Below are 57,671 nucleotides of genomic sequence, written 5' to 3'. Positions count from 1 at the left end.
TCGCGCGCGGCACGGCCCTCGATGTCGGGGCAGGGCAGACATTGACCCTCGGCCGCGCTTCCAGCGGTGGCATGAGGGGCTATGTGCTGTTCGCCGGTGGCCTCGACATCCCGCCCTATCTGGGTAGCCGCAGCACCTTCGAACTGGGTCAGTTCGGCGGTCATGCCGGTCGCCGCCTGCTTGCGGGCGACACGGTGCATCTGGGCATGGAAGCGACGGGCGACGCCCTGCCAGCGGTAAGCCTGCCCGAACTGGGCGGGGAATGGACGCTGCGCGTGCTCTATGGTCCTCATGGCGCGCCCGATTTCTTCACGGACGACGACGTCGGCGCTTTCCTCTCCGCCGATTGGCAGGTCCACTATAACAGCAATCGCACCGGCGTCCGCCTCGTCGGGCCGAAGCCCCGATGGGCGCGTACGGACGGCGGCGAGGCGGGGCTGCACCCGTCCAACATCCATGACAACCCTTATGCGATCGGCGCGGTGGACTTCACCGGGGACATGCCGATCATCCTGGGACCGGATGGACCATCGCTGGGCGGCTTCGTCTGCCCGTTTGTGGTGATTGCGGCCGACCGCTGGAAGATCGGACAACTCAGACCCGGCGACCGCCTCCGCTTCATGCCCGTGACGATAGAGGATGCGGCGGCGGCCGATGCGGCGCAGCGCGCATTCGTCGGGAGCGGCCTGACCCCGGCCTCAACCGCCCCGCGCAGCATCGCCGTCCTGTCCCCTATTCTGGCGCAGATCGATGAGACGGAAGGGCGGCCGCGCACCATCTATCGCCAGCAGGGCGATCGCAACATATTGGTCGAATACGGCCCCATCGTCCTCGACATCGAACTGCGTATCCGCGTCCACGCCCTGATGCAGGAACTGGAGCGGCAGGCGCTGCCGGGCATCGTCGATATCGTGCCGGGCATACGCTCGCTGCAATTGCATTTCGATGGCCGGGACATGGACCAGCAATCCGCGCTTTCGGCCTTGATGGCGGCGGAAGAGCAATTGGGCGATCTCGCCGATTTTTCCATCCCGTCCCGCATCGTCCACCTGCCGCTCAGCTGGCGCGACCCCGCGATCATCGAGACGATCGAGAAATATATGGGCGCGGTGCGCGACGACGCGCCCTGGTGCCCGGACAATATCGAGTTCATCCGCCGCATCAACGGCTTGCCCGATGCCGATGCGGTGGAAAGCGTGATCTTCGACGCCAGCTATCTGGTCATGGGTCTGGGCGACGTATATCTGGGCGCGCCGGTCGCGACGCCGATCGATCCCCGGCACCGGCTCGTCACCACCAAATATAATCCCGCTCGCACCTGGACTCCGCCCAATGTCGTGGGGATCGGCGGCGCCTATATGTGCATCTACGGGATGGAGGGGCCGGGCGGTTATCAGCTTTTCGGCCGGACCATTCAGGTATGGAACAGTTATCACCAGACCGACGCCTTCGCGGATGGCAAACCCTGGCTGCTGCGCTTCTTCGACCAGATTCGCTTCTTCCCCGTCAGTGCGGAGGAACTGGCGGAGTGGCGTCGCGATTTTCCGAGCGGCCGCCGTTCGATCCGGGTGGAGCAGTCCGAATTTCGCCTCGCCGATTATCGCGCGTTCCTGAACGACAATGCCGCCGCCATTGCGGCGTTCGAGGCGCGGCGTCAGGCGGCATTCGATGGGGAACGCGCCGAATGGCAGCAGCGCGGCGAGTTCGACCGCGCGGAGGCGCTGGACGAAGCGGTCGCGCCGTCCGCCCCCGCCATCGAAGTGCCCGAGGGAGCCGACCTGATTGAAGCCCCCTTTGGCGGCAGCGTCTGGAAGCTGCTGGTCGCGGTCGGGGACGAGGTGAAGGCAGGCGATACCATCGCGGTCATAGAGATGATGAAGATGGAATGTCCGGTGGAAAGTCCCGGCACGGGAACGATAGCGGCGCTCTACATGCAGGAACGGCAGTCTCTCCTGCCCGGCGCGCCGATGCTGGCGCTGAGGCGGCATTCATGAGCGCGTCGGCCCGGCAGAGCGCCGCCGCCATCGCCGCTGCCGTCCATGCGGGGCGGACCAGCGCCGTCGCCGTGGCCGAGGAGACGATGGCCCGGATCGAAGCCTATGACGCCGTCCAGCCGCAAATCTGGATCAGCCGCGCAGCGCGGGACGATCTTGTTTCCGCGGCGCGAGCCATCGACGCCCGCGTCGCAGCGGGCGAAGTCCTGCCGCTGGCGGGCGTCCCCTTCGCCGTGAAGGACAATATCGACGTCGCCGGATTCGACACCACGGCGGCTTGCCCCGCCTTCGCCTATCGCCCGGAAGCCTCCGCCACGGTCGTCGAACGATTGCTGGCGGCCGGCGCGCTTTGTGTCGGCAAGACCAATCTCGACCAGTTCGCCACGGGGTTGAACGGCACGCGCAGTCCCTATGGGAGTCCCCGCAACGCCTATAATCTCGCCTATGTCAGCGGTGGATCGAGTTCGGGTTCGTCCGTCGCCGTGGCGGCGGGACTGGTTCCCCTTGCGCTTGGCACCGATACGGCGGGATCGGGCCGCGTTCCTGCTGCCTTCAATCATCTGATCGGGTTCAAGCCCAGCAAGGGACGATGGAGCACCAGCGGCCTCGTGCCCGCGTGCCGCACGCTCGATTGCATCACCGTATTCACCAATGACACGAGCGGCGCCCGCATCGTCGACGATGTGCTGGCAGGCTTCGATCCGGCCGATCCTTATTCCAAAACGCTCGCGAACCGGCCGCTTGGGCGCAAGACCATCGGCGTGCCGCGCCGCGACCAGCGTATCTGGTTTGGCGATAGCGAGTCCGAATATCTCTACGACTGTACGCTGGAGACGCTCGCGGGGCTTGCAGACATCGTCGCGATCGACATCGCGCCGCTCCAGGAAGCGGCGCAGCTTCTCTACGGCGGCCCGTGGGTTGCCGAGCGGACCGCCGCCATGGTTGGCATATTGGCCGATAATCCCGATGCGGTCGACAAGACCGTTCGCCAGGTGGTCGAACAGGGCGTGGGCATGAGCGCGGTAGACCTGTTCAACGGCATCTATCGTCTCGCCCAGCTCAAGCGTCATGCGGACATGCTCTGGACGGGCATCGATCTGCTGGTTTTCCCGACGACCGGCACGACCTATCGCGTTGCCGAGCTTCTCGCCGCGCCGGTCATGCTCAACAGCAATCTGGGCGTCTACACCAATTTCGTGAACCTGCTGGACATGGCTGCGGTGGCCGTGCCCGCCGGAATACGCGCGAACGCCACCGGGTTCGGGATCACCCTGATCGGTCCGGCCGATAGCGACCGCGCTCTGCTGGAAGCGGCGGATGCGTATATCGCGGCGTCGGACCTTCCATCCCCACCGCCTCTCGATCTGGAGGGTAAAGTGCAGACTGTGAAGCTCGCCGTCGTCGGCGCCCATCTGAAGGACATGCCGCTGCATTGGCAACTCACCTCACGGGATGCCAGGTTCATCGGCGCATTTGAAACCGCGCCCCATTACAGACTTTATGCCATGGCCGACGGCGTGCCGCCCAAGCCCGCACTTGTGCATAGCGAGGATGGCGGACCGATCGCCCTTGAGGTGTATGAACTGGGCGTCGCCGAATTTGGCAGCTTCGTCGCGGAGGTGCCCGCGCCGCTTGCCATCGGCACGGTGACGCTGGCCGACGGGAGCAGCGTCAAGGGCTTTGTCGCCGAACCACGCGCCATGACGGGCGCGCAGGACATAACGAGCCTGGGCGGATGGCGTGCCTATATGGCGCAGCGCGATTAGTGGAAGTTGGCGAAGAGGGGGCAAGACATGCGAAAGCTTGGTATGATGCTCATGGCGGCGGTTGCGGGCTGTGCCTTGATGCCGTTTGCCGCACGGGCGCAGGATGAACAGGTTATTCCCGTGCCGGGCTTTGCGGACTTCCTGGCGGTCGACGGAAAGACCGTCTGGGTCACGAACGATGGACGTGTGGAGCAATGGTCGCGGCAGGGCAGGCTTGCCGAGGTCGCCATGTCCAAACCATGCGGCGCCATGGCGATAGCCCATCGCGCCCTGTGGGTTGCCGATTGCAAGGATGGCACGCTCAACCGGATCGATACGCGGACCGCGCGGATAACCGCTTCGATCCCCACCGGAATCGCCAACCCCATGGGGGAGCTTAATGTGGTGGCGGGCGCGGGATCGGTCTGGGTCGCGAGCGATGAAAAGGGTGTGGTTGCCCGCGTCGATCCGGGGACCAACCGCGTGAGCGCATCCATTTCCGTGGAGCCGGGCACCTATTATCTCGCCTTCGGATACGGATCGGTCTGGGCGGTCAGCAGCAAGCGCCAGACGCTCCAGCGCATCGATCCCCGAACCAATGTTGTCGTCAAGAGCGCGGCCTTGGGCAAGGAACCCGGCTTTCTCGCCGCCGGGGCTGGCGCGGTTTGGGTGCAGGAGCAGGGCGATGGCACGGTCGCCCGCATCGATCCCCTGACCGGCGAACTATCGGGCCGCGTGAAGGTCGCGGAGACTCTGAAATATGGGGATATCGACACAGGCGGCGGCAAGCTGTGGCTACGCACCACGGACGATCAGACATTCGTCGTGATCGAACCGAAGACCATGACGATCCGGGCGCGGGTGGGGAAGGCAAGCGGCAGCGGCGCGCTGCGATATACGCGGGCGGGCCTGTGGACGACGGCGCATGATCTGCACACGCTGTCCTGGTGGCCCGATCCTGTGAAGATCGGTCACTGACCGACCCGTGCAGATCCGTTCCGCAATCGCGAGACTACGTCGTGTAACGGGAGGCCATCCGAACTTGCGAGTTGGTCGAGGCGTCGATTGATAATCAGGGATCGGACGCCCCCAGCGCGCGGCGGATTTACCGGATACTGACAACCAGTGAGGCGAGTTCCGTGACATGGCCCAATAGCCCGATCGGAAGGTCGGCCTTGGCCGTGGTTTCTGCGTGGGTTTCAGGATCGAGAAGAGTGACCCTGATCGTCCGGGCCAGGGGTGCCGACCATGCGCGCACCGTTTCGATCGGCAGGCGAACCCGCCAATGGCGCTTGCCTTCCACCACCACCGCATGGCCATTGATGCGGACCATGGACGCCGCATCGTCGCGCTGACCGGAAATAAGGAGGCAGCTTCCGGAACGGCATGACACCAGCCGCGTGCTCGGCTCGGCCGCGGCCGTTGCGGGGGATGCGATGCAGGCGATGACCGCCGCGCCCAGCGCCAATGCCTGTTTTCCTGTTCGATATGCCATGGCCGGTTCAGGCTCCTTGCAAGGCTGGAAAGGATACCGGGTTAAAGCCGATGCCGGCTTCCTCGAAGAAGCGTTTCACTGGTTCCAGGACATCCACGTGCCGTTTCCAGCGCGCGACCGAGTCCGCATAGATCGGACGGCGGACCTGCGCGGCGCTGGGCGTTGAAACAGGCGCGCGATTTGTGTGGAACGACAGGCAGGTATTCGACCACTCCAACCCGCAATGCGCGAGCAGCCGCCGCGTTTGCCCTTCCTGATCCGCGATCAGATCCTCATAGCGGATTTCAAGCACGCGCCCGGGCAAGACCGTGCGCCAAAATGCGATCAGCCGATCGAAACGGGCGTAATAGGCGGCGATGTCGAGCAGGTCGTAGCTATAGTCATAATAGCGCGAGCCGATCGCGAACAGGTTGCGGAAATTGCTGAGCACCGTGTCCATCGGATGACGGCGGAGGCACACGATCCTGGCCGAGGGCAGTGACCGCGCGATAAAGCCCGCATAGTGGAAATTGCCCGGAAACTTGTCCGTGAACCTGCGGGCGGGATCGCGCCGGTGATGACGTGCTCTTTGCAGATAATCGCGCCGTATATCGCGCATGTCGCTGCTCGCGGCCGCCATGATCGTCTCGGGGGCCATGACCATGGGGCCGCGCGTCCCGGCCGCCTGTTTCACCGCAAGTGGCATGGCCTGCAATTCCCCGGCGCTTTCGACATCGGGATGCGATGACAGGATGCGATCGACGAGCGTGGTTCCGGTGCGCGGCATGCCGATGATGAAGATGGGCGCATCGCGGGACGGCTCCGTCGCAGGAGCCTGTGCCAGCGTCGACCAGCTCGCCTCCACGGCGTCGAAGACGGCGGCGTCGCGCGCGAAGGCATAGGGCAGGGCCCTGCGATGCTCCGCATTTACCGCCATAAGCCTGTTCAGCGCCTCGACCGGCTGGCCGATATCTTCCATCTCCTTTGCCAGCGCGTAGCCGAGCAACAGCCTGCTGCGGCCATCGCGTGCATTGGCATAGGTCCGCGTCAGCCGCTCGACATGATTATCCTCCCGCGTCTGCCTGCGGATGCTGGTCAGGAGATGATGGGCGCGCGCCTCGTCCGGCGCCAGCGCGATCAGTGTCTCCAGCGCTGTCTCGGCCTCGGCCACTCGCCCCAGAAAGTTCAGGGTCGTTGCCTGATTATAGCGGAATTCCCTGTTGCGCGGTTCCAGCCGCACCGCCTCCGTGAAATGAGACAGCGCGGCGGCGTGGTCGCCGAGGCGGGCATAGACGCAGCCCATGGTATCGCGGCTGAGCGCATCGGTGGGGAGCGTCTGCTCCGCATCCCGGAGCATCGCGGCGGCGTCGCCATCCCGCCGGATCAGCACGAAGAGTTTTGCAAGCTGCGCGCGATATTCGCCCTTCGGGTCGAGCATGACCGCCCGGCTGACATGCTGGATGCCGGCCTGGACGCGACCCGCGCCCGTTTCCGCCACGCCGAGCAGGAAATGGCCTTCGGCATCGCCGGGGTCCGCAGCCACCAACGCGGCGGCAAGCCGGTGCGTCGCGTTGAGGTCGCCCCGGAAGAGGGAGTCTCGTGCTGCACTGACCTGCCCGGCGCGTGTTGCCATCATGCCGCCGTTGCACCTCCCGCCGTATCCAGATTGCGGCTGGACGCGGCGTTGTCATTTTGCTGCCTGCCCGCCGCAGCAAGGGACTGCTCTCGCCTGGCTTTCATCCGGTCGATCAGAGGTTGCACCGGAAACATCGTCTGTTCCCAGATCGACAGCCGCTTGCGGTCGTCCTGCCCGACAATGGCTGCTTCGCCCTCGCGATAGGTGCCGAACAGCCGGTCGAGAAGGATCAGCGAATTGCCATAGTTGCAGCGGGTGCTTTCATAGTCCGTCGAATGGTGCAGGCTGTGGTGCCGGATGGTCGTGAAAAAGAAGGAATACCAGATGGGCGGGTCGGATCGCACATTGGCGTGCGCGAAGGTCGACACCACGCCCAGAACATTGAACGCGCAGAACATGGCGGTTTGCTGGATGTCGAAAAGCGCGACCAGGCTGAGGCTGATGAGGAACAGTTCGATGGGATTGCCCACCGCGCCCTTCGCCGCGTTCAGTTGCGTGATGTGATGATGCGGCGCGTGGGTCAGCCAGAAGGGATGCCAGTTATGCATCAGCCTGTGCATCCAATATTGGCCGAACTCGATGATGAAAATGACCATGGCGACCTGCACCAGGAAAGGCAGGTGCGTGATCCATTCGGTGCTGATGCCCAGCGATTGCTTGGCTGCTTTCAACGGATCTTCGGCCAGCTTTTGCGAAGCCCATGAAATCGCGGTGGCGCTCATGACCACATAGAAAAGATCCGTGAAGAATTCCTGCCTGTTCATGCGCCAGCCGGCATGCCGTTCGGCGACCCATTCCAGCAGCAGCACGCTTGCCGTGATGAGCGGGGACATCACGGCGAGCGTCCATGGATTTTCGAGCAGGGCATCGGGACCGAAGGCCCAGAACAATAGGACCATCGCGATCATCGCGGGGGGCACCAGGTTGAGCATGGCTTTTTTCATGACATTCCCGTCTGGATGGCCGCGCCGCCTGTTGCGGGCGTCAGGAGGATTGTGGGGTGGATTGGAATTTCGGTGAGCGCATTGCATGCTGGGCAAGGCTTCGCGGCGCTGCGGCGTCGAAGAGGTAGGTTCCGGCATAGACGCAGCTTAATGTTCCCACCTGTCATGCCGCGTGCCGCCGATGGCCTGGGCCCTGGCGGAAATGCCCTCCAGAAGCAGCCGAAGGGCCGCCGCACCGATCATCGCGGCGCGTCCGCCAAGGCCATGCCTGCCCTCAGGATGAAGAATCGCTTTCCGGCTCAATCGCATGCCACACTCCCTTCAGTGTGTTGAAACTGAGCCAGGGCGCGTCAGGGCGGCAGGCGCAAATTTGCGATGAAAGGCATAGATTTACATTATGACCTGCGCTGCGCGCGGATGCGTCTCACGACCTCGTCCAGGAAAAGCTGCGTGGCCGTGTCTCGCGCCGGATCGAGCCGGGCCAGGAGAAAAATGTCGTAGGACGGCTCGAAATCGGCATGGAGCATCGGCCAGAGCCTGCCCTTGGCGACATCCTCCTTAACCGCGAGGACGGGGAGAAAGCCGATGCCGACCCCGTGAACAATAAGGCGCCGCGCCTCGTTTATGTCCTCTGCCAGCCCACTCACCTTGGCGCCGAGCCTATAGCGCCGGCGCAGATGGGTAATCGTCTCGATCTCATCCTCGCCGGTCAGCACGAACCCTTCGTCCCTGAGTTCGTTGAGACGGCTGACATGATAGCCAAAGAGAGGATGGCTGCGGGCGCAATAGAGCTGCTGACGCTCGGTGAACAAAGGTTCGTAGACCAGGCTGCCGCGAACATTGCTGTCATAGCCTACGCCTATCTCCACTTCACCTCGCTCCAGCGCGTCGAGCACCTGACGCCAGGGAGAGACGCGGATCTCTATATGAATGTCAGGATTGCGTCTGTGGAAGCTCGCAATGGCCTCGTCGAACTCGGGAGAAACGAGCGCTGACACGATCTGGATACGAACGATGCCTTCGACGCGCTTGGTGGCCTGCGCGATCTGATGCGGCATCATCCTGGCTGATTCCAGCATGTCCTCGCACAGCGCCATCATGGCCTTGCCCGCCGCCGTCATCTCCACGCCTGTGGCGGAGCGGTGCAGGAGCGTTGCCCCGACCTGATCTTCCAGCCGCTTGAGTGCGGCGCTGATGCTCGGCTGTTGCTTGTTGAGTTGCCGCGCGGCCGCGCCGATGCCGCCGGCCCGGACGATATCGACGAAGGTCCGCATCAGGTTCCAGTCGACACGGCTCGCGAATTTCTTGTCGGTCAACGGTGTCCGGTCGCTCATAACCTGTCTTTCCTGTCGATCCCAGACCTTCGGGGATGGATGTCGGCTTGCAGAATAACGCCGCGTGCGCTCAGGGCCATAGATCAAATCGATGCAAAGCCTGAAATAGGCGTGAATGTCGCTATGGGCCGCCGGGATCGCTTACGATCAGCCCGACTTGGCCGCCCAGGGGAAGGCGAAATGACCGCAAATGACTGCTCGGCCTGGTTGGCTTCCACAATCTCGCGCGGCGGCTATAAGCGGGCTTTTGCTGGTAAAGCTGGTCTTCAGCGGTGTTTGCAATATTCTGGCGGGAACATGCGGGCCGGAAATCGACATTGGCGCGAGCGAGAGGGTGGACGATGTCCGATGAGATGAGACAGGCCGATTTTGGTGGATATCGCATGCCGGGCAAAATCAGTCTTCAGCATCTGCGATATCTGGTCGCCTTTGCAGAGCATCGCACGCTGACCGAAGCCTCCGCCAATCTGAACGTGTCCCAGCCCGCCATTTCCCGCGCATTGAAGGAATTGCAGGCCGAACTGGGTTGCCAGTTGCTGCGGCGCGTCGGCCGCAGTCTGGAACTCACCACGGCAGGTCAGCGGGTGCTGGCGAGCGCGCGGCGCGCGCTCGCGGCCATCGACGACATGCAGCGTGTCGCCGGGGAGCAATCGGCCCATGTGTTGCGTATAGCGACGCTGGGCGCGATGGCGGCGGGCATGGCGCCCGTTCTGGAACGCTTCATGCGTAAAGAACCGCTGATCCGCATCCAGATCCAGCATATGGCGCAGGATCACGAGATGTTCGACCAGTTGCGGCGTGGCGATGTGGACGTCGGCTATTGCGGTCTTGTGAAGAGGCCGCGCGGCCTTTCGATTACGCCGACCCGGCCGCTCGGTATCGTGCTGGCCTCTCCGATCGGTACGGATTTGCCCGATGCGGTCCGTTTCGCCGATCTTGACGGGCTCCCCATGGTCATGCCGCCTTTGACGGAGGAGCGCCGGCGGCTGTTCGACGATCCCTGCTCCCGTGCCGGCGCCTTGCCCGACATCGTGCTGGAAAGCGGCGACACGACGACTTTTCTCAGCAGTATCCAGGCCGGCATCGCTTCATCCATCATGTGGGACGTCAATGCCGTTCAGTCGACCGACATAGAAATCCGCCCCTTCGATCCGCCGCGTTTCCATCCGGTCGGTTTCGTCCATGTGTCGAAACCGACTGCGCTGGTTCGCAAACTGTTGAGCCTGTCACGGAAAGTCGAACGCGAACGCGAACGCACCGCGAGCCGTCAGCCGACCGCGCCGAAATATATGTCGCAGGTTATCGAACTACCCTAATTATAACTGCTGCCATTCTTGTTTACGGCCGGACGCCTGCCCCATGAATGTCTTGCATGAGACCCGGACATAGCCGGGCCGTCACGCCGCACCTCGCGGGGGGAGCGGCAGGCGATCCGTGAAGGGAGAGCGATGATGAAGAACGCAAGGTCCGATTGGGAGGGTGTCGCCGCTTCGGGGCCTGATGCCGGCCTGTTCGCGAAGAATTCGCTCCCCGAAGGCATCGGCACGATCACCACCCTGACCCGGTCCGCGATTTCGGTTGGTATCTCGTCATCGCCGCGCTGAAACATGCGATGCTCGCAATAAGGGACTATGGCGATGGCAGGGTCATCGAAACGCTGGAGGTGCCGCCGGATTTTGCGATGGAGCACCTTCATTTTTCCACCTCGACCGTCACGCAGCCAACACGCTGGGCAACGGATGAAGAACCCCTCGATAAAGGATAATGGGACATGGCACTGACCGAAGCGGCGAACAGCTATGCCGATAATGTCGAATTGCTGAGTGTTTGGCTCCGGGACGAACTGGGATGTTCCGACATCGCTCTCGACAAGCAACGCCGCTGGCGTCCGGTCTGGCACGCTCGCGCCCGGCAAAATGGCGTGACGCGCGAGTTCCTGTTGAAAGGCGACCGGACCTGGCCCACCCATCCCTATCCGTTGGACTATGAAATGCGGATGCAGCGCACGCTGCATGAAAATGGCATTCCCATCCCGGCCATTCTGGGCATGTGCGACCGCCCGAACACCATCGTCATGGAATGGATCGACGGCGGACGCGATCCGGGCCTTGTGCAGCAGGCGATCGAAAGCGCGTCGGTGATGACCGACGACCGCTGGGCGGCGTCCTTGCGCTACATGGAAATCCTGGCTGACGTCCACCGCATCCCCTACCAGAAATTTGCCGAAGCGGGCGCCGACGTGCCGCAGGGCGCGCAGAACATCGCCATGCATAATTATGAGCGGTTCCATGCCATGACGCAGGCGCAGGGTGTGACCGATCCCATTCTGGAGTTTTGTGTCCGCTGGTTGCGGCGCAACTATCCGCGCAACCGGCAATCCATTTCCTTCGTCACCGGCGATTGTGGGCAGTTCCTGTCCGACGGCCCGCGCGTGACCGGCATATTGGATGTGGAGATCGGCCATCTGGGCGATCCGATGCGCGACCTTGCCTGTTTCCGGGGCCGCCATCCCATCGAGAATATGGGCGATGTCCCCGCGCTGTTCCGTCATTATGAAAAGGCGATGGGCGTACCGCTCGATCATGATGCGATCGCGTTCCACACAGTCGCATTTCTGGCCGAGGCCATTTATGGCCCGCTGTTCGGCCTGTATGAAACCGGACGCGGCGGCGACTGGGTCGAGGCGGCGGTGCAGGTGCCCATGATCGGACGGCGCTGCATGGAGGCGCTGGCCGAGATATTGGAGATTGAACTGGATGAAATCCAGCTTCCGCCTCCAGCGCCTGCGGATCGGGACGAACTGGCGCTCCGCAAGCTGGCGGCAGAGATCGACCGTCTCCCTGAAAGTGAGGCGCTGCAAGGGTGGCAGCGCAATATCCTTGCGTCCATCCCGCACTATCTTGAGCAGAAGGCCCGCTATCGCGACTGGCTGCGGGAGGAGGATCTGCGCGATCTGGAAAACCTGCTCGGCAAGCGTTTCGACGACGTTTCCAGCGGCGATGATGCTCTGATGCATTTCATCGCGGCCAGCACGCCGGAGCATGACATCGCCCTGACGCGCTTTTTCCACCGGCGGATGTTGCGGCAATGTCTGGTGATCGCCGGCGCCGATGCATCCGCCGACCATGTCCTTCTGGCACGGATGGAACCGCTGGTGCGAGGGGAGGCTGCACGGCAAGGCTGACGGGCGTTTTTGGCGGAGGAGAGGCGCGACCTTTGGTCGATGGACGGCGACCATATCGCCATTTCCTGCCATGAACCCGCCAGTTGGTCGCGCACGCGGAGCGGTTGGACGTCGATCAGGTCAGGATGAGCACGCGCGCATCCTGGCCATGGGATGATTTGACGACGACATTGCCCGCCAGGTTCACGAACTCGATATCGATTTTGGCTTCGCCGATGGAAAGGTTGCTGAGCGTCAGCATGTCCAGAAAGTCGGGCAGGGTCGGTTCGATCAGCCGGACCCGCTGCGCGTCCGTGTCGAAATTCAGACCCAGGCTTGCCTGGATGAGCAACAGCGGAGCGGCGGCCGACCATGCCTGCGGGCTGCATGCGACGGGATAGAAGGTCGGACCCTGCGCCCGTCTGCGGGGAAAGCCGCAGAAGAGTTCGGGCAACCGCATCTGGTCGACATAGGTGGCTGCGGCAAAGAGACCCTCGAAAACCGTCGCCGCTTCCTTCCTGTAGCCATAGCGGGAGAAACCCGCCGCGATCAGCGCATTGTCGTGCGGCCAGATCGACCCGTTATGATAGCTCATGGGATTATAACGGGCTTCCGTCGATGCGACCGTGCGGATGCCCCATCCGGAAAAGGACGCCGGGGCCATGAGCGATCGCACGACCGCGTGAGCGCGATCCTTCCGCGCCAGCCCGGCAAAGAGGACATGGCCGGCATTGGACGACCGAACGCGGCAGGGGCGTTTCCGTCCGTCCAGAGCCAGCACATAGGTGCCAAGCTCCTCATCGAAGAAGGCCGCGTCGAATGTATCGCGCAAATGGTTCGCCCGCTCCACATAATGGCTGGCCCGGTCGACTTCCCCCAGCCTGGCGAAGATCGCGGCGGCGGCGTTCCATGCGCCGAACACATAGGCCTGCACCTCGGCGAGCGCGATCGGCCCCTGTGCAATCGTCCCGTCGGCATGGAAGATGGAATCGTGGCTGTCCTTCCAGCCCTGATTGACCAGACCCGCGTCCGTCAAACGGCCATATTCGACGAACCCGTCGCCGTCCCTGTCGCCATAGACGTCGATCCAGTTCAGGGCCGCGTCGAGGTTATCCCTTATCCCCGCGATAAAGGAGATGTCGTCCGTCCGTTCCAGATAGACGCCCGCCAGCATCACGAAAAGCGGCGTTGAATCGATGCTTCCATAATAATGGCGGAAAGGAACCTCGCCCAGTTCGGCCATTTCGCCATGGCGCACTTCGTGCAGGATCTTGCCCGGCTCGGCATCGGCCGCCGGATCGAAATCCGTCGCCTGATGCGCGGCCAGATAGCCCAGCACCCCGCGGCTGATCGCCGGGTCCAGCCAGAGCGTCTGCATCGCGGTGATGAGCGCGTCCCGCCCGAAAATCGTGCTGAACCATGGAATGCCGGCATAGGGATAGGGACCATATTCGGTCTCGGTCGAAAGCATGGCGATGTCCGCGACCGCGCGGCGGGTCACTTCGTTGAAAAGCTGATTGGAAGAATGGATGGTGGCGCCGCGCGCCAATGCCTGCCGTGATCCCTGCATGGCTTCGCGAAGGGATTTCAGGAAACGCTTGGGCAGGTCATCGTCGGACTGTTCGGCCACGCAGCCGATCCGCATGAAGATCGTGCACCGCTCCGCCGGGGACAAAGTGATGTCGAAAAGGGCATCCGTGGCCGTCAGTTGCCGGGGGACCGGATCGAATTCGATCTGGGTAACGCGATCCTGATCGTCCCGGCCTTTGTAGCGAAGGCATACTGTATCGGACTGTATTTCCGGTTCCATCATCGCGCCGCGCCGCAGGCGAACGGTGCCCCGGATCTCGAACAGATCCCGGAAATCGGCATCGAAGCTGATGCCGACCGTCATCTGCCGTGTCTGCTTGTCGAAATTGCGGATGGTGATGCGTTCGTAAACGGCGCTTTTCCACAGGAACCGGGTCCGGCGAAGGTGGATGAGGTCATGTTCGACCTCCACCCGGCCGTCCGCCCCTATGAAATCGGGATTGGCCAGATCGCAGGTCAGCATCGTGTTGTCGTCCCGCAGGCCCGAACTCAGCAGGATGGGGCGCTGCCCGTTCACCGTCAGGAACAGGTGGGAGAGGTGCCGCGTGTCGCGATAATAAAGCCCCTCCGGACTGCCTGGCCCGGAAATGGCGTCTCCGCTGTGGTCGAACACGGCGAAGCTGTCGCCATGTTTCAATGTGCGCGGGCGGCGTTCGTGCAGCGAAGCGGTTGCCGGGATGAAGAACTGCGTGTTCATCTGCGACAGCCTCTGTTCCAGGTCCGCATTCGCCAGGTCGGTTTGCGACTGGATGGATGATGCCATGGGCTGTCCTTTACGCAACGATTTGCAGGTCGGCTTCTTCCCCCAGCTGACGACGCAGGCGCGCTGCTTCCATGCGCGCGCCGGGCAGGCCACGATAGAGCGAGATATAGTCGCGCGCCATGCGTTCCGCAGTGAAACGTGCATCAAATGCGGCACGGACCCGCCTGCGGTCGAGATCCTTCAATCTTGCCACGGCCGCCACCGCTTCATCCTCGCTCTCGACGATGAAGCCGGACACGCCCTCGTCGATGATCTCCGGGACCGATCCGCAGCGAAAGGCGATGACCGGCGTGGCGCAGGCCATGGCCTCGATCATCACCAGCCCGAACGGCTCGGGCCAGTCTATCGGGAAGATCAGGGCGCTTGCCTGCCCCAGAAATTCCGCCTTCTGCCGTTCGTCGATCTCGCCGATGAAGCTGACATTGGGATGGCGTTCGATCAGCGGCGCGATTTCCGTTTCCCAATAGTGCCGGTCGACCGCATCGATCTTTGCCGCGATACGCAGCGGCATACCCGACCGGGCGGCGATGCGGATGGCCCGGTCCGGCCGCTTTTCGGGGGAAATGCGCCCCAGAAACGCCAGATAGCCATGACCTGGCCCCAATTGCGGCGGCAGCAGGTCCGCAGGCAGGCCATGATGGATGGTCCCCGCCCAGGTGACGGGCGGCATCGGCAATCTTTGATGGTCGGAGATAGACACCAGCGGATGATGCGGAAACACGCGATAGAAAGCGGGGAGATCGGGCAGATCGAGCCGCCCGTGCAGCGTCGTCACGGTCCTGTCCAGGCAGTCCCGCACCATGGGCATGTGCAATATGTCGATATGGAAATGAAGCGCATCGAATGCGTCGGCGCGGCGCATGACCGCTTCCAGCAGCATCATATGATAGGGGATCGGGTCGATGACCTTTCCATTCAGCCGCAACGCCATGTCCGTGACGGGGACGAGTTCCGCGCTCGTTCGGGAATCCCCACTGGCGAACAGGGTGACGTCATGGCCCTGGCGGACCAGTTCCTCGGTAAGATAGGATACGATCCGTTCCGTGCCGCCGTAAAGTTTAGGAGGAACACTTTCCGCCAAGGGCGCAATCTGGGCAATCTTCATCCATGAATCCTCACATGGCTGGCCCATCGTCGATAGCGGTCATTGGCCCGACATCATCCGGAACGACCCTCCCTATCGGAGCAGTTTCCGATTCTGGGGAGGAAAGGGGATGGATGTCTACAGGCTGATTGTGTTTCCGATATCCAACTCCGACCAGTTTCCTGGGAAAAACGTTCATTCTGGCCATTTCGCGCACGGGAAAAGCACGGCTCGGAGATTGTCCCCTCACCCGTCTTCGCCACGATGCTGAAATATACGCTCTTATAACGATAGGGGGGACGAGACGTTCCCATAAATCGTGCTGATCTGGATCAACGTGCAGGACAGGCATCCGGCAAGGAACGCGCCGCCCGCGGATCGGTCATTCCAGCTTCATCGGCATTGGAAGAATATTGCCCGCTGGCCAATTGCGGGAACAAGCGTCATGATTTCCGCAATATCACCATGGCAGGCCGGGCGTGCCCATGGCGCGCCGGGGAAACCGGGAGAGCAAGGTCATGATTGTCGGTACCGTCAGGGAAATCAAGAATCACGAATATCGCGTCGGCCTTACGCCGGAAAGCGCGCATGAACTGGCGGCGCATGGCCATGACGTGCTGGTGGAAAGCGGCGCGGGCGAAGGGATCGGCGCGCATGACGCACTTTATGAGCGGGCCGGCGCGCGCATCGTCCCGGCCGCCGCCGAAATCTTCGCCACGGCGGAGATGATCGTGAAGGTGAAGGAGCCGCAAGCCGGGGAGCGCGCCATGCTGCGGCCCGGCCAGATCCTCTACACCTATCTCCACCTCGCGCCCGACCCCGAACAGACTCGCGACCTCATCGCGTCGGGCGCGACCTGCATCGCCTATGAAACGGTGACCGACAACAGCGGCGGCCTTCCGTTGCTCAAGCCGATGAGCCAGGTCGCGGGCCGCATGTCGATCCAGGCGGGCGCGACCGCGCTCGAAAAGGCGAATGGCGGGCGCGGCGTGCTGCTGGGCGGCGTGCCGGGCGTGCTGCCTGCCAAGGTCGCTGTGATCGGCGGCGGCGTGGTCGGCTTCAATGCCGCGCAGATGGCGGCGGGCCTGGGCGCGGACGTCACCATCCTCGACCGTGATCCGCAGGCGCTCGAACGGCTCGGCATGTATTTCGAGGCGCGGGCCAAGACGCGCTTTTCCAATCGCGCGAACCTCGCCGAATGCGTGGCGGAGGCGGACCTTGTGATCGGCGCGGTGCTGATCCCCGGTGCCGCCGCGCCCAAGCTGGTGACGGCCGAAATGCTGAGGACCATGAAGAAGGGGGCGGTTTTGGTCGACGTCGCGATCGATCAGGGTGGCTGCTTTGAAACCAGCCATGCGACCACCCATGCCGAACCGACCTATATCGTGGACGGCATCGTCCATTATTGCGTCGCCAACATGCCCGGCGCGGTGGCCCGCACCAGCACCTATGCGCTCAACAATGTGACGTTGCCCCATGCGCTGCGGATCGCGGATCTGGGCTGGAAGGAAGCGATGCGCCGCGACCCGCACCTGCTCGCGGGTCTCAATGTCTGGGATGGCAGGATTACCTATCAGGCGGTGGCCGAAGATCTGGACCTTCCCTATACTCCGGCGGAACAGGCCATCGCCTGACGTTCCTCAATCCGCGTCCGGGTTACGGAAATTGAGCCGCCGCGTCACGGTATAGTCGAGCACGCCCACCAGCAGATAGCTGATCCACTGTTTCGCCAGCGTCAGCGGGCCGCGCTGCGCCTTGTAAGTCTCCAGCGTGATCCGGCGGCTTTCCTGCGCCTGCCGCGTGATGAAAGCGCGCATCGCTTCGGCAAAGGGCGCATCCTCCACTTTCAGCATGACTTCCAGATTGAGGAACAGGCTACGCATGTCGAAATTGGCCGATCCGATATAGACCGCATCGTCGATCACGATCAGCTTCATGTGCAGCTTGCACGGCTGATATTCGAAAATCTCCACGCCCCGCTTCAGCAAGGGGCCATAGAGCAGCCGCGCCGCCGCGACGGTCGCGCCATTGTCTGACCGGGCGGGCAGGATGATGCGCGCGCCCTTGCGCCGCGCCGCGCGGGCGATCCGTTTCAGCATCCCCCGGCCCGGCGAGAAATAGGCTTCCACCATGTCCACCCGCCGCGCCGTCTCCAGATCGCGTTTCACCACCGTCGCCCAGGGGCTGAGCCGGCGCGTCGGCCCGCCGATCAGCCAGCGGAACGGCGATCCTTCCTGGCGCCGCGACCGTTTGCCCCAATGCCGCACCAGCCCGCGCAGCAGGCGGAAGCTCTGCTTGCGCGTCGACACCCATCGCCAGAGCTGACCATACCACAGCGTCATCGCCTCGGCCTGCGGGCCGTCGATCATCAGGCCCAGATCGTGCCAGCAGTCATCTTCCGGCAGGCCGAAATAGCTGTCCTCCACATTGAAGCCGCCGATCAGCAGCCGCCGATCGTCGGCGATCGCCATCTTCTGATGATTGCGGATCAGATAGCGGGTGGAGCGCCGCGCCCCGAACCAACCGAAATGCCCGCCTGCCTCGATCAGCGGGTCGAAGAAGCCGGCCGGCGTCTTGCCCGATCCGAAGGCGTCGATCATCAGCGTCACGGTCACGCCCCGCGCCCGCGCGGCGACCAGCCGGTCCAGCACCAGCCGCCCGCTATGGTCATCGGCAAAGATATAATAATAAAGCTTCAGGCTCTCGCGTGCGCCGTCGATCAATTGGATGAGAGCGCCGCGCAACGCCGGGCCATGATCGATCACGCGCAGATCATTGCCGTCCAGCGTGAAGCGGATGCCGTCCGTCTCCTCGGGCGATGGGGCGGGCTGGTTGGTCGCCATGCCCCGTTCATGCGCTCATTCGCCGCGCTTGGCCATAGGGGCGGGAAGTCCGGTGCTGAGTGACGATCATGGGTGAAGAGCGACTGCGCGCCTCCCTCCCCGTTCGTCCTGAGTAGCCACTTCGATAAGCTCAGCCCCGACTCAGGGCGAACGGACGTTTATGTTTCGGCAAGCGTCCGCAAACGGCCATCGCATGGACGTTGCCGCGTCAACACGGCGATTCCCTTTCATTGACTCTGCCGCCACGGCCTGTTAGGCGCGCGTCTCACGACTCTCATTCCTTGTTCAGGAGGCCCTGTTGGCCCGAGTTACCGTCGAAGATTGCGTCGACAAGGTTACCAACCGTTTTGATCTCGTCCTTCTTGCGGCGCAGCGCGCGCGCGAGATTTCCGGCGGTGCGGAACTGACCCTTGATCGCGACCGCGACAAGAATCCGGTCGTCGCCCTGCGCGAGATCGCGGAAGAAACCGTCCTGCCCGTGGATCTTCAGGATTCGCTCGTCGGCTCGCTGCAAAAGGTGCAGATCGATGACGACGACACGCCCGATGAAATCGGTTCGATCGCCCAGTCGGCGGAGGCGCTGCGCCTGACCGCCGCCGCGCCGCCGCGCAACCAGAATATCGGCGGCGATTACGACGGCTGATCCTCAACGGTTCGGAGAGGGAATGAGGCCCGGACTGCACTGGCAGGACCGGGCCTCACTATTTTTGCGCGCTATGCAGGCGTGCTTACCGCCAGTGCCTGCACGTCACGCCCGCGCCGGATCGCCCGCGACCATGCGCGTAACCTCATAGGTCATCACGACTTTTTCATCCTGATTATAAATGGTGACGTCCCATTTCACGATGGCGCGGTTACCCTTGCTCGTGGGGCGGATGTCGGTGGTCTCCAGCACGGCCCAGATGGTGTCGTTGACCAGCACGGGCGCCACCACCTTCATATGGACATCCAGCAGCGCGAGGCCGACGCCCTGGATCGCCGACTGGAAGATCAGCCCTTCGATGAAGCTGTAGGTGAGCGCCCCGGGCACCAGCCGCCCTTTCACCGCCCCCTGATAGGTCGCATCAGTGAACAGCACTTCCACCATGCCGGTGGCCGAAATGAAGTTCACCAGATCGGCTTCGGTGACGGTGCGGCGCCATGTCTTGCCCTTTTGCCCCACCGCCAGTTCCTGCCAATAGGCGCCCCGGCCCAGTTGCGGAATGGAATCGAATGCGCTCACTCATCTGCTCCTTGGATCGTCCATATCGATCGTGGCGGTGTGGTCGCCCGCCCTTCCTCCTGCATGTAGTGCGCCTTCTGAACGGCCCCGAAAACAGAAAAAGGCCGCGTGCACCCGAAACGGGGGGCGGCCGGTCCGACAGGATCGGATTTTCCATGGTCCAACTGAACATATTGACAAGCTCCCCTAAACAGGATGATCCATCGGCATGACCTTGAAGGTCTGACCGGAGGCCGTCGGGGGACGGCGTCCTGCAATGGGGGGAATGATGGGGGGCTGGAAAAGACTTTCGGCATGGGCTGCCTGCGCGCTGATGATGGCGTCACCGGGCCTCGCGCAGGAAAAGACCGGGGTGAAATCAGGCTTCATCCTCCCGCCGGGCAGCGCCCGGATCGTGCTGATGCGGCCTTCCGTCATCGTCGGCGCGCAATCGACCGGCGGCATGTTCGAACCCAATGCCGATTGGACGGATGAGGCGCGCCGCAATATCGACCGCGCCATTCAGGATATTCAGGGCCAGCTTGGCAACAGCGTGGCCGCCTATGACAGCGAAGCGGAGGAAGCAGGCGCGCTCAGCGGCGAATATCGCTCGCTGTTCACCTCCGTCGCGGATTCCGTGCGCGAATATCAGTTCTTTCCCGGCAACCGCCTGCCCACGAAAAAGCGGGACAAGGGCTTCGACTGGAGCATTGGCACCGATGTGGCCGACCTGCCGGGCCTCAGCAACGCCGACTATGTCCTCTTCATTTCCACCGAGGATCATTATGGCTCCACCGGCCGCAAGATGCTTCAGATCTTCGCGGCCATGGGCGGCGTGTCCGTCCCCACCGGCCTGCACAAGGGCTATGCGGGCCTTGTCGACGTCAAGACGGGCGAACTGGTTTGGCTTAATGCCGATCTTCAGATGGGCGGGGATGTTCGCACTGCCGACGGCGCGCAGAAACGGGTAGGCCAGTTGTTCGAGGGCTTTCCCGGCCGAACCATGCCTCTGGCCCAAAACGCCCTGCCCGGACCCGCGCAACCGTGAAAAGGGCGCTGCTGGCGCTGGCCATGGCGCTAGGCCTGCCGGGCACGGGCCACGCCGAAACCTTCACGCTTCCGCCTTTCACGCAGGCCTATGAACCGCAAGGTGTGGATGAGCGCGGCGCGTGGATGATGGCGGATGAGCAGGAAAGGCTGCTGCGATCCTCGAAATTCGTCATCAGGGACGATGGGCTGAACCATTATGTCCGGGGCGTGTTCTGCCGGACTGTCGGGCAGGACCGGTGCGCCAATGTCCGCATCTATGTGATGCGGATGCCGGAATTCAACGCGACCATGTATCCCAACGGCATGATGACCGTCTGGTCCGGCCTGCTGTTGCGCGTCCAGAGCGAAGCGGAGCTTGGCGCGGTGCTGGGCCATGAATTCGGCCATTTCGAAAAGCGCCATGGCGTTTTCGGCTTCAAAAACAAGCGCACCATGTCCGACGTTATGGCGTGGATCGGGGTGGCCGCGCCGCAATCGGCGGGCTTTCAATATTCGCTTCTGGGGCAGGTCTATGCCTTCAACCGGGAGCAGGAGAGGGAAGCGGACATGGTCGGCGTGCAATATCTCGCCGCCTCCGATTATCCTTCCTCGGCGGCGGCGCGGGTCTGGCGGCGGCTGATGGCCGAACAGGACGCCTCGGCCTCCGCGCGGGGCCGCAAGGCGAAGCATGGTTATGCGGCGGGCTATTTCGCCAGCCACCCCAGCGAACTCTCCCGCGCCACTACTTTGGAGGCTGCCGCCGTCCGCTATGGGGATGAGGGCGACGAAGGCCGCGCTGCCTATGCTCAGGCGCTCAGGGACTGGCTGCCCGAATTTCTGGGCGACCAGATCAAGCGGAATGATTTCGGCGGGTCCGATTTCATCCTCGATCAACTCGCTTCGGACGGCTGGACCGGCTTGCTGCTGTTCGCGCGGGCGGAACTTTACAGCCAGCGCGGCAATCCCCGCGACTATGTAACCGCCGCGCAATTTTACGAGCAGGCTATTGAAAAGGGCTATGCCGCGCCAAAGGCTCTGCGCGGGCTGGGTCTGGCGCAATTGCGGACCCAGCAGACCGAACAGGGCAAGGCGTCCTTGCGCCAATATCTTCAGCAATCGCCCGACGCCAGCGATGCCAGTCTCATCTCCTCGCTGATCGGGAATTAGGGTAAAATCATGAAAATCCCATATCGCTTCGCCGCCGCTGTCCTTGTCGTGACGAGCGCGCCCGCTCATGCCGGCAATCGCCTCATGCCTGCGGGCACGCCCGCACAGATCGCGGGCACGCCGCTGTCCGTCACCCCGCCGATCGACTGGAACCGGCTCGGCCTGCGGCCCGGCAAGTTCGCGGAGACATGGACGCTGGACGGCGACAGGCTCAACAAGGTCGTTTTCTTCTCGGGCGTGCCCGCCGGATCGCCCCTGTTCCGCGAGATTGACCGGAAGAACCGGCCGCTGCCCACCGTTTCCGCCGCCATGCTGGCCACGGACATCCCGGTGCTGCTGGAAAGCAGCTATCGCATCGTCATGGACACCGCCCTGTTCCAGGTCGACGCCATGGCGCCCGCGTCCGTCGGCGGCCATGACGGGCTGCGTTTCTCCTATAGCTGCACCCGCCAGAATGACGAGCTTCGGCGGAAGGGCGAGGGCAGGGCGGCACTGGTCGGGGGCAAGCTGTACATGATGCTCTATGAAGCGCCTGCGCTCCATTTCTACGACCGGAATGTGGAAGATTTCCACAAACTCGCGGACACGGTGAAATTCTGAACGCCCTTGAGGCGCGGACTTCCCTATCCCGCTCTCACGCCAGGCAATCGGATCGCCAGATGCAGTCCCGAGCTTGACGGGACAATTTTGATCATGCCCTGATGAGCATGGACAATCGCCCGCACCATGCTGAGGCCCAGTCCGTGACCCGGTTTCGAGCGGGTCGGGTCCAGCCGGACAAGGCGCTCGAAAATCTTTTCCCTGCCATTTGCGGGAATACCGGGGCCGTCGTCCGCTACCGTCAGAACCGCCGCGCCCTGTTCAACGGCGAGCGTGATGATGGCGTTAGCTCCATCGCCTGCATGGACGAGAATATTTTCCAGCATATTGGCGATGGCGCGCTTGAGCAATTGTGCATCGCCGCAGATGGTGACGTCGTCCAGCATAGCGGTGATGGTGCGGCCTTCGTCGTCGAACGCCGGGCGATAGGCTTCGACGATGTCCGCGACGATCTCCGCGAACGGCAGGAGGATGAAGCGCTTGCGGACGGCCAGGCCCTGCACTTCCGAAATGCCGAGCAAGCCTGCGAAAAGGTCCAGCAGCGCGTCCATGTCGGCGATCGTTCGTTCAATCCTGTCGGCCGTCGCCTCATCGGGCGCTGCCCGCATCAGGGCTTCCATGTCCTGCCGGATACGGCCCAGAGGCGTACGCATGTCATGCGCGATGTCGCTGGAAACCTGACGCAGCGACAGCATCAATGTTTCGATGCGGCCCAGCATGGCGTTGAGGATCATGGAGATGCGATCGAACTCGCTGCCCGAACCGTCGATGGGAACACGGCGCGTATAGTCGCCTTCGATGATGCCCTGCGCGGCTCCGCTGATCAGCACAAGCCGCCGGCGGATCAGCCGTCCCAAGGCGATGGTGCTGACGGTCCCGGTGAGCAGGATCACGCCCAGCCCTGCCAGCGCCACCAGCAGGATGCGGTCGTCGGCGCGGCTCAGCGCATCGCGATCGCCGGCAACGACGATCTGTCCGCCATCCGGCAGGCTCCGGCCCAGCGCCTGCGCTTTTCCGGTCGAGCCATCGGGACGGCGGATGGGAAGAAACTCGGTCCATCCGTCCGGCGGAAGCCTGGGGATCAGCGATCCGGCGATCCTGTTCCCCTTCGCATCGGACAAGGCATAGAGCATCATGCGCCCTTCGCCGCCCGCCCCGGCGAGATAGCCCGTTCCGCCGGTTGTCCCGCCATCGCGCATGTCCACGAATTGCGCCAGCGCCGCCGTGCCGTGCGATGCATGATATTCAAGCAGCGCATCCATCTCCAGTTCGATCCGATGATCGATCTGCGCCTCGATTTCGCGGTGGGAAATGAAGATCGCGGCAGCGCCCAGCGCCAATATGACCAATCCTGATATGCTGGCGGTCAGGATGGACAGGCCCTTTATGGTGCGGGGGACGATCATGCAGTCATTGTCCGCCGCTGACGATCATGTAGCCCGATCCGCGAATGGTCCGGATGATATTGTCGGCCCCGCCCTCGTTCAGCTTGGTGCGTAGCCGGCTCATATGCGTTTCGACGATGTTGGTCTTGGGATCGAAGCCGAAATTCCAGACCCGGTCGAGCAACATGGTCCGCGTGACGAGCCGATCGGCATTGCGAAGCAGATATTCCAGCAGGCTGAATTCGCGCGGTTGCAGGTCGACCGTGCGACCATCGCGCTTCACGGTGCGCCGCACGAGATCCATTTCGATACCCCCGACGCGCAGCAGGGTCTGTGCATCGCCTCGTTCGCCGGGCGGCGGCCGCCGCGCCAATGCGCCAAGGCGCGCCGCCAGCTCCGCAAAGGCGAAGGGTTTGATCAGATAGTCATCCGCGCCTTCTTCCAGCCCGGCGACACGATCCTCGATTCCCGCCATGGCGGACAGGATGATGGCGGGGGACTGGCATCCCGCTTCGCGCGCCAGCCTGAGCATGGTGAGGCCATCAAGGCCCGGCACCATTCTGTCGAGGACGAGAATATCGAAGGCTTCGGCCAAGGTCCGCGCGAGCGCGGCTTTCCCCTCGCTCTCGGCCACCACCTGATGCCCCAATTCCGTCAGCCCGCGCACCAGATAGTCGCGCGTCTCCCTGTCATCTTCCAGCAGCAATATCCGCATCGCATCCGACCGTACATTTCCGTCCTCCATGCTGCAACGACCCCCGTGTAACATTGGCATTTCTATACCATTTCCCAATGTTGTTCGATTTGATGGACCTTGTGCCGCGTATCAGTAAACACGCCGAAGCTGCGAGTCATTATTATTAGCTTTCTCATTAAGGGGCAAAAATGGCGGAAATCATGGATGGGCCTGATCGCTATATGCGCCATGCGGCTGGTCCGGCTGCGTTCATGGAGGCTGGCCTGTCATGAAGTCCGGACATATCCTCGCGCGGCGCAATGTGCATGAGCGGCAGGTGATTGCGTGCCTGCGCGGTGGCCTCACCTTCGAATTGCGCGACATTCCCGATGCGAAGGACGCCTTTTCCAATCTGGCCGACATGGCGCAGCGCCGCGGCGCGGTCATCTTTGCCCGTGAATCGCCCTTTGTCGGCGATGCGGAGATCGAAATTCTGACACGGATCGCCGCTGCCCAGCGCTTGGGAAGGCGGGCTCCCTCACATGGGGGTGGCATGGAATGCGATGCGCTGCTGCGCTGCGCGACGGTGCTGCGCGAGGCCGGCATCTGGCTGCCGTTGGCGGCATCGGCGGGCGGTTCGCGTCGGCAGCCCGAGCGTGGGGCGTTGGCGCGCCATCGGTTCGCAAAGGGTGAGGCGGTGCGGGCGCGGGCCTTGTCGCTTGCCCGATCGCGTCAGGTCGCCAGCACGGAAGAATTCGCGGCCGTTGGCGTGTCCCGTCAATATGTCAGTCAGTTGTGCAAGAACGGCTATCTCGAGCGTGTTCGATATGGCTGGTATCGCGCGGCGCCCGTTTCGGATCGCGGCTTCGCGGCCGATCGCTACGCACGCGCATAAATATTCAACGGGGCCGGAAGCAACCGGCCCCCTCATCATGCCGAAAAGGGGCAAACATCGTGAATCTGAATGAACCGCGCCATCGCGCGTCTACTGCCAGCAGCTTTCTGGCCTTGAGCTGCGTAGGACTATTCGTTTCCGCTGCGCCGGCTATTGCTCAGTCCGCCGATCAGGCTTCGTCCGATGACGGCCAGAGCCGCAAGCTGGGCGGGATGGTCGTCACCGACACGGCGATCGATGAGCAAGGCTATAAAGTCGACAAGCCGGACTCGCCCAAATACACCGCGCCGCTGGTCGACACGCCCCGGTCCATCACCGTCATCCCGGCTTCCGTCATCAAGGACACGGCCTCGGCGTCGCTGACCGAAGCGCTGCGGACGGTGCCGGGCATCACGCTGGGCGCGGGCGAGGGCGGCAACCCGCTGGGCGACCGCCCCTTCATCCGCGGCTTCGATAGTCAGGCGAGCACCTATCTTGACGGCGTACGCGACCTTGGCGCGCAGAGCCGCGAAATATTCGCGATCGAGCAGATCGAGGTGGTGAAGGGTTCCGACAGCACGACCGGCGGTCGTGGCGGCGCGGGCGGTTCGCTGAACCTGGTATCGAAGACGCCCAGGGCCGACCGCTTTATCGCGGCGAGTGGCAGCGTCGGCAATGCCGATTACAAGCGCGCCACCATCGACATCAACCAGCCGCTCAGCGATTTCGTGGGCGTCCGGCTGAACGCCATGTGGCACGATCAGGATGTTGCGGGCCGCGACGACATCTGGTCGAAGCGCTGGGGCGTCGCGCCCTCGCTAACCCTTGGCCTGAACGGTCCGACCCGCCTGACCTTCAGCTATTATCATCTGCACACCAGCGAATTGCCGGATTCGGGCATCCCCTATCTCTATACCAACGGAAACGCGCCCGCTGGCGTCACCGAAACCGGACCGGCGCGCGATTTCACGACGATCGGCGGCCGGGAGATCAGCGTGCCGCGCGGCGCTTATTACGGCCTCAAGTCCCGCGATTTCCGCAAGACGGATGTCGACAATTTCACCATCCGCGCGGAACATGACTTCGGCGGCGTGACGCTTCGCAACACGTCGCGCTATGGTCGCAGCACGCAGGGCTATGTCTGGACCCAGCCTGACGATCAGCAGGGCAATGTCTACGGCACTGACGCCGCCAATCCGGCGACGGCGGGCGGCTATGTGTGGCGGCGCACGAACACGCGCAATGGTTATGCGGAAGGTCTGATCAACCAGACAGACCTGTTCGGCACCTTCAACACCGGCGGTATCAAGCACAGCTTCGCGGCGAGTGTCGAATTCAGCACCGAAAAGACCGCCTATGGCAGCTATGTCTCCAACGCCGCCACCGGCGCGCCGATCGCCACCGGCTCCACTCTGACGCCGCGCTGCTCGGTGGAGATGATCGCGCGCTATAATTGCACGACGGTCGACGCGCCGAACGCGTCGGACCCGTGGGTCAGCTATGCCAGCGACACGTCGGGCGTGCTCGCCACGATCGAGAAGAGCCTGCCCAAGACGCGCACCATCGGCGAAACGACCACCAAGGCGGTGTCGTTGTTCGATACGATCACGATCACCGACGCGCTGCTCATCAATCTGGGCGGCCGCTATGACCATTATGAAACGAAGCTAAGCCCCGGCCTTGCCGTGGATTCGACCGACAACCGTAGTTGGATCTCGCGCAAGGACGATCTGTGGACCTATCAGGCGGGCCTTGTGTTCAAGCCCGCTTCGAATGGCAGCATCTATGTTTCGACGTCGACTGCCGCCACGCCGCCCGGCTCCTTTCTGGGTCAGGGCAGCGAATCGAACGGCCTGACAGCGGGTCGCTCGGAAGTGCTGGCGAGCCTTGACGACCTGAAGGTTGAAAAGACCCGCTCCTATGAAATCGGCACCAAGTGGGATCTGTTCGGCGACAGTCTGGCACTGACGCTCGCCGCCTTCCGCACCACGACGAAAAATGCCCGCGCGACCGCCGAAAACGGCTTGGTCACGTTCATCGGCGAACGGCGGATCAAGGGCATCGAATTCGGCTTCAACGGCAACATCACGCCGGAATGGAACGTGTTCGGCGGCTACACCTATATGGACTCCAGGATCGTGGACGCGGGCTATACCGCCACGACGGTCGGCGGCGTCACGCTCTACGCGCCCGCCGCCAGCACGGGCCGGCAGTTCCCGAACACGCCCAAGCACAGCCTGACGGCCTTCACCAACTACAAGATCACGCCTGCCTTCACTGTCGGCGGCGGCGCGATCTATATGAGCAAGGTCTATGGCGGCTATTCCGACACCCGCACCATTCAGAACAACGCGGTGGTCATCACCAAGTCGCTGGCGCGCATGGTGCCCAGCTACTGGCGGTTCGACGCTAACGCATCCTACAGCTTCAATGATGCGGTCAGCCTTCAGGTCAACGTCAACAACGTCTTCAACAAGCGTTATTATGACAAGGCTTATGCGGCGCACTATGCCAATCAGGCAGCGGGCCGGACCGCCATCGCGACGCTCAACATCAAATATTGAGCTTGCCTGCTCTCCTCGGAAGGCAAGATGGCCCGCCCCGCAAGGGGTGGGCCATATTCACGGGAGTCAATGCATGTCGCCCCATCCGAAACTGATCGCCATGAACGAAGCGGATCGCGCCGCCGCGCTCGCCGGGCCGCCGGAAGAGGTGGCCGCCCTGCTGCTGGAGGCGGCCGAGGCGGGCCATGCGGAGGCGCAGTTGCTCATCGGGCAGCTTTATCTCGATGGCAAAGGCGTGGAACGCAATCCGGTCGAGGCGCTTCGATGGTTCGGCATCGCGGCCAAGGACGGCAACGTCATGGCCATGAACATGGTGGGGCGCTGTTGCGAGCATGGCTGGGGCGCCGCCATAGACAAGAGCCTGGCCGCTCAATGGTATGGGTCCGCAGCGGAACGCGGTCTGGACTGGGCCATGTACAATCTCGCGACGCTGTATTCGCTGGGCGAAGGCGTCAGCGAAGACAGGCCGGAAGCCCTGCGTCTCTTCGAGCAGGCGGCCGCGCTCGGCCATGCCAAATCCATGAACATGATCGGCAGCTTTCATGAGGATGGCTGGGTCGTCGAGCGCGATATCCGGCAGGCCGCCCGCTATTATGAAATGGCGGCCAAGGGCGGCGATTTTCGCGGCCAGTTCAATCATGCCCGCATGTTGATCGATGGTGGCGACATCGCGGGCGCGCGGCTCTGGCTTGCGAAAATGTCGGAGACGGCCACGCCCGCTTTCCTGGCCAAGACGAAAATATGGATGGCTGCTCAATCCGATCCCGTCTGGCAGCAGGCGTTAAGCAGCATGCAGGCGCGATAGCCTTCCCGGATCATTTGCATTAGCTGCCGTGAGATTATTCGCCTCGTGCATGCCCCTTTTCGCGAAAGGAGGCATGCACGAATCTACATGGGGGGCGAGGGCGCGGGATCGGCCCGGGTGGAACAGGCCGCTTCCAGCCTGACCCACCCGTCTGGCGATTTTACAGACCGTCAAGGCCCTTGCTGACCAGGACATTCACCGCAACACGGCGGTTTTGCGACTTGCCTTCGACGGTATCATTGCTCGCCAACGGGTCCGCTTCGGACATCCCGGACGGGGTAAGCATGCGATAGGGCTTCCAGCCGCACACCTGCTGAAGATAATTGACGACGCGACCGGCTCGCTTTTCGCTCAGTTCCTGGTTGAAGTCGGAGCTTCCGGTAGAATCAGTGTAACCCACGACAAGCAGCAGGGCGTTGTCCATCCCCTCAGCAGCGGTTGCCGTGGCGCAGAGATCATTTTTCGCCTGAGCAGACAGCACGGCCTTGCCAGTATCGAAGTTCACATTGGTCGTGCTTTTGATATTATATTGATCGATGTCGCCCACGCGACCGCGCAGCGCCTCTGTCGCCGCGGTCTGTTCCGCAAAACCCTGTGCGGTGCCGTTATGGATCATGGATGCGGTCTTGAGATCCTTGTTCTTAAGATCGAGCTGGCTTGCCAGCAGGCCACTGCCCGATTGCACCGTCTTGATGGTGACCGGCAGGCCATTGAGCAGCGATTCCGCGGCAAGCTTGCTGCGATGGAGGCCCAGGAATCCCCCGCTGGCCTTGATCCGGGTGGCATCATTAACGGCGATAGCCGTGTTGGTGCCGTCAGAGGCGGTGACTTGTATGCTGTCGCCGCTGCGCGCGGAGATAATGCCTTCGATCTCCGGCCCTTCGGCCAACTCAGCCGTTTCAGGCGAAGGCGGCATATGGACCGTCGCCGAAAGGTCGGCCTGGGACTGGTCCTGCGATTCCTGCGCGGCCAGGCTGGCGGACGCCGTGGCGGTAAGCATGGCCAGCGACAAGAGAGCCCTTGGGGTCTTGGAAACGACAATCATTGCGATACTCCTTCAAACTCGACCGGCCGTGCCTGCATGATCGCCGTTCTCGTCCGAACGTCGTTCCCGCGATGGCGTGTCCAACTCTCAGACTCCCTTTGACCCTTGCTGCGTACGATGCGCCGCATCGATGCCGCACTTGAACGACCTGGATTTCCTGCGTGTTCGGACCAACCTTTCTAGCGCATGAACGCCGCCAGTAACGCCGGGCGCCGCGGGGGTAATTGGAGCACCTCTTGCGGCGAACTGATGTAGATTGCGCCACACGAACGGCCTCAGCGCACAAGGAAAATGGAAACTATGCTTCCCGGTCCCAAACATTCGCCGGTGCATCTTCGGGTCTGCTTCGGCGAACCCCGGACCGGTCCTGAATGACCGGAACGGCGCTTCGTGGCCGATCTGCCGCGGCGATCCGGTCGCTGCGCGCCGATCTCATCTGGCGCGCGCATCGTGTTGAGGGGTTTTCAGCCGCTCGATCTGGGTGTTCGCGCGCAAGGGTCGCGCATCGCCATTCGCGACCACGGACAATCCTGCCGCATTCGGCAGCCCGGGCCATGCATTGAACGCCTGATGTTACGGCTTTACCTCAGAGCGCGTGACCAACCCGTTCGATGCGGGTGGTGGCATCAACTCCCTGATCACGCCCCAATAGCCCCGCGTAACATGCGCGTCCGCCGCATAGGCCGGGTCGGTCATCAAATGGGCGTGCAGTCGGCGCAGATTGGTCCAGGGCACTGACGGGAACAGATGATGTTCCAGATGATAGCTCACGTTGAAGGGCGCGATCAGAAACCGGTCGAGGAATGTGGGGATGACGGTGCGCGTGCCGTTGAGTTCCCGTTCGTCGGCGACGCCATTATGTTCGGCCATTGCCCGAATCCGATTGAAGACATTGGCCCAGATGAAAAGCGGGATCATCAAAAGGCCCAGTATTTGCCAGCGAAAGGGCGACCACAGGATCAACCCGTAAAACAGCACGGCCCAGACCACATAGCGGATACGCAGAGCCAGGCGAAAATCGAAACCGAAGCGTTTCGGATTGTGAAAATTGGCGAAGGGTGCCCAGACCCGGCTGTCGCGCGCCATGCGATAAAAATTGAGACCGATCACACTGCGGACCAGCAACCAGGTCATGGCGGCGCCAGTTTTCGGAAAATGCTGGTCGGGGTCCCTCCGCTGGACGCGATAGTCGCGATCACGCAGGGTGTTGGTGTAGCGATGGTGGTGCATGTGGTTGGCGCGGTACAGATCGATGCTGAAGCCGAGCGGATAAGCGACGAAAATGTCGCCAATCAGATCGTTGAGGCGGCGATTGCTGAACAGCATTCCGTGACATGCGTCGTGCATCATCACCGCCAGGCATTGAATGCGCGATCCGATGACGAAACCGGCCAGCAGGTAAACCGGAATCCGATCGACATGGATCGCGATCGCGCCGGCTGCGATCATTATCACCCACTGCAGGACGAGCAGCAGTGCGTTACGGCGGTTGTCGATCACGGAAAGCTCCCGGATCAGCGCCAACGTGCCACGCCGCGAATATCGATATCCGGGAGGACGCTCATTGGCGATCTCTTCCATGAGGATAGGTCTCCGGCTGCCACACAAACTTGGGACGGACGCTATGGTTGGCGCGTTCCGACGTCAAGCGCGCAGGCCCATCTTCGCGGTCCGGTCCAGCGCCCGGATAAGGTGGGGAACGGGCGGATACTTCTTACAGGCATCACCGGCATCGGTGGCGGCAATATTCGCCAGCCGGATCAGGATCGATCGCCATCGGATCGCACGGCAGCGGCGTCTCAGGTCTGCTCGCGCTCGAAAGGGCGGGCGCATCGTTGAACGGGGGCATCGCTGATGGCCGGAATAGCCACTTCAGAGTCCATTAAGACCATGCATGGCCAAACAGCCGATCCGGGCAGCTAGGCTCCCGCCCGGATCGGTCTTGCAGGTTAGAAGCCGTACTTCAAAGTCGCGCGGACATTGCGCGGCTCGCCATAAATATAGCCCCCGAACCAGCTGTTCGTGTTGTAGTAACGCTTGTCGAAGACGTTGTTCACATTGATCTGGAGCGATAGCTGTTCGGTGATGTCGTAGGCGCCCATCAGATTGACAAGCCAATATGCCTTCTGCCCCACCTTTTCCGTCTCCCCAGTGCCAGGATTTTCCGCCGTCTGGGGCGGGCGGCTTTCCCAGCGAACCGAGCCGCCGAGGCTGAAACCGCGCAACGCGCCGCCAAGCTCATATTTCGTTGCCATGCGGAACACCTTGCGCGGCTGATGTGCCTGTACGTCATTGCCATCCGCGTCCGTTGCCTTGAAGTGGCTCCAGCCCGCGCTGATGTCCCAGCCCGGCAGCACCTCACCCTGCATTTCGAATTCATAGCCCTTCGACACCGTGCCCATCGCGGGCTTGGACGCCACATCCGTGGTGCCCGGCACGAAATAGCCGATGTCGGGAACGGCGAAATTATCCTGCTCGATGCGGAACACCGCTCCCGACAGGCGCAGCCGACCGTTCATCAGGTCCGCCTTCAGTCCCGCCTCGTAGTTGGCGCCTTCCAGCGGATCGAGATAGCGTCCGTTGCGGTCGCGTGCGGTCTGCGGATTGAAGATGCTGGTGTAGCTCGCATAAGCGGACAGGAAATCGTTCAGGTCCACAATCACCCCGGCATAGGGCGTGAACACATTCTTTTTCTTCAGGCGGTATGGCTCGGCCGTGTAGAGCGCTTCTTCCTCGTCTCGCACCCAGGTGCTGAGTCGGCCGCCGATAATCAGCTTTACCGGGTCCAACAGCTGGGACCGCGTCACGCCGTAGAGGGCAGTCTGCTTTGTCGTGCCGATGCCACTCATCCGGAAGCGCGGTCCCCATGTCGGCTCAGGATAGCTGCCGTCCCATGCGTTGAAATCGCCGACCGGCGCGACTGTGGCGGGATCTGGATCACGGTTGGTCCAGCCCGTCTTCAGGTGATTATACATCGCGCCCACAACCAGTTCATGCTGGCGACCGAACAGGCTGTAATGGCCTTTCAGCTGGAGGTTGAGGTTCCACTGCTTGGGCTTGGTGAGATACCAGTAGGGCCAGACATTCATGCCGATGCCTGTGGCCTGATCCGGGCTGCCCCATAGCCAGATAAGTTTGGAATCTTCGGTCTGCTGGAAATAGGAGACATCGCCCTTCAACGACCAGCCGGTCGCCAGATCCTGTTCGATCGTCAGGAAGGCAGAGGTTTCGGCCGTGTCCCAGGCGTTCCAATCCGCGCCCGTGGTCTTCGAGCGGGACCATTTTGCGACCGTGCCATCGGCATACCAATAGGGCAGTTGCGCCCACATCACGCCGTTGCGCTCATCCTTCTGGTAACTCGCCCCCGCGCGCAGCCGCGTGTTCGGCCCCAGATCCGCGCCGATCACGCCGTACAGAGTGAAACCCTTGCTGCTTTCCAGGTCTACGAAGGCATCCTGCTGGTACACTTCAGCCGCGAAACGGACGCGCACCGATCCATCGCCGGTCAGCGGTGTGCTGACATCCGCCGTTGCCGAGAAATGGTCCCACGATGCCGCTTCAAGCGTCACGGTACCTGTCAATTCGCGTGCGTCAGCCTGTCGGCGCACCATGTTGATCGAGGCCGATGGCTCACCCGCGCCCTGCAGCAGGCCGACCGACCCGCGAATGACTTCGATGCGATCGTAGATCACCGTGCTGCTTTCCTCCAGCCCGATATTCCCTGTTGCGAAGGGCAAACCATCGAGCTGAAAATTGGTAATGTCGAAGCCACGGGCCGACAGCAGGTTGCGGCCCCGGTCGACGCGCTTGACGGATAGGCCGGTGGTATATTCCAGCACATCGGCAACGGTCGATGCCGCCTGGTCGTCAATCTGCTCACGCGTGATGATCGTGAGCGACTGCGGCGTTTCACGCGGGGTCAGGTCAAGCCCGGTAGCAGCGGCATTCCTGTCCGTTCCGCTGCCATAAACGATGATGGTGCCGTCTCCAGACCCGCTTTCGTTGCGATTCTCCGCGCTCTCCTGCGCGAAAGCCGGCGCTGAAAGAAAACTTGCCGTCAGCAAAGCGAACCGAAAAGCCGGAATAACAGAACGAACCACGATACCCCCTTCGAATGTCTCCAATGTGACAATCGGCGGGCACTTACCTTAATATGCAAATGATTCGCAATATACTAATATTCGCTATTCCACAGGAGCGAGACGCTTCAGCTTCCCCCTGTATGATCGGTCTCTTCCGCCACCCGCGCCCGAACCGGCCGGATGTTGACGGGAACGGCGGACATGCGCGGCATTGCATTGATCGGTTCGAGATTGCGATCCGTGCTGATCAACAATCCGGTGTTGGCGCCGTCGCGATCATAGCTGGTGTCGCCGGGAAGCCCGCCCCAACCGTGCGTCATCTGTATGACGCCCGGCTTTACCCCGGCGTCCGCCTCGACCGCGGCAGGGATCATGCCCGCGTCCGAACTGATTTCGATCCGGTCGCCATTGACGAGGTCCATTGCGGCGAGATCGGCGGGGTTCAGATAAGCGAAGTTGTATGGCATCCGCTTGCGTATCCCCGGGATGTTGCGGTGCGCGGAATTCTGCACGTCGCGGATGCGGCGCGATGTCAATCTGTGGCTGAAGATGGCGCCATGGCTGTGATAGGCGCCATGACTGTCCCGTTCGTCGAGAATCTGGCGAAGTTCGGCGACGATGTCATCCGGCGCCACCGTAAAGCGGCCGCTATGCCCGTCCGATGCTGGCCCGACATATTGCGGCGTGCCTTCGTAAATGCCGCCCATTTCATCCGCCTTGATCTGCGCGAAGGGGACGGGCGCATGGCGCGCGACGATAGCGAGCAGCCTGTCGGTTGTAGGCTTGGTGGCCATGTCGAGCGGCACGCCGTCATAGACGAGATCGAGCCCCAGCCGCTTGGCCAGCCCCCAATAAATCTCCCACTCGTCGATCAGGTCCGAACCCGCCGGTGGCGCCGCGATCGCGGGCGTGTAACGAGCATAGGGTTCGGCATACAGGCTCTCATAGAGGAACATCGTCAGATCCTCGCGCTCATACCCCATTTTTGGCGGCAGGATGTAATGGACCAGTCTTGAAGTCTCATTCATGAAAGGCTCGATGTTGACGAGCAGATCGAGTGTCTCGATCGCGCGGAGCATTTTTTGCTGATCAGGAATGACATTCACCAGATTGGAGCCGTGGCTGATGAAGCACCGGACCTGGTCGGCGCCAGGCGCCAGGATCTCGTCGGCCATGATGCCGCCCATCATCTCGTCGCCGAGCATCCCATAGCCACCCACCCGGCTCTTGAAGCCCTGCTCCCAGCTGCGCCCGGCAGGGATTACCTGGGCGCGCGGATCGCCGCGCGCGCGGAGCACGCCGGGGTTCACGACGCGCTCGCCCTCCCGCTGATACCGCCCGCAGATCACATTCAGCGCCTCGATCAGATGATCGGACAGGTTGGAATGCGGCGCCATGCTCGGCCCTGTGCCGGCATAGGCTCCGCCACGCTGGCATTCGACCGCGAACAGCCGCGCCGCCGCGCGCAGATCGGCAGGATCGATTCCTGCGCGCGTGGCCACATAATCGGGGGTGAACGGGTCCACGGCCGTCCGCAGGATTTCGAGATCCGCGACATGATCCCGGCAGAAGGCCGCGTCTTCCCAGCCTTCGTGCAGGATGATGCGGATCAATCCTGCCGCGATCGTCGGATCTTCGCCGGGATAGGGCTGGAGGAATATATCGGCGAACGCCGCCGTCTCGGTCCGGCGCGGATCGATCACGATCAGTTTCATGCCGCGCGCGCGCGCCTCTTTCATCCGCTTGGTCGGATTGGTCATGTCGAAATAGCTGTTGGTCAGCGACACGAGCGGGTTGGCGCCGAACATCATGCGTACGTCGCTGTCGCGCAGCGGATGGCGCGGCGCGTTCCAAAAGCCCATCCGCCCCGCCGTTACCGATTTGGCGGATTGATCGATCGTATAGGTGGTGAAATGCTTGTGCGATCCGATCGCCGTCAGAAATGCGGGCAACATGCTGGTCGCGGATGCGTTGAGAAAGGCGCCCGTGCCCCGGAAGCCGCCGATGGATTCCCCGCCATATTGCGCTACGGTTGCCCGGATCGTCGCGGCAATCTCGTCCAGCGCGGTTTCCCAGGCGATCGGCGCGAACGAGCCATCCGGTTGCCGCTTGAGCGGTCGCAGCACGCGATCGGGCGCGTAATAGGCGGCGGAAGCCTCCAGACCCTTGATGCAGGCATAGCCCGTGGTCATCAGGTCATCCCGGTCGCCACGCACCTGGACGACATGATCCTCGTCGTCGAGCGTCACGCGCGTGCCGCAAAACGGCATGCAGAACCGGCAGAAGGACTTGACCTCTCGCATAACGCTCTCTCCTCGGCGGACGCTCTCGTCGCGTCCTTGCGTTGAGCTATAGCATATTTCTCGGCTGAAATGCCCCGTGCGCTGCCTGCCCCAAGGCAGGCTGTTCAGGATGGTCGGGAATGCGGGCGCTGATCCAGCCATGGGGCTATGATGTCGAGAACCGCAGGCCGGTTGTGAACCAGGCCTAAGCCGATCCCCTCCGCCATATCATGCGGCGCTATCTGGCGCTGGATTGGGTTGCCGATCCGGCCGACCGGCTCAACGCTCCATGCGCGCCCTCACATCGCCCGAAGGCGAAGCTCCCGTTCCCATGAAGATTGAATGGTGCGGTCGAGATGCCATTCAAAGCGCCGGGATTGCAACTAAATATATGAAATAACTATATTTTATTTTACAGAATTTCGCCCTGAACTACTAGTCCTGACCCCCCATTGTGCCATTTGTGCCAAGGCCGCTAGCAAGATTGTGCCACTTCAAACGGCAAGAAAGGCACGACTATGGCTACCATACAGAAGCGCAAAAAGGCTTGGCGGGTTCAGGTTCGGCGCAACGGTCAAACGATGAGCGCCACGTTCGATACCAAGGCCGAGGCCGAGGGTTGGGCTATCATAACCGAGAGTAAGATCATCGCGGGAATTGCTCCTGAGGTGATCCTGAATGAGCCGACAACGACTGAGGAGGTGACAGCGGCCGACGCCTTGAGGCGCTATGCTGACGAAGTTTCGCCAAACAAGCGTGGCGGTCGGTGGGAAAAGATACGGCTTGAAATGTTGGTCCGGCGGTTTCAGCTTTTCGACCGGCTAATCACTTCCATCACCGGCCCGGACATAGCGGACTGGCGAGATACTCGGCTGGTCAGCGTATCGGCCTCGACCGTGAACAGAGAGCTGTGCCTGATCTCGTCTGTCTTCACCCATGCCATGAAGGAATGGCGGCTGGGGTTGACCGCGAATCCTTGTTCCCAGGTCACAAAACCTCGCAAGCCGCGGGCTCGGACTCAGCGTGTTTCGGTTCCGGAACGTAAGAAAATCGTCTCCCAGTTGGGTTGGGACGGTGAGAGCCAGCCTACGAGTGCGTCGCATTGGGTCGCGTTCGCTTTCTACCTCGCCCTCGAGACCGCGATGCGTAAGGGAGAAATCCTCTCCTTGTCATGGTCGGACATAGATTTTGATGCCCGGCACGCACATCTTGATATGACCAAAAATGGGGACGAGCGGGATGTGCCGCTGTCGAAGGCAGCCACGGCATTGTTGCGAATCGTGGAAACGCGCGAGCCATCGGCGCGCGTCGTGCCGATACAAGCGGGACATTTCGATAAGCTCTTTCGCGAGGCGAAGACAGCTGTCGGGCTTTCGCATATCCATTTTCACGATAGCCGTCGCGAGGCGGCGACGACCATGGCACCAAAATTGTCCAACGTCCTGGAACTGGCGGCCATCACCGGCCACAAATCGCTTTCAATGCTACAAGTCTACTACAAGCCGAAAGCAGCGGATCTCGCGGCGCGGCTGGACGCATAAAACAGAGCATTATGGCGGTCTGAGCCGATCGGTTGCCGACTGTGATCTAAGGTTTAGTTTTCCTGCTGAGCATAGGCGACGATATGAGGATCGGCGATCTGACGTTCAATGAAGCCATCCCAATCCTCGACCCTGGCGATCAGGCTGTCACGCACCTGCTCATGTGTTGGCAGCATGAAACGGTCGGCTCGGATCGTCGTGGCCCACCCGGGGCCCCAGACCATCACACGATAGGGCCGCCACGACCCGATAACCGATCTCGTGCTCATCCTCGACGATATTCGGCGGGATATGTATCAATCCGTCCACCCCTTCCGCGCGCGCTACATCGGCATCATTACGCAGATCGCCCACCACGATGTCGCTAATGCCGGAGCTCTTCAGCCGTTCGTCGGAGGCCGCGTTAGATCTGAGCGAGGGCAGTTGATGTCCCGCGGCGAGAAAATGGCTGATCGTGGGGCCTCCGACAAGACCTGACGCGCTCGTTATGAATCATCTTAATCCGTACAAATCGAATGCCTCAAGAACAACGCGGAGATAGCGGGAAGCGACCTAAGGCTTAATCCCAATTAAATCTAAGATGAATGATGCAGGACAAGGGCTTATCGCCTGACGGGAGTTCGAGGGGGAGTTCTGCGGCGCATGTATCTCTTGATCAACAGCAGTTCGTGCTCTTATGGTAGAGCGTCGAAACCCACTGCGCAGTCTTTATTATTGTTTACGTCACGCGGATGCCACCTCTCAGCGATCACGATCTCGCTGACCATGCAGTCTAGCCATTGAACGAAAGTCAGCATGTTATTCGGTCTACTTCTATAATCAATTTAGCTTACCGAGTGCAGCCCAGTCTGCGGAATACAATAGGTCCGGGGTAGTGCTGCAGCAACTGCATACGAAGCGTGATCGTGGTGTAGAACAGTTGGACCAATGATGCTTCGTGCAGCGCTGCTTTTGTATTTACGAATGCCTCGAGCGCGGCCTCTGCATCCGTCAACGAGACGAAGCTTCGCCCGAGCAACCTCTCGATGGTGGCGAGTTCACGCCGTTCGATTTCTGGCCCGATCGCATCGACGCTTTGCGCATAGCGTGCGAGCGAAAGCGCACGATGCTCACGCAGCAGTCCGTCCGGCGGAGGCAATGTCTCAGCTATCGCCACCAGATCGGCCAAAGCCTCGCTGTGGCGTGTTGTTTGGGGCACTAGCACCGGCACTGGATCTAGCGTGATGCCTAGAATTTCGGCCAGCACTTCAAGCGCGGCGCGCGCGCAACCAAGTTCCCAGGACATATATTCCACCAGCGCTGGATGCGGATGCGGGATGCGCATCATCGCACCTGTCATCATCGGCACTGCCAAGAACGAAACTAGCGTGTGGAATTGCAGCACGGGCCAGTCGATCGCCTCACCAGATGCTGCCGCATATACGTCGATCAGCCGGGCAAGCCCGCCGATCGGCTCGTTGATGTCGCGGACGCGGATCGAGGCGAGATCCATCATCGGATCGCCGACATGTGCCATTTCGAGATCGTAGATCGCGGTGATTTTCGCTCCGTCATGGAAGAATTGCGGCGCATCGGCGACGAGCAGCACGGCACGCGTGCGGTGCGTGGGGATGTTGCGCAGGATCCAGCCGCGCATGAACTCGATCATCGGCTCCGGGCCGGCCTTGTTCTTCACATAAGTGGCGTCGGCCAGCCGGAAATAAGCGAGCGCGATATCCTCGGCCGTGTCGGGGATCGCCAGACCCGCGGCTTCGGCCTTGATCGTGTCGATCCGGTGGATTCTCGCCAATATCTCCATATATCTTTCGATCATCGCATGAAGCGCAGGATCGCCGTCGGCGCCACCATGAAAGGGATGATCGTCCAGCGCGGCCATCACGATCGCCTCGGGATCTTCGCACCAGCCATAGAGTTTCGGAACCGGAATGCCCTCGCCATCCAGCAGGCGGAGCACCTCATATTCGGCCCGCAACGGTCGCGTTTCCAGCCCGGCGCCCCGATCCGATCGGAAATGGAGCTTCACCTCGCCGCTGGGCGTCTGCGCGACGACGTTCCACGACGGGCGCCAGCGCTCGAGCCGGACGATCTCGCGCACGGTGCCGCCCAGCGCATCCTCCACCCAGCGGGCGATGCCGGCGTGGACGGTAGTTTCGGCTTCGGTCTGCTCGATCATCATCGTCAGAACCGATAGGTCGCGGCGACGCCATAGGTGCGCGCCTGGCCCGGAAAGCCAGTGGTCACGCCTGCGGCATTGTAGAAATCGAGGATGTAGGAATTATATTTTTTGCCGGTCAAGTTGCGTCCCCACAGGCTGAGTTCGATCCCCGGATTGTCGAGTGTCAATCCGATCGTGGCGTTGAGTAAAGCATAGCCCGGCTCGCGCGACCGTTCGTTCGGGAAGAAATATTTGCGCGATTGATATCCGTAGTCGGCGTGCACGCTATATTGGCCATAGGAAGCCGGGATCAAATAGGTGCCGGCAATATTCCAGGTGAGGTTCGAGACCTGGGTGAACGGCTCGCCTGTCCGATCGCCGGTGGCGTCGCTGAAATCGACATATTTGGGATCGATCACGCCGATCGTGCCGGACAGTTCGAGCCCCGTCACCGGCACCGCGACGATCTCCAGCTCGGCGCCGGGAATGCGCGACTTGCCGATCGACTGGGTGAGCGCGACCGGCGCGCCCGTCGCATCGGACGTGATCGGCCGCTGCATGTTGCGATAATAAGCGATGAAGGCGGCGGCGTTGATCCGCAGCTTGCGGCCCAGCAGATCGGCTTTCAGGCCGATCTCATAATCGGTCACCTTCTCGGGATTGAAGCTTTCGAGATTGGCGGTGGTCTTGTTGAAGCCGCCTGACTTGTGCGCCATGCTGGTGCGCGCATAGCCGAACAGCGATGAGCTGAACCGATAGTCGGCGCTCAGCGTGTACGAGAAATAGTCGTTCGATTTCTCGCGGTTCGCCTCGCAGGTGGCCGCATCTGAGACAAGCACGGGATTGGTGACGCAGAAACCGCCGACCAGGTTGTGCGTGGTCACCGCGCGCTTGTCTTTGGTGTAGCGCAGGCCGGTCGTGACGCGCAGGTTCGGCGTCACATTGTAATTGAGCTGCGCGAACGGCGCGAACGACTTGTGATCGATCCGGCCATTATAATCGACGGCTCCCCCAAACACGTTGAACCGCTCGCTGCCATATTCGTGGAAATAGAACAGCCCCGCGATCCAGCCAAGATCGCCGATCTTGCCGAAGATCTGCGCCTCCTGCGAGAATTGCTTGATCCTGCCGATTGTGTTGTTGGTGAAGAAGGGAATCGGCGTCGTATCGAAATCGTCGAGCGTGTCGAGCTTATAGCCGCGATAGCCGGTGATCGCCTTGAACGTGGCCACGCCGAGCGGGACCTCGAGCGTGGCGCTGGTGCCCCAGGACTTCAGGCGCGCATAGCTGCGCAGATCCGACGAGGTCGTGTAGAAGGGGCTCCGGACAACGGCGTCCTGATTGCCCAGCAGCGCCGGATTATAGGCCAGCAGATGTTCGAGCGGGCCATTGTTGTCGCGATCGAAATAGTCGCCGACAACCGTCAGAGACCAGCCGTCGGTCGGCGCTATCCGGAGCGAGCCGCGGACATAATCGGTATTGTCGTCGCCCACGCGCCGCCCGAGATTGATGTTGCGGCCAAAGCCGTCATTCTGTGCATGGCGATAGACGATCCGCGCCGCGGCGGCGTCTGCGATCGGCACGTTGATCAGGCCCATCAGTTCGCGGCTGTCATAGTTGCCGATCCCCGCCTTGACGAGCCCTTCCAGCCGGTCGGTTGGCTTGTTGGTGGTGATGCTTACCGCGCCGCCGGTAGTGTTGCGGCCGAACAGGGTACCCTGCGGCCCGCGCAGCACCTCGACCTGGTTGATATCGATCAGATCGAAGCCGCCGGCGATCTGCCGCGCGATATAGACGCCGTCGACATACAGGCCGACCGACTGATCGACGCTGCCATCGCTGTTCGACTGGACCTGCCCGCGCAAGGTGATCGCGACGCCCGAATGGCTCTGCGCCATCGATAGGCTGGGCGCCGCCTGCTGGATCGCGGTCACGTCCACGATCTGCCGGCGCGCGAGCGCATCGGAGGTGAGCGCGGTCACTGCAAGCGGCGTGGTCTGCAATTTTTCAGACGTCCGCCGGGCGGTGACGACGATATCCTGCACGCCGTCTTCGGGCGCGGCTCCGGCCTGACGGGCCGTCTGGGCCTGCACCGCTGCCGGCAACAAGGCGAGCGTCAGGACGATCATGGCCGGGCGGCCAAGCAGGTTCGTTCGAATCTTCATATATCCTCCCCTTCGCGATCGGCATCGCCGCCCGCATCGGGGCGATCGTGCGTCGCTATGTGTGAAAACCACCGTCGGCGGCGGCTCAGCTGATCGACGCTTCCATTTCGGCGCGGGTAACGCCCATCTGGCGGACCACCTCTTCCGAATCCCAATATTCGCGCCATGACGAGATGAGGCCGTCGCCATCGATCTCGAACACGGCGGAGAGCCGCGCGCTCACCGTCCGGCTGTCATGATGCAACACGACATGATCGGTGCGTTCGGTAAAGACGTGATTGCCGCCCGATCCGATCGCATGCACCTGGCACGTACAATCGCGATACATGCCGAACTGCCGCTCAATCCCCGCGCAGATCGCGTCCGCACCCTTGATTTGCACCGCCGAGGGCACCAGCGACCAATAGACCGCGTCGGGCGCGAGATAGCGCTTGAGCGCGGCGAAATCCGGCGGATTGCCTTCGTGGAAGGTCTTCAAAAAGGCCAGCACCGTGGCTTCGTTCGCTGCGCTCATGGTCCCCTCCGGAGTGTTGATTACAACGTTCACTTATTAAGATAACGCCGTTCACGCAAAGGGAATTTACGGAAGCACCGGGTTTGCCTCTTCGCCGCCGAGACTCTAACCCGGTATTTCGATCTGATTGCCAAGGTTGCGACATGCCCCAATTTCGATTCCCTACCCCCAATCCTGATGCTGAGGCACCTCAGCGAGGGCGGCGCGCGCGTACATCAGAAGCGAAGGATCTAGTCCGCAACAAATTGATCGAAACCGGTCGCGAACTGATCGCGATGGAGGGCGACACGCCCGTCTCGCTGCGGATGATCGCTAGGCACGCCCATTATTCCGCGGGCGTAGTCTATCGTTACTTCCCCGATCGAGCGTCGCTGTTCCTGGCGATTCGCGACGCCGAACTCGACGCCTATGTCGGACGCTTGCAGACGGTGTTCGATGCGCACGCCGATCCAGAAGCGCGGCTGCGCGCGGTTGCTGACGAAGGTTTCGCCTTTGCCAGCGAACAGGCGAACGCATTTGGCATGAACATGCTAACGTTGCTATGGACGCGCGCGCCGCAGGCAGACGGCAAGCCCGTGCGCATCCGCGATATATCGCCGTCGGCCGCACGGCTCCATGCGTTGTTCGAGGCAACGATCACGGGGTTGTTCTCGCAGATCGGCTGCACGAAGGTGCCGCCGGAAATGGCCTGTGCCAGCCTGATGGCGATCATCACTGGCGCGGTCTCGCTCCCCGGGGGAAGTACGCACAAAGATCTTCCCGAGCGTCGCGAAGTGTTGTCAGGGACTATCGACGTCTTGATCGCTGGGTGGCGCCAAGCCGGCTAAGCATATTTAGTGATTGCATCTTGAGTGAACACCGTTATCCTATTCTGAACAGAGCAGGGTTCAGCGCCGGCTGCGTGAGCTTGACGTTGTAAAAAATAGAACCAGCGCCGCAAGGAGGGAAATGCTGCTGCGAGAACGAGGGTAGCGGTCGCGGGTCTGGGCGCCATCGCAATAGGTGCCGGCTCCCCCTTCATAAATCTTTAGCTGCGATCGACGGTATCGAATTGCCCAAGCCTGCCTCCCCCAGAGTGTGTGGACAGGCTTTCTGCTGACGTCCGACTCCAACTATCGATGAAAGCCTAGCTATGCTTAAAGTCCATCATCTCAACGACTCGCGCTCCCAAAAAACCTTATGGCTGCTTGAAGAGTTGGAATTGTCCTACGAACTTGTCGCCTATCAGCGGCACGCCGTGACCTTGGCTGCTCCGCCGGAGATGAAGGCCTTGCATCCGGTAGCCAAGTCTCCGATGATCGAGGATGAAAGCCGGATCATCATCGAATCTGGTGCGATTACGGAGCACGTGATCGAGCGCTATGGCGATGGCCGATTGGCCCCGGAGCCGGGCACCGACGCACATGAACGCTACCGGCAGTGGCTCTATTTCGCAGTCTCGTCCGGTATGAATGCTATTATGATCAAGGTCTATGCCCGCGCCTTCGGGCTAGCTGGCAGCCCGATTGATGCGGCGGCGGACACGCAGTTGGCGCAGGTCCTCGCCTATATCGACGCGGCGCTGGCGAGCGGCCCCTATCTGCTGGGCGAAGCTTTTTCGGCCGCCGATATACAGATGAGCTTTATTCCGGAAAATGCGCAGGCGCTGGTCCCGATCGACGGATACCGCAACATGGTCGCCTGGCTGGAACGGCTGCACGGCCGACCCGCCTTCCGGCGCAGCATCGAGCGTGGCGGCGACTACATGCTGGCCGGTGCTATCGGGCTTCGGGAGCAGGTGGCATGATCAATTGTTTGTCCGACACCGCCGACGGCGCTTTTGATATCGGGGCCGGCATAATGGCGCCCGACGCAGCGATACTGCGGGACGGACGGATCGCGGCCGACAGTTTATGGAGCGCGGCACAGCATGAGGCGGAGCGCGAAGCGATCTACCGGCGGTGCTGGCTTTACATGGTGCGGGAAGAGGATGTCCCGCTGCCAGGCGACTATGTCGTCCGCGATGTCGAGATTTGCGGTGCGTCGGTGCTGATCGTGCGGGGCAAGGACGCAATGCTGCGCGCGTTTCACAATGTGTGTCGGCATCGCGGTATGCCGGTCGCCGACGGTGCATGCGGCAAGGCCGAAGCGCTTCGATGCCCTTATCATAGCTGGACGTTCCGCCTAGACGGCAGCCTGAAGGCGATTCCCAACCAGAAGCGCTTTCCCACCCTCGACGCGCAGGATCTGGGGTTGGTACCCATCGCGCTCGACATGCATGCCGGTTTCGTATTCATCAACCTCGACCCGCAGCCTGCCATGTCGCTCGCAGCCTTCCTGGGCGGCATCGCCCCTTTGCTGGAAGCGACGACGCTGGCGCCGTTCGCGCACCGGGACAGCCTGACCTACGAAGTCGCGGCAAATTGGAAGGCGGGCCTCGATCCGCAATATGAGGGCTATCATGTCGGCACGGTGCATGCCCTGACGATCCGCGAGATATCGGTGACGCCGTCCAATCCCTTCTCCGAATTTCGCAAGATGGCCTTTGCCGGCCCTCATGCGGCAGGCTGGTCGCGCAGCAATCCAGACTGGCGACCGCGCGGAGACCGGCATGTGCAATCCTTTGCCGTGCAAACCATGGGCGGATTGGCCGGGCGGGTGAAGGGGGAGGGCTATCCCAATGCGGAAACGCCGGCGTCGCTCGCCGTTTTTCCGAACTTCATGCTGCACCCGGGGGCCGGTGGCTGGTTCACGCAGCAGCATTGGCCGCTTACCCCGCAAAGCCATCGCTGGACGGCGCATTATTATTATCACGCACCCGTCACGGCGAGCGAAAGGCTGGCCATCGCGCAGGCGACCGCGTTCGCCCGGGATTCGGGCATGGAGGATTTTTTGATCATGGCACGACAGCAAAAGGGGTTGGCATCGGGCGCGACGGATGGCTTCTATTATGGCGAAGCCGAAATGCTGCCGCGCCATCGCGCAGCGGTGATCCGCTCCGTGCTGGATGGCGTCCCGACGCGCATGAGGAGCGTGGCATGACTCCGAGCCTGCCGGTCGCCTTCGCCGATCTGGAACCCTTCGCCCACCTGTGGGAGGGGTTGGCTGGGATGGAGAGTCGCTATCGTGCGCGTCAGGACATGTCGTTCGATGCGCTGAAGCAATTTTACGACATCGCCGCGCCCCGGCTGACCGAAATCATGGCCCATCTCGACGGTTTCGGGGCAAGAGCTCTGCCTCCGGCCGAAGCACATCTCTATCGCGTCGCACTGGGATTGGTCGAAGCCTCCCTGGCCGTCGAGTTTTTCGGGGCCGCCCGGCTGCCCGGCGCGCCCTATCCGCATCATGTCGCGGTGGGCGGCCAGGCGGCACTTTCAGACTGACGATCCGGCGGTCCGCGTCCGGCTGGCGGCGATCAGGATGAGCGCCGCGACGATTTCCGATCCGATCGATGCGGCGAGCGCCGGATCGTAGCCGTCCATGCCGATCGAGACGAACCGCGCGACGACGAAGCCGGCGAAGATGATGCCGATGGACAGCAGCAAAGGCTGACGAACAAATGGTCGGCCCAGGGCATAGAGAATAATGCCTCCCATCGCCCAGAATGACCCCGCGTAGATCGCGCGTGCTTCATTGAGCCCGGCGCTTCCCCTGGGCGCCAGAGCGGTCATGTCGGTTACGGCCGTCGTCGCGACCAGCGCGTAGAAACCAAAGGCGATCAGCGCGACACCGATCAGCCCGGTCAATATATATAATAGCTTGGTCATGATATGGCTGCCCCTCAATGAATGGGATGAAGATCCGCCTTGCGGACCTCGACCGGAATGCCGTTCAGCACGGCGTTGCCCGAAATGGCGTCGACCAGGGGGCCGGGGCTCAGGACGTTGCTGTTGGTCCCGGCATGGGCCTGCGCGATCGTCAACTGTGTCTGCGGATCGCTATGCCCCCAGCCATGCGGCATCGACACGACGCCGGGTCGGATGTCGTCGTCAATCTCCAGCGGCACATGGATTTCGCCCGATGCGGACCTCAGGGTCACCAGGTCGCCGTCCGCCAGTGCATGGGCCGCCGCATCCACGCTGTGCATCTGCAGGGTGCAGCGGTCCTTACCCTTCACCAGCGTATCGATATTGTGCATCCAGCTGTTGAGCGAACGGAGATGGCGGCGGCTGACGAGAAGAAGGGACGGGGTCTCCGCGATCAATGCCTGTTCGAGCCGGGGAATATCAGACAGGATGAGCGCAGGCGCGATCTCGATCTTGCCCGATGCCGTCTCGAACCCTTCCTGGGCGCGGGGTATGGCGGGGCCGATGAGCAGGCCGTCGGGCTTGTCGCGGAAACTGTCGAGCGTGAGGCCATCCGCGACTGCGCCGAAGCGGTCGCCAAAGGGACCGCTTCGAATGGCGAGGTCCAGGATGCGTTCGGGGCCCCGATGCGGCAGAGCCGCGATCGCCATATCGGCGTCGATACCCCGGCCGGTCGCCAAAGCGCGGAAATAGCCGTCGTCCATCGCATCGACGTCCGCGTCCTTCTGCCCGCCGATGATCGCCCCGACGCGAGCGACCACGCGCCAATGGTCGGGGCGATCGGCGGCCGGGAAGACCGGCGGGGAATAATGGCCGCCGCTGGTCAGGCAGAAGACCCAGGACCACATGTCGTAATGCGCGCTCTCCAGCGAAGACGGGCTGGGGAAGATCACATGGGCGTGCCGCGTGGTCTCATTGAGATAATTGTCCATGCTGACCATGCATTCCAGCAGGGGCAGCGCCCGGGCCAGCTTGTCCGAATCCGGGGCGCTAAGCGCGGGATTGGCGCCGAAGGTCACCAGTCCCTTGATTTGGCCTTCGCCAGGCGTCGCGATCTCCTCGGCCATGCAGGATGCGGGGAACTGGCCCAGCACGGCGGGCACGCCGCGCACTCGGCTCTTGCCCATGACGACCGGCATGCCGGGGGGCAGGGTTGCCAGCATGTCCACCAGCGGCGCGACCGGGCGGCTCCACATGCTGCCACCGCGCCGATCCAGATTGCCGGTCAGGATCGCCAGCACGTCGACCATCCACGACGACAGCGTGCCGAAGCTTTGGGTGCAGGTGCCGATACGTCCGTATATGGCGGAGCGCTCGGTGGAGATCAGTTCGTCGGCCAGTGCCTCTATGACGCGGGCGTCGATGCCGCAAAAGGGTGCGACGCGCTCCGGGCTGAAACCGCCGACGAGCGTGCGCAGCGCGTCGAGCCCCTCAACCAGCCCGTCCAGATGGCGCAGGCGCACCGCGCTGCGGGCGAACAGGACATGGGCGATACCGAGCATGAAGGCGGCATCGCTGCCGGGTTTAAGCCCGATCCACTGGTCGGCCGATCGCGCCGTCTGGGTACGGACGGGATCGATCACGATGACGCGTCCGCCCCGCGCGCGTAGGTCGCGCATCGCGCCCATCACGTCCCGGTGGGAAAATATGCTGCCCTTGGACGCGGCCGGATTGCCGCCGAAAATGACGAACAGGTCGGTATTGTCCAGATCGGGAATGGGGATTTTCCATTCATTGCCGAACATCAGCATCGCCGACAGATTCTTGGGATGCTGGTCGACCGTGCCGGATGAATAGACCTGTTGAATGCCCGACGTGGCCAGCATGAGCCCGGAATAGCGCGACAGCGTCGCATCCTTGCCCGCCATATTGCCGCCATAGGCAGCGAAGGCATGGGGGCCATGGCGGTCGCGCACGCCTTCGGCCAGCATTTCCAGCCGTTCGAGCGCGCCGTCCCAGGATGCGCTTTTCCATTCCGTCCCGTCACGCACCATCGCCGTACGCAACCGGTCGGGATCGTGATGCAGTGCGCCGAGCGTCGTGCCCTTGGGACAGATATGACCCCGGCTCCACACATCCTGCTTGTTGGGACGCACGGTCGCCGCCCGTCCGCCTTCCACGGTCACGGCAACGCCACACATTCCCTCGCACAGAGGGCAGGTCCGGTGTTGCACGCTATCGTGGATCATCATCGCTGCCTGCTCCTAGCTGCCGAACCTGTAGGTCAATTGCAGACCGTAGGTGCGTGGATCGCCATAATAGACGGTGCTGGCCGGGAAGGAACTCAGCAATACCGATGGGCCTATCGGATATTCCTTGTCGAACAGGTTGCGGACATAGGCGGCGATGCTGATGCCGCGCTCGCCGATGTCGCTCAGTTCCAACCGGCTGTTGACGACATCGTAACCGGGCAGAGATTGTCCGAATTGCGCGTCATAGGCGGACGTATGATAAAGGTCGGCATTGAAGGTGAGTTCGCCGTCCATAGGCCGCACGGGCAGCACCGCGCGAAGGGCGGCCGTGCCGGAGAATTTGGGCGTGGGCAACGTGACCTGGTCCTTGGACAGCGTCAGCGGGCCGAAGGGTTTCACCTCGTCCACCTTCTGGTCGACATAGGCGCCACTGAAGCTGAAGCTCAGCCAGTGGGTCGGTTCGACAACCAGTTCCGCCTCCACGCCACGCACCGTCGCGTCCGACGCGTTGATCGCCAGCGACGTGCGGGTCGGCTGGTCGGGCGCCGTAGGCGGAATGCCGAGCGGGCGCACGTTGAAGAACTGGAGCGCACCCTTATACTTGGTCTGGAAGGCCGACACGTTGAAGCGGCCCTTCATGTCGCCCGCGCGCCAGCTGAGCTTCATGCCCAGTTCGATGTCGGTGACCTGCTCCTGATCCACCTTCTGATAGGGGCGCAGGTCCGGGCAATTGGCGCCGCCCAGGCAGGCGCCGACGCCGCCGGTGGTGAAGGGGGTTTCGAACAGGGGCGTGTTGACGTTGACGCCGCGAATGCCGCGACGCGACGTGGCGTAGAGGAACAGGTCGTCGCTCGCCTGATAGTCCAACCCCAGCGTCCAGGTGGCATAGTCCCCCTTGTTCTTCACGATGCCCGTGCCGTCGGGCAGGTTGAGCGCGGCCTGGTCGGCGCATTGCTTTTCGCTGAGCGCGCCAATCAGGCTATTGCCCGCGCAGGCCGCCACCTTGTCCCATGTGTAGCGGCCGCCGACATTGGCGGTCAGCCTGTCGGTGATCTTGAACCCGACCTGCCCGAACAGCGCCAGGCTCTTGTTGGTATAATGGGTCGTGCTGTAGTTGACCGCTTGACCATAGAGATCGATGAAGCTGAACTGCTGCGGGAAGTTGACGTTGATGCCTGTGGGGCGATCCTTGCTGTAGAAGGCGCCCGCGATCCAGTTGAGCCGGCCCATGTCGCCCAGCACCTGGAATTCGTCGGTGAAGAACTCCTTATTGGCCTCCGCGCCGGTATGGTAGATCAGCAGGCGCCCCTGAGGGCCGTTGAGCTGGCGCGTACCCTGGGTGTTGACGAACTGATAGTTATAGACGTTGCGATAGCCGAAGATGTTGCGGATGGTGACGTCGCCCAGGTCCAGGCTGGTGAGGTTGGTTATCCCCCAGATCTTGCGATCCGCCGCGACCTTCAACCCGCTGCCGTCATTGGCGAGGTCGTTCGTCACCTTGAACGGGCCATTGGCCTTCTGTTGCGCGGCCAGGCTCGCAAGGTCCGCTTCGTAAATGGCGGCATCGGCCGGTGTCAGGCCGAAGCCGCCCGCCAATATGGCGGTCAACACGCCCGCATTGTAGCGATAGGGCACTTCGGCGGCGGGCTTCTCACGCGCGCGGAAATAGTCGAAAATCAACGTATTGGTGAGGTTTTCGGTCGGCTGTAGCAGCAGCGACGCGCGGAAGCTCAGTTGGTTGGTGTCGTCTAGATCGGGATTGCCCGGTGTCAGATTCTTCGTACGGCCGTCGCGGTTGCGATATTGCGCCGCCACGCGCAGCGCGGCGACGTCCTTGGCCAGCGGTATATTGAGCGCGCCTTCCAGCTCCTTGTAGTCCAGATTGCCGTATCCGGCCTGGATATAGCCTTCCGTGTCGAAGGTCGGCTTCTTGGAGTTGATCAGCACCGCGCCGCCGATGGTGTTGCGACCGAACAGCGTGCCTTGCGGACCTTTCAGCACCTGGATGTTGGCGAGATCGAAGGTCGGAATATTCCCACCTTCCTTGGACAGCGGCACGTCGTTGAAATAGGCGACGACCGCGGGAACGCCTTCGCCGATCGGCAGCACGCCGAGGCCGCGCAGCGACAGCGATGGCTGGTTCTTGCCCCCTTCCTGCGAGAAGCGGAAGCCGGGGGTGAGCGTGGCGACGTCGCTCAGATCCTGCACCGATTTCTGTTCGAGCATTTCCGACGACAATGCGGTGATCGATACCGGCACGGATTGGAGCGATTCCTCCCGACGGCGTGCGGTCACGACGATGTCGTCCGTCCCGGTACGAGCCGAAGCTTGATCGGCGGCATCCTGTGCCGCAGCAGGTGCGGCGGTCGTCGCCAGAAAGAGCGCGCCCGTCGCGAGCGCCCGTATTTTAGCGGATTTCATAAGTTCATCTCCCCATCGCCACCTTTTTATCGATCCATGCTCAAGGCGCTTTGCCGGGATGGATCGCATCGGTGCCGGGGTTGAGATTAGGGCAGCGACCTGTCCGACACGACGGTCTTCGCTATCGCCGGGTGCAAAGACGCTATCGTTGAATCTATCGGCTCCAGACCAGGGGGAGTGCGTCCACGTGGATGATGTTGCTGAGGTAGAAGGGGACTTCGGATCCTGGCTTGATTGTGAATTCCGGGATGGCGCCGAGCATTTCCTGCATGGCGATCTGCAATTCGCGGCGGGCCAGATGGGCGCCCAGGCAGCGGTGAGGACCGTAGCCGAAGGTCAGGTGCGACGGGCGGCGGTCGAAGCGGACCTGCGTGGGCGCGTCGAACGCCTCGGGATCGTTCGATCCCAGTGGCGTGGGCATCGCGACCCGGTCGCCGGCGCGGATCGTCACGTCATGCAGGACGACATCCTTGCTGCAGATGCGGAAGGTAGTGACGGCCGCATAGGCGCGCAGCAGTTCCTCGATCGCCAGGGTCGCGCCGGCCGGGTTCTTGCGCAGCTCATCCTGCTGCGCCGGATGGGTCGCGAGGTGGAAGAAATGCAGGCCGATATTGGCCGACACGGTGTCGAGGCCGCCCAGGTAGAGGTTGAAGCAATGGCCGAACACCTCCTCTGCCGACCATTTGCGGCCGTCCACCTCCAGCTCGAGCGCGATGCTGATCAGATCGTCGCCGGGATTTTTACGGCGTTCCTCTATGGTGTGGAGCAGATAGGCCTTCACCGCGAGCGTGCCCTGTACGCGATCTTCCATGTCGTCGGTGTGCAGCAGGGAGAATTCCCAGTCCAGGAACTGCTGCATCTCTTCCTGCGGCAATCCGAGCAGATCGAGGAAGATCGACACCGGAAAAGGGACAGCGAAATCCTTGACGAAGTCGCACTCGCCCTGATTTTGGAACTTCTCGATATATTCGCGTGCGCGCAGGCGCACCTTGCCGTCCAGCTCGCCCATGCGCTTGGGCGAGAAGACCGGGTTCAGGGCATTGCGAAATTCCGTGTGCCGCGGGGGGTCCAACTCGGTCGGGATGATGTCCCAGCTCTCGCCGATGCCGGCCGCGAACCCGGTATTGCCGCGCTTATGGAAATTTTCGGTATCCGCGTAGATCTTGCGCAAATCCTCGGCGCGCCGGACGATCCAACCGGCCTGCCGGCCCGGAAAAACGTCCGTCCCGTAGAAGACCGGCGGACCTTCGTGCAGCTTGGGAATGATGTCCGTATAGGGATTGACCGTCGTCGATGTCCGAGGGGTCAATGCAAAGGGCATTACGAGGTCGTGCGGGACATTGTCGGGGACGTCGATCACAGTAGGCCTTTCTGGTCATTTCGGGCGGGCTCGCGCCAGCGCCATGAATGGCGCGGGCGCGATATTCCACGACGTATACTTCCTTTTCACGATCCGCCGAAGCGATACCGCATGCCGATGCCCACGACGCGCGGATCACCGGCATAATCCACCGCCACGCCCAGCCCGCCGGTCTGATACAGATCGGAGAAGCGGCGGCTGAGATACTTCTTTGCGGTCAAGTTGCGGCCGTAGACGTAGAGTTCGATCTGCGGGTCCTTGAGCTGGAAGGCGATACGTCCGTTGAGCAGGCCGTATCCCGCCGTTTCGCCCAGCGCATTTTCCTGCGCATAGGCCGCTTTGACCGCAGCGGTCTGCTGGTCCGCCGCAACGACAGGATTGAAGTGCTGCTTGCCGACATAGGCATAGGCGACGTGAAGGATCAGGTCGCCGGTCGCCATCGGGATGGTCTGAGTGGCGCCGATGCTGAACTGCTTCTTGGGCAATTGGGTGATGGGACGGCCGCTCAGATCGACCGTGCAGTCGTAGCGCGGCGTACCGCCCGCGCTGGCCGGCGGTGCGGCGGCACAACCGGCCAGCGCCGTGGCGCTGGTGATGCGCTGGACTTCCGAAATGCTGCCCGCCTTATACTTACCGTCGAGCAGCGAGAGATTGCCCGAAATCTCCATGCCGGCCCAGGGCGCGGCGACCACTTCGAACTCTGCGCCCCATACGCGGGTATCGCCGTTATTCTGGGTATATTGGGTCACGCCGACACCCGGCGCGACCGCATTGACGATGACCTGCGCATTGCTTTTCCATGTATGGAACAGCGCGACGTTGGTGCGCAGGCGATTGTCGAGCCAGCTTGCCTTGATGCCGCCCTCGACATCCTTGACCTTTTCCGGCGAGAAGGCGGGAAGCGAGCCCGCACGGATGTTGAAACCGCCCGCCTTGGCCGCGCCGCGCGTCGCGACATAGACGAAGATGTCGTCGGTCGCCTGCCAGTCGAGTCCCAGATTCCAGGCGGGATAGGAGAAATTCTTCGATTGCGTTTGGTTGCACTGCGTCGCGGTCGGCGTCTGATCCGGGTTGGCGAGATTGCAGTTCACGCCAAAAGGAGTGCCGGCGACTGGTGCGTTGGGCGCGAGCCCCAGCACCTGCTGGTTGTGGAGCACAACTTCACGACCGTCCCAGGTATAGCGGAAGCCGCCGACCGCACGCAGGGTATCGGTCAGGTTATAATAGAGCTGAGCATAGAGACCCTTGGTCGTGTTCTTCGCATCGCCGAAGCTGTTGCGGATCAGCCCGCCGAAAATCTGCGACCGGGAATATTCATATCCCGTTTCGCGCGATGCATAGCCGCCTAGGATATAGCTCAACGATTCGGTTACGTTGCCCGAAAGCTGCAATTCCTGCGAATAGGATTCGGAATGCGCGCCGCCATAGACCGACAGGACAGGCGCGGGTGATCCATCCAGGTCGATCAGGCCGTCGGAATCCGAATAGCGATAGGCACTGATCGATTTCAACGAATGCCCGCCAAGGTCGATATTGATCACGCCGGCAAAGCCGTAGGCCACCAGCTTGTCGAAGGGCAATCGGCTGTAGCGCGCCTGGATATCGGCCGGCAGTGTCGCAAAGACCGGGTTGGTCGTCGGGCGGATAAGCCCGCCGCCATAGGTGGTGTACCAATTGTCGGACGTGTGGATCGCACCGGCCAGCGCAGGCGCGAATGCCGCCAGCGGACCGGCGAACAGCAGCGGATTATAGCCGGCGGTCTGCGCCAGTTGGCCCTTGTCCGTGATCTTGTTGTAGTCGCCGCTCAGCGTGATGTCGAAGCCATTGCCTTCATATTTGAGCTTCCCGCGGGCAAAATGGCTCTTCTGGTCGCCGACGTCGCGGCGCAGACGGTCGTTCTCGCCATAGCCGTTGCGATCGTGGAAGTCGTAGACGAAGCGCGCCGCCAGGCCGTCGGCGAGCGGGACGTTCAGCACGGTCTCGACGTCCTTATAGGCATAGCTGCCCACCTCGCCCTTCAGGCTGCCTTCCAGCCGATCGACCGGGTCCTTGGACAATATGTTGATCGCGCCGCCTGTCGTGTTCCGGCCGAACAGCGTACCCTGCGGCCCGCGCAGCACCTCCAGCCGTTGAAGATCGTGCAGATCGGTCAGCCCCTGCGAGGGCCGCGCGATATAGACGCCGTCGATATAGGTGGCGACCGCGGGATCGTTGGCGATCAGCGGCTGGAGATTGCCCTGGCCGCGGATCGACACGAACGCAAAGCCGGACGTCGATGCCGACCCGGTCGAAATCACGACGCTGGGCGCGACGCGTTGAACATCCTGAACGCTGACGACCTGCGCCCGCTCGATTGCCGCATCCCCTAACGCCGTGACAGCCAGCGGGGTCGTCTGCAGACTTTCCTCGGTACGGCGCGCAGTGACAACGATGTCCTGCAACCCGACCGGCTGTTCTTCCGCACCTTGAGGTGCACTCGCGCTGGATTGCGCATTCGCCCCTTGAACGAGTGCGAATGTCAGGCTTGACAGTATCGTAGCCTGAAGCAGTCCGAATACTTTCATGCTTCCCCCCTACTTAACGTTGATCGGCCTTTGAGAGGCTCTTGATCGGGCAAGGTCAACCTATCGGGTGAGAGGGCGTAACAGGCTGGCAAACCAAGATCGCTGCGCCAAACATCTTGGGCCATTCTCTCGAAGGCCAAAATATTATGTGATAAATCAATGTCTTAAATAATCATCACGCCACAAGCCCGCTGCGTTGAGGGGGCGCCGCTTGCAGTCAGCATGGGGCAGGCATGCAGTCCATCGATAGCGATAGGAAAATCAAAGATATCTGGCCTGGCCTTGCGCCTTACGTGCATGCTTCTGGACGATAGCGCGGGGCGGGCGTATGTCGCTCGCAAGGGCCCCGTCGAATCGTCGGCGGCCTTCTACCCGGCCATGGATTTTAGCGATGGAGCAAGATCGAATATAATGGCTAGCCAATAGCCGCTGCCTAGCCGGATAGCCTGGACATAGACATCCCGGCAGGTTCAACGCGGGGCGAGGACCGACTTGCCAGGCTCGCTCATGATCGCCACAATCTGACATCGCTAAGGCGACGTGAACGCCCGGCCCTACCGCATCCCATCGAATGGCGGACCGGCAACGGCGGCCGCAACATGGCCAACACCTACCGATCCGCCCAAGGGATCGGGTTTACATTTCGGGTAGAGCGCCGGATGAACCCTCACAACGCAGCGCCATGCCGGAGGTGTTCGCGCGAGCGCTCGCCCCTTGGGAACGTGTCGGACCTTTAGGGGGCAAAAACAATGGCTTGCCCTGTTTCTCTGTTGACGGTGTAAGATACCGCTTCCAGGAATGTCTGCCATTTACCGTCGAACTGGCGGAGGCAATCGCTTTGTCGGATTGAAATTCGGGGTCGTGTGCCATCCTTCATGGCGATCGTGATATTCTGCGTGTCGATTTGCGCACCGAGCAAACCATCGGAATCAACCTCGAAAACTGGACTCTGAACTTCGAGACCGGAAAAGCTGTTGTAAAGCGGTCCCCAATAGGCAGTCACCTCTTCACGGGTTCGTAAGTTGCCGGGGTTAAACTCGCCATAAACTAGCACATCTTGTCCAGGCGCGATGAACTTCATGGCGGAATGCAAACCGACCTCGCGTAGCGCTTGTTCGGTCCAATCCACAATCCCGCGTCGGGCTGATTCAACATCTACGGGGACATTGCTGAATTTCGCGTCTTGCCAAGTCAAAGCTCCACGGACAGGCAAAGGATTCACCGTTGCTGTGTACGTCTGTCGATCCAAAGCCACGGAGATATGCTGTTGAATGAGTTGCCAGCGACCACCGATTTTCTTGAAGACATCAAGTTTCCGAAACTCTTTAGCTCCACCGCCAGCTTGATCCTTTACGTCATATCGAATCTGTGACGCACTGCAGGCAAAATTTGGAGTCGAAACCACGCTCATTTCCGTATAGCGGCCTTGGCCGCTGCGCAGCACGTCCCGATGGCCTCGGTAGGCGTCGATTACCTCTTGCCTGCCACGGCGAACCGATGGGGCATAAGCGTCGAGCAGCACGACATTATCCGCTAAAAGTCCGGACAGATCTTCTGCGTTGGCACTGTTGGCCAGCCGGCTTTCGAGCGCTCTGATGGCTTTTATATCGGCAGGTCGGTTCCAGACCGATTTCGCGCTGCCGGCCGCTGCTATGGACGGCTGCCCTGCCGTCACCAAGGAAAGGCTCATAATGGAAATGCGAACCAAGCGGCAACAGCCGTTCGACCAATGGACCATATCTCTCCCTCATTATCCAGACGCCGCTCCGCAATCGCCGCGTCGGCACGATGCTATGCATTGGTGCTGGCATTTGACAGAGCGGAACGGTATCGGCGAGATACGGAACGCTATCGATGACCGACGTCGAATTGCGAAATCAGCTACGGTTTCGATATTCGGCAGGCGTCATCCCTGTCGCTTTTCGAAAGGCAGCGGAAAAAGAAGCCGGGCTGGCGAAACCACATGAAAAGGCGACCTGCTTTATCATCATCCTGCGATCATCGAGCAGATCTCGAGCACGGCTCAAACGCTCATGCGCGATGAAATGCCGCAAGCCCATGCCGGTGGCACCTTTCACAAGCGAGGAGAGCGCACGAGGCATGACACTGCACCGATGCGCCAGATCATCTGCCGTCGGCAATTTCCCGTCCGTTTCGCGCAGTAACTGCTGTAGCGTTCGCAGCTGACTTGGAGAAAGCGCGCCATGTATGGCCGGCTCATCTCGTCCGGTCGATGCGGTCCGATGAAGGTCGCTGCAAAGCGCCTGCAGCAGCGACCGAACCATGAAATCGCTGTCGAATCCCGGTGAGACCGTCTCATCCGCAATCCGGCACAGTCCCGATTCCAAAAAGGCGCTGCGCAGGTTGAAAAGATGATCTCCGTCGAGATTCATCAGGTTCTGCAATAATTCCGGCCTGTCTTTCAACAGTCGGGGCCGAAAACAGCAAGACACCGTCCTGATGCGTCCGCCCTTCCATCGAGCGCGAATCCTTTGCCCGGGCGGCACGAATATGACCGCATGCGATGTCACATATTCGCCATTAGGGCGCGCATATTCGACATCTTCGTCGCGAAACATCATCCATTCAAGATAGAAATGGTCCGACAGAATGGCTGCTTCCCCTGCGCGCAACCATTTTGCGTTGTCGACACGGAGGGAATAATCCGCGCTGACGAGCGCGCCCTCGTTGCGG

Annotated in this window: 46 protein-coding genes (2 of these 46 only partly in view); 20 read left to right on the top strand and 26 right to left on the bottom strand. The window is 62.0% G+C overall.

Annotation, left to right across the window (positions count from 1 at the left end; translation table 11 throughout):
* The 3 genes in view from uca to LDB26_RS16330 are tightly spaced (at most 27 nt apart) and all read left to right on the top strand, a layout consistent with a single transcriptional unit that may run on beyond the window.
* On the top strand, positions 1–1,994 hold the 3' portion of the coding sequence (gene uca / locus LDB26_RS16340) for an urea carboxylase (protein ID WP_257539208.1). It extends 1,603 nt beyond the left edge of the window; only the last 1,994 of its 3,597 coding nucleotides appear in the window; its start codon lies off the left edge, out of view; it ends in the stop codon at positions 1,992–1,994.
* Positions 1,991–3,760 carry an allophanate hydrolase gene (atzF, locus tag LDB26_RS16335; protein ID WP_257539207.1) on the top strand — a complete coding sequence of 590 codons (1,770 nt, stop codon included), beginning with the start codon at positions 1,991–1,993 and terminating at the stop codon, positions 3,758–3,760. The genes uca and atzF overlap by 4 nt, the downstream gene beginning before the upstream one ends.
* Positions 3,761–3,787: 27 nt before the next feature.
* Complete coding sequence (locus LDB26_RS16330) at positions 3,788–4,717, top strand: YncE family protein (protein ID WP_257539206.1); 930 nt, start codon at positions 3,788–3,790, stop codon at positions 4,715–4,717.
* A gap of 127 nt (positions 4,718–4,844) precedes the next feature.
* Here LDB26_RS16330 and LDB26_RS16325 read toward each other — a convergent pair whose 3' ends face one another.
* The 5 genes from LDB26_RS16325 to LDB26_RS16305 form a co-directional block, all read right to left on the bottom strand.
* Positions 4,845–5,234, bottom strand: a complete 390-nt coding sequence (locus LDB26_RS16325; protein WP_257539205.1) for a hypothetical protein — start codon at positions 5,232–5,234, stop codon at positions 4,845–4,847.
* 7 nt (positions 5,235–5,241) lie between these two features.
* The gene (locus tag LDB26_RS16320; protein WP_257539204.1) at positions 5,242–6,849 is read right to left on the bottom strand and encodes a tetratricopeptide repeat-containing sulfotransferase family protein; all 1,608 of its coding nucleotides are present in this window, start codon (positions 6,847–6,849) and stop codon (positions 5,242–5,244) included.
* Positions 6,846–7,793 carry a sterol desaturase family protein gene (locus tag LDB26_RS16315; protein WP_257539203.1) on the bottom strand — a complete coding sequence of 316 codons (948 nt, stop codon included), beginning with the start codon at positions 7,791–7,793 and terminating at the stop codon, positions 6,846–6,848. Before LDB26_RS16315 ends, LDB26_RS16320 begins: the two co-directional genes overlap by 4 nt.
* Positions 7,794–7,940: 147 nt before the next feature.
* Complete coding sequence (locus tag LDB26_RS16310; protein WP_257539202.1) at positions 7,941–8,102, bottom strand: hypothetical protein; 162 nt, start codon at positions 8,100–8,102, stop codon at positions 7,941–7,943.
* An 86-nt stretch (positions 8,103–8,188) separates the two neighbouring features.
* The gene (locus tag LDB26_RS16305; protein WP_062061569.1) at positions 8,189–9,127 is read right to left on the bottom strand and encodes a LysR family transcriptional regulator; all 939 of its coding nucleotides are present in this window, start codon (positions 9,125–9,127) and stop codon (positions 8,189–8,191) included.
* A 341-nt stretch (positions 9,128–9,468) separates the two neighbouring features.
* Here LDB26_RS16305 and LDB26_RS16300 point away from each other — a divergent pair, with 341 nt between their 5' ends.
* The 4 genes from LDB26_RS16300 to LDB26_RS16285 all read left to right on the top strand — a co-directional run bounded on the left by LDB26_RS16300 (position 9,469) and on the right by LDB26_RS16285 (position 12,311).
* Positions 9,469–10,443, top strand: coding sequence for a LysR family transcriptional regulator (locus LDB26_RS16300; protein ID WP_257539201.1), 975 nt, complete (start codon positions 9,469–9,471; stop codon positions 10,441–10,443).
* Between the two features lie 132 nt (positions 10,444–10,575).
* Entirely contained in the window at positions 10,576–10,731 is a 156-nt protein-coding gene (locus LDB26_RS16295) for a hypothetical protein (RefSeq protein ID WP_257539200.1), read from the top strand.
* An 8-nt stretch (positions 10,732–10,739) separates the two neighbouring features.
* Positions 10,740–10,892 (top strand): hypothetical protein, encoded by a 153-nt coding sequence (locus LDB26_RS16290; RefSeq protein ID WP_156415202.1) that lies wholly within the window; start codon positions 10,740–10,742, stop codon positions 10,890–10,892.
* 6 nt (positions 10,893–10,898) lie between these two features.
* Positions 10,899–12,311 (top strand): phosphotransferase, encoded by a 1,413-nt coding sequence (locus tag LDB26_RS16285; protein ID WP_257539198.1) that lies wholly within the window; start codon positions 10,899–10,901, stop codon positions 12,309–12,311.
* Between the two features lie 115 nt (positions 12,312–12,426).
* On the opposite strand, the gene LDB26_RS16280 is transcribed toward LDB26_RS16285, so the two are convergent.
* Complete coding sequence (locus tag LDB26_RS16280) at positions 12,427–14,643, bottom strand: glycogen debranching N-terminal domain-containing protein (protein ID WP_373886125.1); 2,217 nt, start codon at positions 14,641–14,643, stop codon at positions 12,427–12,429.
* Positions 14,644–14,653: 10 nt separating this feature from the next.
* Entirely contained in the window at positions 14,654–15,748 is a 1,095-nt protein-coding gene (locus tag LDB26_RS16275) for a glycosyltransferase family 4 protein (protein WP_257539196.1), read from the bottom strand.
* A 497-nt stretch (positions 15,749–16,245) separates the two neighbouring features.
* On the opposite strand from LDB26_RS16275, the gene ald reads away from it, so the two are divergent.
* Positions 16,246–17,361, top strand: coding sequence for an alanine dehydrogenase (gene ald / locus LDB26_RS16270; RefSeq protein WP_062068303.1), 1,116 nt, complete (start codon positions 16,246–16,248; stop codon positions 17,359–17,361).
* A gap of 6 nt (positions 17,362–17,367) precedes the next feature.
* Here the strand turns inward: ald and LDB26_RS16265 are convergent, their stop codons facing one another.
* On the bottom strand, positions 17,368–18,570 hold the full coding sequence (locus tag LDB26_RS16265) for a phosphatidylserine/phosphatidylglycerophosphate/cardiolipin synthase family protein (protein WP_062061555.1): 1,203 nt from the start codon (positions 18,568–18,570) through the stop codon (positions 17,368–17,370).
* Positions 18,571–18,868: 298 nt separating this feature from the next.
* Between LDB26_RS16265 and rpoZ the strand changes: the two genes are divergently transcribed.
* Positions 18,869–19,213, top strand: a complete 345-nt coding sequence (gene rpoZ / locus LDB26_RS16260; RefSeq protein ID WP_062061553.1) for a DNA-directed RNA polymerase subunit omega — start codon at positions 18,869–18,871, stop codon at positions 19,211–19,213.
* 105 nt (positions 19,214–19,318) lie between these two features.
* Here the strand turns inward: rpoZ and LDB26_RS16255 are convergent, their stop codons facing one another.
* Positions 19,319–19,792: a MaoC family dehydratase gene (locus tag LDB26_RS16255; protein WP_257539194.1), complete on the bottom strand. Its 474-nt coding sequence runs from the start codon at positions 19,790–19,792 to the stop codon at positions 19,319–19,321.
* Positions 19,793–20,108: 316 nt separating this feature from the next.
* Here LDB26_RS16255 and LDB26_RS16250 point away from each other — a divergent pair, with 316 nt between their 5' ends.
* The 3 genes from LDB26_RS16250 to LDB26_RS16240 are packed head-to-tail and all read left to right on the top strand — an operon-like array spanning position 20,109 to position 22,567.
* Complete coding sequence (locus LDB26_RS16250) at positions 20,109–20,819, top strand: hypothetical protein (RefSeq protein ID WP_257542168.1); 711 nt, start codon at positions 20,109–20,111, stop codon at positions 20,817–20,819.
* A complete protein-coding gene (locus tag LDB26_RS16245; RefSeq protein ID WP_257539192.1) occupies positions 20,816–21,967 on the top strand; it encodes a M48 family metalloprotease in 1,152 nt (383 codons plus the stop codon). Before LDB26_RS16250 ends, LDB26_RS16245 begins: the two co-directional genes overlap by 4 nt.
* 9 nt (positions 21,968–21,976) lie before the next feature.
* Positions 21,977–22,567 carry a hypothetical protein gene (locus tag LDB26_RS16240; RefSeq protein WP_257539191.1) on the top strand — a complete coding sequence of 197 codons (591 nt, stop codon included), beginning with the start codon at positions 21,977–21,979 and terminating at the stop codon, positions 22,565–22,567.
* A 23-nt stretch (positions 22,568–22,590) separates the two neighbouring features.
* Here the strand turns inward: LDB26_RS16240 and LDB26_RS16235 are convergent, their stop codons facing one another.
* Together LDB26_RS16235 and LDB26_RS16230 are read right to left on the bottom strand one after the other, a co-directional pair.
* On the bottom strand, positions 22,591–23,973 hold the full coding sequence (locus LDB26_RS16235; protein ID WP_257539190.1) for a HAMP domain-containing sensor histidine kinase: 1,383 nt from the start codon (positions 23,971–23,973) through the stop codon (positions 22,591–22,593).
* Between the two features lie 4 nt (positions 23,974–23,977).
* Positions 23,978–24,667 (bottom strand): response regulator transcription factor, encoded by a 690-nt coding sequence (locus LDB26_RS16230; RefSeq protein ID WP_373886211.1) that lies wholly within the window; start codon positions 24,665–24,667, stop codon positions 23,978–23,980.
* Between the two features lie 250 nt (positions 24,668–24,917).
* Here LDB26_RS16230 and LDB26_RS16225 point away from each other — a divergent pair, with 250 nt between their 5' ends.
* The 3 genes from LDB26_RS16225 to LDB26_RS16215 all read left to right on the top strand — a co-directional run bounded on the left by LDB26_RS16225 (position 24,918) and on the right by LDB26_RS16215 (position 28,871).
* Entirely contained in the window at positions 24,918–25,523 is a 606-nt protein-coding gene (locus LDB26_RS16225) for a type IV toxin-antitoxin system AbiEi family antitoxin domain-containing protein (protein ID WP_062061542.1), read from the top strand.
* A gap of 59 nt (positions 25,524–25,582) precedes the next feature.
* Positions 25,583–28,066: a TonB-dependent siderophore receptor gene (locus LDB26_RS16220; protein WP_257539188.1), complete on the top strand. Its 2,484-nt coding sequence runs from the start codon at positions 25,583–25,585 to the stop codon at positions 28,064–28,066.
* Positions 28,067–28,139: 73 nt separating this feature from the next.
* A complete protein-coding gene (locus LDB26_RS16215; RefSeq protein WP_257539187.1) occupies positions 28,140–28,871 on the top strand; it encodes a tetratricopeptide repeat protein in 732 nt (243 codons plus the stop codon).
* 160 nt (positions 28,872–29,031) lie between these two features.
* Here the strand turns inward: LDB26_RS16215 and LDB26_RS16210 are convergent, their stop codons facing one another.
* The 4 genes from LDB26_RS16210 to LDB26_RS16195 all read right to left on the bottom strand — a co-directional run bounded on the left by LDB26_RS16210 (position 29,032) and on the right by LDB26_RS16195 (position 36,301).
* A complete protein-coding gene (locus LDB26_RS16210; RefSeq protein WP_257539186.1) occupies positions 29,032–29,916 on the bottom strand; it encodes an OmpA family protein in 885 nt (294 codons plus the stop codon).
* Between the two features lie 573 nt (positions 29,917–30,489).
* Complete coding sequence (locus tag LDB26_RS16205) at positions 30,490–31,497, bottom strand: fatty acid desaturase family protein (RefSeq protein WP_257539185.1); 1,008 nt, start codon at positions 31,495–31,497, stop codon at positions 30,490–30,492.
* Between the two features lie 368 nt (positions 31,498–31,865).
* Positions 31,866–34,016: a TonB-dependent siderophore receptor gene (locus LDB26_RS16200; RefSeq protein ID WP_257539184.1), complete on the bottom strand. Its 2,151-nt coding sequence runs from the start codon at positions 34,014–34,016 to the stop codon at positions 31,866–31,868.
* 107 nt (positions 34,017–34,123) lie between these two features.
* The gene (locus LDB26_RS16195; RefSeq protein ID WP_257539182.1) at positions 34,124–36,301 is read right to left on the bottom strand and encodes a molybdopterin-dependent oxidoreductase; all 2,178 of its coding nucleotides are present in this window, start codon (positions 36,299–36,301) and stop codon (positions 34,124–34,126) included.
* Positions 36,302–36,798: 497 nt separating this feature from the next.
* Between LDB26_RS16195 and LDB26_RS16190 the strand changes: the two genes are divergently transcribed.
* Positions 36,799–37,821 (top strand): site-specific integrase, encoded by a 1,023-nt coding sequence (locus LDB26_RS16190; protein ID WP_257539181.1) that lies wholly within the window; start codon positions 36,799–36,801, stop codon positions 37,819–37,821.
* A gap of 53 nt (positions 37,822–37,874) precedes the next feature.
* On the opposite strand, the gene LDB26_RS16185 is transcribed toward LDB26_RS16190, so the two are convergent.
* The 4 genes from LDB26_RS16185 to LDB26_RS16170 all read right to left on the bottom strand — a co-directional run bounded on the left by LDB26_RS16185 (position 37,875) and on the right by LDB26_RS16170 (position 42,655).
* Entirely contained in the window at positions 37,875–37,997 is a 123-nt protein-coding gene (locus LDB26_RS16185) for a hypothetical protein (RefSeq protein ID WP_257539180.1), read from the bottom strand.
* A 653-nt stretch (positions 37,998–38,650) separates the two neighbouring features.
* Positions 38,651–39,997, bottom strand: a complete 1,347-nt coding sequence (locus tag LDB26_RS16180) for a phosphotransferase (RefSeq protein WP_257539179.1) — start codon at positions 39,995–39,997, stop codon at positions 38,651–38,653.
* A 2-nt stretch (positions 39,998–39,999) separates the two neighbouring features.
* A complete protein-coding gene (locus tag LDB26_RS16175; protein ID WP_257539178.1) occupies positions 40,000–42,141 on the bottom strand; it encodes a TonB-dependent receptor in 2,142 nt (713 codons plus the stop codon).
* 85 nt (positions 42,142–42,226) lie between these two features.
* A complete protein-coding gene (locus tag LDB26_RS16170) occupies positions 42,227–42,655 on the bottom strand; it encodes a nuclear transport factor 2 family protein (RefSeq protein WP_257539177.1) in 429 nt (142 codons plus the stop codon).
* Positions 42,656–42,900: 245 nt separating this feature from the next.
* Between LDB26_RS16170 and LDB26_RS16165 the strand changes: the two genes are divergently transcribed.
* The 4 genes from LDB26_RS16165 to LDB26_RS16150 all read left to right on the top strand — a co-directional run bounded on the left by LDB26_RS16165 (position 42,901) and on the right by LDB26_RS16150 (position 46,017).
* On the top strand, positions 42,901–43,482 hold the full coding sequence (locus tag LDB26_RS16165) for a TetR/AcrR family transcriptional regulator (RefSeq protein ID WP_257539176.1): 582 nt from the start codon (positions 42,901–42,903) through the stop codon (positions 43,480–43,482).
* Positions 43,483–43,787: 305 nt separating this feature from the next.
* Entirely contained in the window at positions 43,788–44,441 is a 654-nt protein-coding gene (locus LDB26_RS16160) for a glutathione S-transferase family protein (protein ID WP_257539175.1), read from the top strand.
* Positions 44,438–45,676 carry an aromatic ring-hydroxylating dioxygenase subunit alpha gene (locus LDB26_RS16155; protein ID WP_257539174.1) on the top strand — a complete coding sequence of 413 codons (1,239 nt, stop codon included), beginning with the start codon at positions 44,438–44,440 and terminating at the stop codon, positions 45,674–45,676. Before LDB26_RS16160 ends, LDB26_RS16155 begins: the two co-directional genes overlap by 4 nt.
* Positions 45,673–46,017: a hypothetical protein gene (locus tag LDB26_RS16150; protein WP_257539173.1), complete on the top strand. Its 345-nt coding sequence runs from the start codon at positions 45,673–45,675 to the stop codon at positions 46,015–46,017. Before LDB26_RS16155 ends, LDB26_RS16150 begins: the two co-directional genes overlap by 4 nt.
* Here the strand turns inward: LDB26_RS16150 and LDB26_RS16145 are convergent.
* The 7 genes from LDB26_RS16145 to LDB26_RS16115 form a co-directional block, all read right to left on the bottom strand.
* Positions 46,009–46,401, bottom strand: a complete 393-nt coding sequence (locus tag LDB26_RS16145) for a DUF4345 family protein (protein WP_257539172.1) — start codon at positions 46,399–46,401, stop codon at positions 46,009–46,011. The genes LDB26_RS16150 and LDB26_RS16145 overlap by 9 nt on opposite strands.
* Before the next feature lie 14 nt (positions 46,402–46,415).
* Complete coding sequence (locus LDB26_RS16140) at positions 46,416–48,632, bottom strand: molybdopterin-dependent oxidoreductase (RefSeq protein WP_257539170.1); 2,217 nt, start codon at positions 48,630–48,632, stop codon at positions 46,416–46,418.
* A 12-nt stretch (positions 48,633–48,644) separates the two neighbouring features.
* Complete coding sequence (locus tag LDB26_RS16135; RefSeq protein ID WP_257539169.1) at positions 48,645–51,053, bottom strand: TonB-dependent receptor; 2,409 nt, start codon at positions 51,051–51,053, stop codon at positions 48,645–48,647.
* A 154-nt stretch (positions 51,054–51,207) separates the two neighbouring features.
* Positions 51,208–52,224 carry a cytochrome P450 gene (locus LDB26_RS16130; RefSeq protein ID WP_257539168.1) on the bottom strand — a complete coding sequence of 339 codons (1,017 nt, stop codon included), beginning with the start codon at positions 52,222–52,224 and terminating at the stop codon, positions 51,208–51,210.
* Positions 52,225–52,499: 275 nt separating this feature from the next.
* Positions 52,500–54,977 (bottom strand): TonB-dependent receptor, encoded by a 2,478-nt coding sequence (locus tag LDB26_RS16125; protein ID WP_257539167.1) that lies wholly within the window; start codon positions 54,975–54,977, stop codon positions 52,500–52,502.
* 733 nt (positions 54,978–55,710) lie between these two features.
* Positions 55,711–56,715 (bottom strand): nuclear transport factor 2 family protein, encoded by a 1,005-nt coding sequence (locus tag LDB26_RS16120; protein ID WP_257539166.1) that lies wholly within the window; start codon positions 56,713–56,715, stop codon positions 55,711–55,713.
* A 139-nt stretch (positions 56,716–56,854) separates the two neighbouring features.
* A protein-coding gene (locus LDB26_RS16115; RefSeq protein WP_257539165.1) for a helix-turn-helix transcriptional regulator crosses the window boundary here: on the bottom strand, positions 56,855–57,671 show its 3' portion. 44 nt of this gene lie beyond the right edge of the window; the window shows 817 of its 861 coding nt (coding positions 45–861); its start codon lies off the right edge, out of view; the stop codon is at positions 56,855–56,857.

This window comes from Sphingobium sp. CFD-1 (assembly GCF_024611115.1).
GTDB classification, from domain to species: Bacteria; Pseudomonadota; Alphaproteobacteria; order Sphingomonadales; family Sphingomonadaceae; genus Sphingobium; species Sphingobium baderi_A.
The sequence above is the reverse complement of the archived record's forward strand: the minus strand, read 5'-3'. Positions and strand labels throughout refer to the sequence as shown.

Excerpts from the sequence above, each read along its gene's own strand:
- LDB26_RS16145 (WP_257539172.1), bottom strand. The coding sequence starts at position 46,401 with ATGACCAAGCTATTATATATATTGACCGGGCTGATCGGTGTCGCGCTG.
- LDB26_RS16185 (WP_257539180.1), bottom strand. The coding sequence starts at position 37,997 with ATGCTGCCAACACATGAGCAGGTGCGTGACAGCCTGATCGCCAGGGTC.
- LDB26_RS16315 (WP_257539203.1), bottom strand. The coding sequence starts at position 7,793 with ATGAAAAAAGCCATGCTCAACCTGGTGCCCCCCGCGATGATCGCGATG.
- LDB26_RS16135 (WP_257539169.1), bottom strand. The coding sequence starts at position 51,053 with ATGAAATCCGCTAAAATACGGGCGCTCGCGACGGGCGCGCTCTTTCTG.
- LDB26_RS16330 (WP_257539206.1), top strand. The coding sequence starts at position 3,788 with ATGCGAAAGCTTGGTATGATGCTCATGGCGGCGGTTGCGGGCTGTGCC.
- LDB26_RS16175 (WP_257539178.1), bottom strand. The coding sequence starts at position 42,141 with ATGAAGATTCGAACGAACCTGCTTGGCCGCCCGGCCATGATCGTCCTG.
- ald (WP_062068303.1), top strand. The coding sequence starts at position 16,246 with ATGATTGTCGGTACCGTCAGGGAAATCAAGAATCACGAATATCGCGTC.
- LDB26_RS16170 (WP_257539177.1), bottom strand. The coding sequence starts at position 42,655 with ATGAGCGCAGCGAACGAAGCCACGGTGCTGGCCTTTTTGAAGACCTTC.
- LDB26_RS16265 (WP_062061555.1), bottom strand. The coding sequence starts at position 18,570 with ATGGCGACCAACCAGCCCGCCCCATCGCCCGAGGAGACGGACGGCATC.
- LDB26_RS16280 (WP_373886125.1), bottom strand. The coding sequence starts at position 14,643 with ATGGCATCATCCATCCAGTCGCAAACCGACCTGGCGAATGCGGACCTG.
- LDB26_RS16125 (WP_257539167.1), bottom strand. The coding sequence starts at position 54,977 with ATGAAAGTATTCGGACTGCTTCAGGCTACGATACTGTCAAGCCTGACA.
- LDB26_RS16240 (WP_257539191.1), top strand. The coding sequence starts at position 21,977 with ATGAAAATCCCATATCGCTTCGCCGCCGCTGTCCTTGTCGTGACGAGC.
- LDB26_RS16195 (WP_257539182.1), bottom strand. The coding sequence starts at position 36,301 with ATGCGAGAGGTCAAGTCCTTCTGCCGGTTCTGCATGCCGTTTTGCGGC.
- LDB26_RS16225 (WP_062061542.1), top strand. The coding sequence starts at position 24,918 with ATGAAGTCCGGACATATCCTCGCGCGGCGCAATGTGCATGAGCGGCAG.
- LDB26_RS16325 (WP_257539205.1), bottom strand. The coding sequence starts at position 5,234 with ATGGCATATCGAACAGGAAAACAGGCATTGGCGCTGGGCGCGGCGGTC.
- LDB26_RS16310 (WP_257539202.1), bottom strand. The coding sequence starts at position 8,102 with ATGCGATTGAGCCGGAAAGCGATTCTTCATCCTGAGGGCAGGCATGGC.
- LDB26_RS16285 (WP_257539198.1), top strand. The coding sequence starts at position 10,899 with ATGGCACTGACCGAAGCGGCGAACAGCTATGCCGATAATGTCGAATTG.
- LDB26_RS16300 (WP_257539201.1), top strand. The coding sequence starts at position 9,469 with ATGTCCGATGAGATGAGACAGGCCGATTTTGGTGGATATCGCATGCCG.
- LDB26_RS16275 (WP_257539196.1), bottom strand. The coding sequence starts at position 15,748 with ATGAAGATTGCCCAGATTGCGCCCTTGGCGGAAAGTGTTCCTCCTAAA.
- LDB26_RS16250 (WP_257542168.1), top strand. The coding sequence starts at position 20,109 with ATGGCGTCACCGGGCCTCGCGCAGGAAAAGACCGGGGTGAAATCAGGC.
- LDB26_RS16140 (WP_257539170.1), bottom strand. The coding sequence starts at position 48,632 with ATGATGATCCACGATAGCGTGCAACACCGGACCTGCCCTCTGTGCGAG.
- LDB26_RS16215 (WP_257539187.1), top strand. The coding sequence starts at position 28,140 with ATGTCGCCCCATCCGAAACTGATCGCCATGAACGAAGCGGATCGCGCC.
- LDB26_RS16320 (WP_257539204.1), bottom strand. The coding sequence starts at position 6,849 with ATGATGGCAACACGCGCCGGGCAGGTCAGTGCAGCACGAGACTCCCTC.
- LDB26_RS16230 (WP_373886211.1), bottom strand. The coding sequence starts at position 24,667 with ATGCGGATATTGCTGCTGGAAGATGACAGGGAGACGCGCGACTATCTG.
- LDB26_RS16290 (WP_156415202.1), top strand. The coding sequence starts at position 10,740 with ATGCTCGCAATAAGGGACTATGGCGATGGCAGGGTCATCGAAACGCTG.
- LDB26_RS16190 (WP_257539181.1), top strand. The coding sequence starts at position 36,799 with ATGGCTACCATACAGAAGCGCAAAAAGGCTTGGCGGGTTCAGGTTCGG.
- LDB26_RS16235 (WP_257539190.1), bottom strand. The coding sequence starts at position 23,973 with ATGATCGTCCCCCGCACCATAAAGGGCCTGTCCATCCTGACCGCCAGC.
- LDB26_RS16120 (WP_257539166.1), bottom strand. The coding sequence starts at position 56,715 with ATGGTCCATTGGTCGAACGGCTGTTGCCGCTTGGTTCGCATTTCCATT.
- LDB26_RS16180 (WP_257539179.1), bottom strand. The coding sequence starts at position 39,997 with ATGATGATCGAGCAGACCGAAGCCGAAACTACCGTCCACGCCGGCATC.
- LDB26_RS16305 (WP_062061569.1), bottom strand. The coding sequence starts at position 9,127 with ATGAGCGACCGGACACCGTTGACCGACAAGAAATTCGCGAGCCGTGTC.
- LDB26_RS16150 (WP_257539173.1), top strand. The coding sequence starts at position 45,673 with ATGACTCCGAGCCTGCCGGTCGCCTTCGCCGATCTGGAACCCTTCGCC.
- atzF (WP_257539207.1), top strand. The coding sequence starts at position 1,991 with ATGAGCGCGTCGGCCCGGCAGAGCGCCGCCGCCATCGCCGCTGCCGTC.
- LDB26_RS16160 (WP_257539175.1), top strand. The coding sequence starts at position 43,788 with ATGCTTAAAGTCCATCATCTCAACGACTCGCGCTCCCAAAAAACCTTA.
- LDB26_RS16205 (WP_257539185.1), bottom strand. The coding sequence starts at position 31,497 with ATGGAAGAGATCGCCAATGAGCGTCCTCCCGGATATCGATATTCGCGG.
- LDB26_RS16155 (WP_257539174.1), top strand. The coding sequence starts at position 44,438 with ATGATCAATTGTTTGTCCGACACCGCCGACGGCGCTTTTGATATCGGG.
- LDB26_RS16210 (WP_257539186.1), bottom strand. The coding sequence starts at position 29,916 with ATGATTGTCGTTTCCAAGACCCCAAGGGCTCTCTTGTCGCTGGCCATG.
- LDB26_RS16295 (WP_257539200.1), top strand. The coding sequence starts at position 10,576 with ATGATGAAGAACGCAAGGTCCGATTGGGAGGGTGTCGCCGCTTCGGGG.